Source organism: Pleomorphochaeta sp. (assembly GCF_050031695.1).
Lineage (GTDB): Bacteria > Spirochaetota > Spirochaetia > Sphaerochaetales > Sphaerochaetaceae > Pleomorphochaeta.
This window is the reverse complement of sequence record NZ_JBNAIC010000076.1, coordinates 57672-100401: the sequence shown is the minus strand read 5'-3', so window position 1 is coordinate 100401 and position 42730 is coordinate 57672. Positions and strand designations below refer to the sequence as shown.

Genomic DNA, 42730 nt, shown 5'->3' with positions numbered 1-42730 from the left:
TTCCAATAGATCCACAAGCACCTGTTACTAGTACTACTTTATTTTCTATCATTTCTCTTATAGGTTCTTTATCTATTTCAATAAGTTTTCTACCTAATAAGTCTTTATAATCTATATTTCTTAAATCTAATGTTCTTTTATTACTGTTTTCTAATTCAAAAAGGGATGGAACTATCTTTAGTTCAATTGATAATCCATTAGCTATAGCAACTGCTTGTTGCATCTTCTCAGCTGAAAGCTGAGTTATACCAATTATTAATGTTTTAGCATGTGTATTAATAAGTGTATCTTCTAGTTTTTCTAAATTACCATACACAGGTTTATTTAATATTAATGTATCATGTTTTATTGATTCATCATCAATAAAACCAAGTACATTATAAGGAAGTTTACCACTTATTGATTGTCTAGCTAATGTTTTACCAATTTCACCAGCACCAAATACTATTGCTCTTTTTCTACAATCATTAAGTGTATTATTTCCATTATATAATCTAATATTTCTATGGTTTATAGCAAATCTATAAAGTACTCTGTATCCCATTGTAAAAAAGTAAGATAATACAGTATAGCTTATAAATATTCTAAATGTTGTTACTTCAAATAAATGGGTATTAAATATAAGTATAAAACCTATAATTGATCCAACTGCAAGTGACATTCCTCTAACAGCTAACTCTAGTGAACTATCTACTAATCTTACTTTATAAACTTTAAATATATAAAAACATAAAATCTGTGCTATAAATAATAAATAAGCAATACTAGTAATACCTTCTATTTTACCATTAACTAAAAACAAGGTTATAATTAAAGAAAAATAAAATGCTATTAAATCGCCTAAGACAAAACCAACTAATTTCATTTTTTTTATATTCATATAGTTTATATGTTCCAATTGTATATTTTATATGAAGTTATATACTTCAATATTTATTTTTTGAATTTTATATTATATGATTTTCATATATTAATAGGTTGGTGTAACTGATTTTTAGGCGCAAAAAAACAATACAGACTATTTTCTGTATTTTTTAAGCACACTTTTATTCAATTACTATTACCGCGACTTATCAGCGTATATTAATAATTTGAAATCAATAAAATATGGGGATATGTTAATTTAAAGCGGCACGAAAATATGCCTACAGACAACCTCTTTATTATACAAATTATATTGAAAATTTTAGGAAAGTCTCTCCTACTTTACCTTAAATCATTATAAATCCCTTTTAAAATTCATAAAGAATACTAAACTAATTTTATTATTCTTGCAATCATTCTAACAAAACAATTAACAAAGTGTTACACTTTTTTTTGCTAAATTTTAAAGTTTTAATCCTAACAAATATATATTACACAAAATTTATAATTATGTCTAAAATTAAAGGTAACTAATAAATATAAAATCAACAAAAATCATAACAAAATTATCCTATACCAATTAAAATCAAACAATTATCTCTAATAAACTATTTTTCCTTTTTCTAATTCATTCAATTCTTTCATAAATGAAATACTTAAAATTAGAGCAATTAACGTTGTACTTATATCAGCAATAGGTTGTGCAAAAATAAAACCATTAAAACCAAATAACGAATTTAGGATAAAAAGAAGAGGAATATATATAATACACTGTCTTCCTAATGATAAAAACATTGCTTTTATTGCTTTACCTGTCGCTTGGAAAGTTACCATTACTGTAAATTGTATACCAAAGAAAGGCACACACCAAGTAAATGCTCTTAATATTGTTGTACCAGCTTTTACTGTATTCTCTTCATCTATAAACATTCTAATTAAATTTTCACCAAAGAAGTAAAATATGAATGTAAAAAATAATGATAAAAGTGTTCCATATATTAAGGTAGTTTTAAAACCATCTTTTAGCCTTTTATACTTTTGTGCACCATAGCAATATCCTGCAAATGGTTGATACCCTTGTGCTAATCCTATAATAAGCATAATTACCATTGAATTAACTCTCAATTGAATTCCATTACCTGCGACAACATAATCACCATAGGTTACAGCTATTACATTAACTAAAATAAAGGAAATGCTCATTACTATACTTGAAAGGGCTGCAGGTATACCAATTTTAAAAGTTTCACTATATATTTTTCTACTTGGTTTAAAATCACTTAATTTAATTGAAAGATAAGTATTCTTTCTCATAAAATGAGCAAAAAAATATAATACACTTACAATATTTCCGATAATTGTTGCCCATGCAGCTCCAGCTGATTCCATATTTAAACCTAAAATAAAGATTGGATCTAATATTATATTTAATACAATCCCTATAATCATTCCTTTCATAGCTTTATCAGTAGCGCCTTCACTTCTGATAAGACCTGCTAATGTAACGTTTAAAATTGGGAATATGCATAAATAAGTCATTACATCTAAATAGCGAGAAGTTGGGCCAATTGTATCTTTTGAAGTTCCAATAATATTTAATATATTATCTTCAAAAATTAAGAAAAATAAAGTAAATACGAGGGCTACTATTATTGATGAGTAAAAAGCTACAGAGTTAGACCTTTTTGCTTCTATATAATCTTTAGCTCCTAATCTTTGTGAAATATAACAAGAAGTACCACTTGCAAAAATGTTACCAGCTGCTTGAAACATCATAATTAATGGACTTGCTAAACTAATAGCAGCAACTAAGTTTAAATTTCCTGTCTGACCTATGAAATAAGTATCTGTTAGGTTATATATCATTTGCATTGCCATAGCAAGCATTGTAGGTAGTGCTAATTTTATTATTGCACTTTTTACTGGTGCATTTTCTAACAAATCTATTCTATTCTTATCCATTTACTTTTTCCCTTTCATTATTTATATAAAGAAAATATATTTTCTTTATGATTCTTACATGCTCTTTAGCATCACTCTCTCCAAGTGCTTTTAAAAGTTCTACTGTTTCATTTATATATTTTTCTTGATAAGATAATCCGACTTGTCTCCCCTTTTCACTCAAATATACAATTTTCTTTCTCTTATCTTCTTTATTATTTACTCTAATAATAATCTCTTGTTCTTCTAATTTATTTAGTATTGATGCAATCCTAGCACTAGAGACTGACATAAACTCACTTAATTCAGTAGGCGTTACCCCATCTTTTACTTCTGTTAAGTAACCAATTACTCTTTTAGTTCCTCTCAATAAATCAATATTGCCTCTATTAGATCCTTCTTTTCTTAATAGAACAAATTGATATTTAACTAATTCTTTTGCTAATTCTTTATACAATTTTAACTTCCTTTAATAAACAAACCTTTTTATCAATTTTAGCTAACACTGTTAGCTAAATTATCTGTAATTATTATTAATGTCAATTATAAAAAATGAATTATATTATTTTTTAGTTCAAGAAATTGCTATTAAAACTCAATAAAACCATTTTTTAATATTGATAATACAAATGATGTTAATTTGACTAATTGATATAATCATATTAATCTAGGTTTATGAAAAAGTTATTTTTATTATCTTTTATGCTAGTAGCATTTGAACTTTCTATATTTGCTAAAACAACCTATAGTGGTGGAATAGATATCAACTATAATGATGTAGGACTCTCTCTAACTCAAACAACTAATAATTTTAATATTAAGGCTACAGCTTCTTATCCTTTATTTTCTATACTTAGAAATAGAGATAACTTTACTAATGCTAATCTACATGATTATTTTGAGACATACTGTTTCCATGGAACAATAAATTATAAAATAATTGAATATAATTCACTATTTTTAAATTTAGGTTTAGGCTCAGATGTTTTTATGCAATTTGATTTTTCAAATGAAAATACTCACTATACTTGTTTTAGTGTTGGTCCTTACGGGGAATTAGGTTATTTACTTAAAAATAAAGGAATTGAAAAAGGTTTTGTTTCATTTAGTTTTAATTTACCATTAATTTGTCTTGAGAATAAAAAAACTGAATGGTTTGATCCATCTGAAACTGAAGGTTGGAATGAAATAATAGATATCAATGATGCAATATTCGATATTATATTTATGGCATATAAAATAAATATTAGAATACTATTATAAATGCTCACTAACAGTTATTGATAAAAAACAACTTTATAATATAAATAAGAAAAATATTATGATTTTTTTTAGAAAAAGGATATTAAAAATGTGTTGTAAATTTGAAATAGAACCTATTGCTTTTGTAGTATCTAATTTAGATAATTCATATTATAAGTTAGATCAAAATGGTAAAATAAAACATAGTAAAGCTAAAATAAAAATGGTTGAAAAATATAAAATTGGTATTAAAGATTTAAAACCTAACATGGTAATTACTATTATTTTTTATTTCAATCAATCTAATAATTATAATTTAGTTTCCCCTACTAGATTTTCTAAAAAACCACTTGGAATATTCTCAAGTAGATCTCCTAATAGACCTAATCATTTAGGAATTACTACCTCTAAAATATTAGATATAACTGATGATACTATTACTATTGAAAGTTCAGATATGTTTGATAAAACTCCTATAATTGATATAAAACCATATTTTGAGTATTCAAAAGATAAACAAATCTAAGATAAAATAAAAAATTAACCTTTATTCACCTTAATTATAAAAAGTTCAAAAACATACAAACTTGTCATGCTTTTTGTCAAAATCTAACAAATTAATCTTTAAAACGTTCAAATATATTATCTTTTTTGAATGTTACGTTCATTTTTAGATAAAAAAGTATTGACTAAATAAATTTAAAATTGTTATAATCTCTATTGAAAGTTAGTTGTATGAAACTTTCCTAAAACTATATTTAATAATACAAAAGGAACAATAATAATGTTACAAACAGTTAAAGCAACTTCTCTTTAATTAAACAACCTATTCTCATTTAGTAGTAAATCATAAAAAGAAGTCCTTTAACTTTGTAAAATTATCCTAGATAGGCGCATATCATTTTTTATAAATATAAGCAAAAAAATTTTAATAGACACAATATTTTAATATTATATTAGTATAATTTATTTTAATAACAAATACATTCTAATAAGTTTATTATATTATTAGTATATTATTTTCCACATTTTAGTTTCATATATAAAATATTTACTGTTTGTTGACATACATATTTTATTCTGTCATATTTCAATTATTCAAAATTTAGGAGAAATTATGAAGAAAAATATTATTTTTTTTATATTGGTACTAATAATACCTTTAGAAACTGTTGTTGCTGAGGATAGTACATCACAAGATTTCTATAAAGCTAGTATGTTATTATCCAGTCTTGATAATGTTGAAGAGTCTGAATTAGCAAATATCTCAAAACTAACTATAGATTTCTCACCTATGGAAAAAAACATGTTATACGAATCCAATAAGCAATCAACTACTATACCATTTTTAATCAACTTTTTAGTAGGGTTTGGTGTAGGATCTTATATTCAAGGTGATAAAACTGGGGGAAATACTGCACTTGCATGTGATCTATTATCTTTAACTGCAATATATATAGGGTATGCTCAAGCGTTAAGTAGTATTTATGACTCGAGTTATACTGGCAGTGAGGGATCTACGCTATTAGTTTTAGGTTCAATAGGATATTTAGCAACAAGGATATATGAATTAATTAGACCTTTTAATTATGCCAAATCTTATAATCAAAAATTAACACAAACATTAATGGCCTTTTCTGTTGAACCAGATATTACTGAATATGACGATTTAGAATTGTCTTTATCATATAAAATTAAATTATAATTATTACAAATAGGAAAAAAAATGAAAAAAACAAAACTTATATTATTAACATTAATATTATCAATTACACTTTCAAGTTGTGCTTCAATTCTTAGTGATAGTTCATATCCAGTAACTATTTCAAGTAGCCCAACAGAAGCAAATATCGTCATTAGAAACTCAAGCAATATTGTTGTTTATAAAGGTACAACTCCTGCTCTTGTAAAACTAGATGCTAGCAATGGTTTTTTTAAAAAAGAAAATTATACTATTACATTCTCTAAAGAAGGATATGAAGAATCAATTTATACCATTGAAAACCACTTAGATGGTTGGTATTGGGGAAATATTTTAGCAGGAGGGTTAATTGGTATGTTAATTATTGACCCTAGTACTGGAGCTATGTGGAGTTTAGATACATCTATTTATTATGATTTAACTGAAGAAAAAACTTCAAATAATATTTCAATAATGAATTTAGATGACATCCCTAATGAATGGATACCTTATTTAACTAAATTAGTGTAATTTCAATCAATAATTATTTAATATGATTTTTTTATAGAACTTAATTAACATGATCTCAAATAGACCATGTTAATTTTTTTAATATAGTACATTATGATATTTATTTCGTTTTGTAAAATGATTTACAAATACAATTATATCAAATAGAAAAAAGTTCAAAAACATACAAATTTGTCATATTTTTTGTTAAATTATAACAAATTCATATTTAAAACATTCAAATATATTATCTTTTTTGAATGCTACATTCATTTTTAGATAAAAAAGTATTGACTAAATAAATTTAAAAATGTTATAACCTCTATTGAAAGTTAGTTGTATGAAACTTTCCTAAAACTATATTTAATAATACAAAAGGAACAATAAAAATGTTACAAACAGTTAAAGCAACTTCAAGAAAAGTTAATGGTGGACTAGTAGTAGAAAATGATGCACGTGGTTTCAAATTAATCATGGATGAACCTGAAGAATTAGGTGGAACAAATAAAGGTATGAATCCTATTGAAGCTCTATTATGTGCATTAGGTTCTTGCCAAGTAATCGTTGCTACAGCTTTTGCTGAATCACAAAACTTCAAATTTGAAGAATGTTATTTAGAAGTTGAAGGCGATTTTGATCCAGAGGGGTTCATGGGTAATCCAGATATCAGAAATGGTTTCCAAGATATTCGTTTTAAAGTTCATTTCAAAACTGATGAAACTCAAGAAAAATGCGAACAATTTGCTGAAATTATGGCAAATAGTTGTCCTGTTGAAGATAATTTAGTTAATGGTGTTAGTTGTACTAGAACAGCTGTAGTTATTGACTAATAAATTAATAAATAACCAACAAACTTTAAAACCAATAGTATCATCAGATGATGATACTATTGTCACGTAATAACAATAATAAGAGATAAATATATGAAAAGCTATGAATTATTATTTATAGGTGCTGGCCCTGGTGGTTATGTTGCTGCAATTAGAGCAGCACAACTAGGTGCAAAAGTTGCTGTAATTGAAAATAGAGAAGCAGGTGGAACTTGCTTAAATAGAGGTTGTATCCCAACAAAAGCATTATATAAATCAGCTGAAGTTTTAAGAGAAAGTAGAGAATTAGCTAGTTTTGGCTTAGATGGAACTGCTGCTAAAGCAAACATTAGTGCAATTCAAAAAAGAAAGAATGGTATCGTAAAGCAACTAAGAGATGGTGTTATTACTCTTTTAAGTGAAAATAATGTTGATTATTATGAAGGATTAGGATCTTTTATTGATAAAAAAAATGTTAAAGTTACTCTAAATGCAGGTGGAGAAGAAATTCTAAGTGCACCTAGTATAATAATAGCAACAGGTTCATCTCCTAAAAAATTAGCTCTACCTGGAAGTGATTTAAATGGTGTTATTACAACTGATGAATTATTAGAAATTGATCATATCCCAAGAAGACTTGGAGTTATTGGAGCTGGAACTGTTGGTACAGAATTTGCTAATATTTTTAACTCTTTTGGTAGCGATGTATATGTAGTTGTAAAATATGATAGAGTAATGAGAAAACTCGATAAAGAAACTGTTTATGAGTTTATGAAATCATTTAAGAATCAAGGCATTCATATGGTAGAAGGAGTTCTTCCACAAAGATTTGAAAAAACTGATAATGGTATTGCTATTATATCTAAAGATTTAAAAACAGAAGAAGAGGTTATTACTGAAGTAGATGAAATTCTTCTTTCAGCTGGAAGAAAAGCTAATACTGTTGGCTTGAATCTAGAAAACGCTGGAGTTATGGTCGATTCAGCAGGTTTTGTAAAAGTTGATGATAACTATAAAACTAATGTTCCTGGGATTTATGCTATTGGTGATGTTATTGGTAAACAAATGCTAGCTCACGTTGCAAGTGCACATGGGGAAAAACTTGTAGAATCTATTATTAAACATACTTTCCCAAAACCAATGACTCCTGTTCCTGATTGTGTATTTGCATATCCTGAAATAGCAACTTGTGGAATTAGTGAAGAACAAGCACAAAATAGAAAACTTGACTACAAAGTTGGTAAATTTAAATTTGCATCTAATGGTAAAGCTATGACCTTAGGCGAAACAGAAGGACTAATCAAAGTAATTGCAGGTAAAGATAATAAAATTCTAGGCGTTAACATTTGTGGTCCTCATGCATCTGATTTAATTCATGAAGCATCAACTGCTATGACAGCAGGTCTTACAATCAAACAAATAAATAATACAATTCATGCTCACCCAACATTAATTGAAACATTCAGTGAAGCTGTTTTAGATGTAGATAATAAATCTATCCACGCTGCACCAAAATGTGCTTTTATTTCAAGTAGTGAAAAGAAAGTAGATCCAGGTAAAGTTAGACTTCCTAAATTAAATTCATTAATGACTAAAGGTAGAGTTTGTAATTGGAATGTAGAGCTAGGTCAACATGTAAAAAAAGGTGATGTTCTTTGCTCTGTTGAAGCTAACAAAGTTAATGGTGAAATTACAGCTCCAGTTGATGGTAAAATAATTGAAATTAAAGACCAAAATAACGAAACAGTTGATGTTGGTACATTAATTTGTGTTATTCAATCAGCTCTTGAAGCAAAAGCAATCGATAATGAAATTAAAATGCCTAAACTTAATAATTTAATGAGTAAAGGTACTATAGCCTCTTGGAAAGCAAATGTTGGTGACAAAATGAAAAAAGGTGATGTTCTTTGTTCTGTTGAAGCTAACAAAGTTAGTGGAGAAATCACATTACCAAGAGATTGTGAAATTGTAGAGCTTATTGCTGAAGTTGGAAAAGAAGTTGAAGTTAATAGTATTGTTGCAAAAGTAGTTTAAAACTAATAAACTATATTTAACAATAAAAGGAAATACATGGGGGCTTCATTGTCCCCTATTTAAATTATGAAATATTATATCAGTAAATCACATAGCCCATATTACAATTTAGCTCTTGAAGAAATCTTTTTTAGAGATTTTCAAGATTCAATACTCTATTTATGGCAAAATGATAACACTATTGTAGTTGGAAAAAATCAAAATACTTTTGAAGAAATAAATCAAGATAAGGTAATTGAAAAAAATATAAATGTTGTAAGACGTGGTACTGGTGGAGGTGCTGTTTATCATGATTTAGGGAACCTCAACTTCTCTGTAATAATAAATACAAAAGAAGGTGAATTTTATGATTATGCCTCATTCTTAAAACCTGTTATTCAAGCTTTAAAAACTTTTGAAATAAATGCAGAAATTCAAGGAAGAAATGATATTTTAGTAAATGGTTATAAAATATCAGGAAATGCCCAAATGATTTCTAATAATCGTGTTCTACATCACGGCACTTTATTAATTGATTCAAATTTATCTACACTTTCAAGCGTATTAAATGTATCTAAGCAAAAATTAAAATCAAAAGGTATAAAGAGTGTAAAATCAAGAGTAGCAAATTTATGTGATTTAACAGATAAAGAAATAAATATTGAATTATTAGAAAAAAAGATAATTGAAGTTTATTGTGATAATGAAGCATCAGAAATAATTATAGATGGTGATATCGAGAAAAAAATCAAAAATTTAGAAACTCAAAAATATTCTACCTATGAATGGGTTTATGGAAGCTCTCCAAATTCAGATTATTCTAATGAGATGAAATTTTCTTGTGGTACTGTAAGAATTAATTTTAATATTAAAAATGGTATTATTGCAGATTGTAAATTTAGTGGTGATTTCTTAGATATTAGAGATATAAATGAATTAGCTACTAAGTTAAACAACACAAAATATCAACTTGATATTATTAAAAATAAATTAAAAGATATAAATCTTAACTCTTATTTAAAAAATGTTACAATTGATGAATTTATTCACTTATTTAAATAAAAATAAATAAGTGAATAATCTTTTTTCATTTTTTATCTATAGTTTTAGACGATAATGCGCATAAAAATTGAAAACTATAATAAATAAATTTGCTTTATATAAACCAAGTAAAAATCCTATTTATTATAATTTAACATATAAATTACTTTTTTTATTTAACTCTTCACTTAAATTTCCAACTTGTGAGAACCCTATTGAGAAAGTATAATCTTTAATATTTTCAATAAAAATTGGATGATCTTCAATATTGATAATTAATTGTTCCGTTTTTATCTCACTAGGATTTAATTCAATCTTTTTAAATGCACAAAGATGTGATATTTCATCACTCTTTTCATCTATCAAATATACTTGAAGAATATCTTTAGCAACTTCTGTATTAGAATTTTCAACTTCAATATCTATATAAATTTTATCTCTCTTTAAATTAATACCGGTTTTATTTATATCTATATCATAATAAGTTAGGCCATATCCAAATGGATATAGTATATTATCACTTTTATCATACCTATAGGTTCTGCCTTTCATTGAATAATCACTAAAATCAGGTAGCTTATCAGCGGATTTATAGAAAGTAATAGGTAGTTTAGCTGAAGGAATTTCATTTCCAAATATAATATCTGAAATTGCTTTACCTCCACGAGATCCTGGATACCAACCAACTAATACAGAATTTGCACTTTTCTTAGGATATGATAAATCAATTGAACTTCCTGCTAAAAGGACTACTATATATGGTTTATTTAGCTTAGATATTTCTTCGATTAATTCGTTTTGAAGACCAGGTAGCTTTAAGTCTTTTTTATCCCCTGATGCAAAACTATTTCCTTCATCCCCCTCTTCTCCTTCAAGGGTTTCATCAAGTCCTAAACAAATAATTGTCAAATCACTCATATTTGCTACACAAAGGGCTTCACTAAACCTATCTTTTGTATAACTAGATTGATCTTCTACTTTATCTTTGTATAAATGACAGCCTTCAGAATATCTTATCTTAATTGAAGTATCTTCTACTTCATCTTGTATTGCCTCTAGCATTGTTATATATCTAGAAGAAGTACCATGATAATTACCAATTAAAGAATCCCTACTATTTGCATTAGGTCCAATTACTGCTATTGAGTTTATTTGATCTTTATTTAAAGGTAAAATACCATCATTTTTTAATAAAACAACACTTTCTACTGCTGCTTTATGAGCTAGATTAAGGTGCTTTTGACACTCAATTACATCATAAGAAATGTCATCAAATTCAGTTTTTTGATTCATCCCTAAAAGATATCTTGTTGTAAATATTCTAACTAAACATTTATCGAGATCTTCTTCACATATTTTCCCTTTTTCTATTGCTTCTAAAATATAAGTATAAGCACAACCACAATTTATATCACAACCATTTTTAACTGCTAAAGCAACTGAATCTGCAGGTGTTTCTGTAATTTTATGATTTTGATGAAAATCTCTTATAGCCCAACAGTCTGAGACAAAATATCCACTAAATCCCCATTTATTTCTCAAATAATCTTGAAGAGTTTCACTTGCACAACTTGGTTCACCGTTTACTCTATTATATGCACCCATAACACCTTCTACTTCACTTTTAGTGACTAGTGCTTTAAATGCAGGTAAATAAGTTTTTTCCATATCTTCTTTAGAAGCTATTGCATCAAAATGATGCCTATCATTTTCAGGCCCACTGTGCACAGCAAAATGCTTTGCACAAGCTGCAGCTTTTATAAACTTACCATCTCCTTGAAGCCCATCAACATAAGAGCATCCAATCTCAGATGATAAAAAAGGATCTTCCCCATAAGTTTCATGACCTCTTCCCCATCTTGGATCTCTAAAAATATTTACATTTGGAGACCATAGAGTTAAGCCTTTATATATTCCATAGTCACCTAATTTTTGAGCCATATTATATTTTGCTCTAGCTTCATCTGCTATAGCAGAAGCTATTTCTTTTATTAATTCAGTATCAAATGTAGCAGCTAGTCCAATAGCTTGAGGAAACATTGTAGCAACACCTGCTCTTGCAACACCATGTAATCCTTCATTCCACCAATTATATTCTTTAACATCTAGATGATTAATTGAAGGTGCATCATATCTCATTTGAGATGCTTTTTCTTCTAAACTCATTTTAGAAACTAATTCTTTAGCTTTTTCTATTGCCCATTCTCTATCTCTCATGTTTTTCTCCAATAATTATTCTATTATTTTATATTATTATTATTGATTTAAACATATTAATAATAAATATCCATACATATTATAGACATTATTGATACAAAATTAACTATTTACAACAATATTTTAGAATAGAATAATTTATGAACAAGAAAATATTCCATTATTCTTTAAACATCCGATGAATTATAAATATACTTAGTTTAATAAAATATTAATAAATTCATACTTTTTTTTATTAATTATTTATATAATATATAATTATATAACATTAGCCTAATTTTAAATTAAAAATCTGTTGACTTTAATGAGTAAAGTATTACAATATTCATCAGATGAATATTACTAAAATAATTCTTAATAAGGAAGTCTAATAAATATGGTTAAAAAAAGCGAAACACTTTCATCATCCTCTATTGTATTAACATATATAAAAGAAAAGATAGCGAACAATGAATGGTCAAAAGGTGATAAAATCTATACTGAACCTCAATTTATGGATATCTTAGGTGTTAGTAGAGCTGCTGTTAGAAAAGCAATAAACCAACTAGTAGATAGTAATATATTAATTAAAATACAAGGAAATGGTACTTTTATATCAGAAAATAGTTCAACCTCCCTTTTTAATCCTTTAATATCACATTTTCTATTTGATGAATATGATGCTTTATCTGTACTAGAATTTAGAAAACTAATTGAACCATCCTGTGTTTCTTTATTTATAGATTTATTATCTGATGAGAAAATACATCAACTAAAATCATGTATAAAATCCATGGAAGAGTCTGAGTTAACAAATAATGAAGAATTTTACAAAGCAGATTTTAATTTTCATAATATCATTGTAAAAGGCACCCAAAATGCTTTAGCTTCTAAAATTATGGATTTACTCCACGAATCTTTAATTAACTACCAATACAAATCAAATAAAGCAATAGGTCCTAAGACAGGATTAAAAGAGCATAAACAAATTCTTTATGCAATCGAAAGCAAGGACAAAGAATTAGCTTCTTTACTTATGAAAAGACACATTGAGAGATCTGAAATAGATATGAAAAACTATATTAAAAATAATACTGTTTTAAAGAAGGCTACAAATGATAAAAAATAACGAACCAATAAAATTAAAAAATGCAAAAGCATGGAGAACGTATTTAGGAGGTTCACTATTAAGAGATTTTTTAGGATTATCTAATACTAAAGATGATCATTTCCCTGAAGAATGGATAATGAGCTTAGTAAGTGCAAGAAATGCAGGAAGAGAAAATATAGTTAATGAGGGTCTTAGTATCATTGATGATAATGAGAATATTTCATTAAAAGATTTAATTTCAAAAGATCCAAGTTATTATTTAGGAGAAGCTTTTAGTAAAAAATATAACGATACTACTGGAGTACTAATTAAACTTATTGATTCATCTGAGAGATTATCAGTACAAGTTCACCCTGATAAAAATACTGCTAAAAAATTATTTAATAGCAATTATGGTAAAACAGAATGTTGGCATATTCTAGGGGGAAGAGAAATTAATGGTGAAAAACCTTGTATTTACTTAGGTTTTAAAGAAAACATAACTCAAGAATATTGGAAAGATTTATTTAACAAACAAGATATAAAAGAAATGCTTAATTGCATGCATAAAATCAATGTTAAGATAGGTGAAACATATCTAATTAACGGTGGTATCCCTCATGCTATTGGAGCAGGTTGTTTCTTAGTAGAAATTCAAGAACCTACAGATTATACAATAAGGGTAGAAAGAATAACAGATTCCGGTTTTAAAATTGCTGATAGCATGTGCCATCAAGGACTTGGATTTAATAACATGTTTAAATGTTTTCACTATAATGGTCTATCCTTAGATAAAACCCTAAATAAATATTTAATTAGCAAAAAAACTATAAACAAAACTACATCTTGTAAATATGAAAGTTATATAGATTACAATGAAACCAAAATGTTCTCATTATATGGACTTACAATACATAATGACACTTATACACTTAAATTAAATAATGTATTTTCAGGAATATTTATTCTTGAAGGATCTGCAACAATGAAATGTGGTAATAGCGAATACACCATTAAAAAAGCAGATGAATTTTTCTTACCAAAAAATTGTAAAAGCCTTACTTTTACGACAAATGATAACTTTAAATTATTACATTTTTATGGGCCTAAAGTTTAATTTAACTTATAATAAAAGAGCTATTTACTAGATCTTTTATTAATTTATAGCGTTATAATATTTCTATAATTTTATTATATAAATTATCAGCATATATTTTAAAACATTCTTCATTAGGATGGAGAGTGTTTTCATCAAAGAAGGTAGGATTATGAGGTACTAATTCAAATCCATCAATTAAATTAAAATTATTATATTTTTCTGTTTCTTTGATAATAATAGAAATTACATCATAAAATGTACCACTTTTATTAATATTTAAATATGATCCTCTCCAAATTGGTGTAATTATAAATACTGGAATATCAAAAAATAATGAATTTAATTTAGAAAAATATAGTCTAATATTTTCTTTAATCTCCTCTATATCATCAATTTTATCCCAATCATTAGTACCAAATGCACTAGTTACAATATCTACTTTTATATCATTATCTTCATCAAATATTTTATAATCATGAACATAACCAGATACCCCCTGATTAATTAAATTCATATCTAATTTTTTAGATAAAAGCATAGGATATGTATTTTTTGGATGTATTGATCTGTAACCTTGGGTTATTGAATCACCAAAACAAAGTATTGTTTTATCTTTTATTTCACTATTTTTAATAGTTGAGCCTTCATCAATCTTAAAATCTTTTATCATAACTGAAGTACTATGAGGCAAATAAATACTTATTTTTTTATCTCCTAAAACTTCAGTACTAAATTCAAAATGATAATTAGAATAATCACTATTTTCAAAAGAAACACTCTTTTCAAACTCATCATTTATAAAAACATCAAAATTAGCATAAGTCTGTGAGCATAAGTCAGTTTTAAAATCAAATTCAACAGAACTAGTTGTGCTATAAAACTCTATTTTTACACCTGATGTATATTCAGTTTCAATACTCAATCTTTCGCATTTTTCCTTAAAAGCTTTCTTTTGTTTATCACTTAAGCGCTCAGCTTTATAATACCCCTCTTTTTCTACTACATATAAGCAATTTCTATATAAATCATTGTAATTAATATTCAAAATTATATCTCCTAATGATAATTAAGATATCACAATAAAATGAGTAAATACATCTTTTTTTTAAATACGCCAATACATAAAAGTAAAAAAAATACTAGAAAAAGACTTATCTCTTTCTAGTATAATAAGATATATTTACCTTTTATTATTTTTGACTTTGAAGTGCAAACCCTTTCATAAAACTTTCTTGAAGAATAAAGAAAACTAGTAAAGGTGGAATTATTGTCATAATAACTCCTGCCATAATAACACCCCAGTTATTAGAAGATTCTGCATTCATAAGCATCTTTATACCAATTTGAACTACTCTCATGTTATCAGTATTTGTTGCCATTAATGGCCATAAATATTGATTCCAAATATAAATAAATTCAATTACTACTAAAGCTCCAATTGTATTTTTTGTTAATGGGATTAAAACTCTAAAGAAATATTGCATTGGTCTACAACCATCTATTTTAGAAGCATCAACTAATTCTGATGGAATAGTTTTAAACCGCTGAATAAACAAAAATGTTCCCGTCGCACTAGCCCAGAATGGAATAATGAGACCTGCATATGTATTTATCCAATCAAAACTTCTAACAACATCAAATAATGCAACAATTCTAACAGGAACTGGGAGTAATAAAGTGATAATAATTATAAAGAATAAGATATTTTTTCCTTTAAAATCAAAATGAGTAAATGCAAAAGCTGCTAATAAGCTCATTACTATTTTACCAATAGTTACCATTATTGCAATAAAACCTGAATTGAACATCATTCTTCCCAAATCAATTCTATTCCAAGCTGTTGAATAGTTAGAAACCCAGTTGTTTGAAAAAGTTAATTTTGGGGGATTAGAAAAAACTTGTATTTCTGTTTGAGAGCTAATTATTAGAGCTAAGAAAACAGGAAGACAAATAATAAATACAGAAATTATTGATAATACATGGAATGTAATTATAGTTCTTTTTTTAACAATCATTTTTAAATCTCCTATTGATAATGAACTTTCTTTCCAGTTGTCCTAAATTGAACAACAGTAATAAGAACTACAATACAGAATAATACTAGACTTTCTGCAGCTGCATATCCAATTCGTGAATTTACAAAGAAGTCTTTGTAAAGTTGATAAATAAGAATATTAGTTGAATCTACAGGTCCACCTTCTGTTAATACATCGATTAATCCAAAAGAACTGAAATAAGCATATGTAGTATTCATTACTAACAAGAAAAATGTTGTTGGAGAAACAAAAGCTAAAGTAATTTTGAAAAACCTTTTAGCAGGACCTGCTCCATCAATAGCAGCAGCCTCAATTGAATCACTTGGTACATTTCTCAATGCAGTTAAATAAAATACAATATTATAACCTAAATTTTTCCAAGTTGCTGCAATTGCTACAACAATAAAAGCAGTACTACCTTTTGTTAGCCAAGTATAATTTCCTGTAAAATAACATACAATACCATTTGCTGGGTTAAATAAAAAGTTAAATAAAGCACCAGCTATAGCAGGGGATAATGCATAAGGCCAAATCATTAATGTTCTATAAATTTTAGCACCTTTAAACTTTTGGTTTAATAAAACTGCAAGTGCTAATGAAACTACAATACCTAATAAAACAACCAAAAGGCTGAATATAATCGAGATGCCAAAACTATGAGCATAATCTGAATTAAATAATAATTTTTTAAAATTATATAAACCCGCAAACTTCGTAGCATTGGTATATGGATTAACTTTATAAAAAGATAGTCTAAATGTTTCAAAAGCTGGATAGAATAAAAATATAACTAAAACAATAAAAGTCGGTAGCAATAATAAATAAGGCAATATTTTAGATGGGAAAACCGATTGTTTCATCCAAACCTCCTAAAGTGAAATAATCGTAAGGAGGACATAATTGTCCTCCTTAAATACGTAATTATAAATTAATTTTTTATAATTGAATAAGTTCATTCCATTCTGTAATCAAATCATTAACTTCTGCTGCAGCATCATCTAAAGCAGCTTGAGTATCTTTACCTTGATAACATTCTTGGATTGCTGATTGGATTATTTCTCTTGTTTCAGGGAATACACCAAGTAGAGCACCTGAAGTATTTAATGTTCCAGGACTTACTAACAATTGATCAAATGCAGTTTTATAGTTAGGATTTTCATCAAACCAACCTTCACTATCTAAAGCTTCCATTGAAGATTTTGTTACAGGGAAGTAACCAGTACCTTTATGCCATGCTTTTTGTGATTCGTCATTTGCAATAAATTCTACTAATTTAACAGCAGCTAATTGTTGTTCGTTTGTTAATTGATTAGTTAACCATAATGATCCACCACCAATAGCAACACCACCATCAGCTCCTTCTGGATGAGGGATAAAACCAGTTCCCATTTCCCAACCTTTTTCATTTAATGCTTTTGTTAATAAGTTAACATCTGAAGAAGAAGATAAAATAATTGCAGCTTCGCCTGAACCAAATGCAGCTCTATGATTAGACCAACCAGGTCCTACATCATTGAATAAGCCATCATTATACATGCCGACCCACCAATCTAATACATTTTTACCAGCTTCATCATTGAATAAAACTTCAGTAGGTAATTCAGCAGCACGACCATTATCATTATTAGCAAATGGAGCATCTTGTAAAGCTATCATTTCTTCAAAATACCAACCATGTAAATTCCAAGTAACAGGTTTATCAATACCACTAGCTTTTAATGCTTTAGCAGCTTCAATTACTTCACTATAAGTTTCAGGTGGATCATTTGGATCTAAACCAGCTTTTTCAAACAATGTTTTGTTATAATACATTAATGGAGTAGATGAATTGAAAGGCATTGAATAATGTTGACCTTGATATTCATAATAACCTTCAACAGGAACAAAGAAATTATCCCAATCAATTACTTCACCATACTTTTCAGCTAATTCATCAACAGGGGAAATTAATCCACTATTAATCATTCCTAAAGTTCCAATTTCATAGCTATGGAATACAGCTGGTGCATTTCCAGCTTTATAAGCTGATTTTACTTTATTTAAAGTATCATTATAACTACCTGCATATTGTACTTCTACAGTAATGTTAGGATTTTCTTCCATAAAGTTATCAACAATACCTTGAATTAAATCAATACGATCTCCAGACATAGCATGCCAGAATTGAATAGTTACAGGGGCTGTTTCATCAACCTCTACAGCTTCTTCAACCATCTCCTTTTCACTTTGTCCACCTGCAAATGCATTACCAAATATCATGGTAGCTAATAGCAATAAAACTAAGATTTTTTTCATATTACTCTCCTTCAGTAAATTAAAAATTTGTTTAACAATTTAATTAAATTAACCAAATTCTTAAATATTGTAAGTCCGTAATTTTGATATGTCAATAAATATTTTGTTATCTAATCATAATAAATAAATATATATCATTTAACTTTTTAGTAATTTTTTTGTTTAAAATTGCTTTTTATTAAATAATCTGCTATTCTAGTATATAAATAATAATAAGTGAGGTGGAAGTTAATGAAATCAAAGAAAATTACATTAAAACAAATTGCTGATGAAGCAAATTTATCAACAGCAGCAGTTTCTATGATTTTATCAAAGAAAAAATTAACACGCTTTAGTGAAGACACTATAGAAAAAGTAAATAAAATAGCTAACGATTTAGGCTATATTAAAAACACTGAAATAAAATCTTCTAAAAGTATTATTATTATTTGCCCATCTGTTTATAATCCATATTATTCAACCTTAGTTCAAGGTATTGAAATTCAAGCAGCAAAGTTTGGAATAAGAACTTTTATTAAGAACACTTACTGGGATATTGAAGTTGAAAAAGATATTTTAAAATTTGCTAAAAAAACTCAAGTATCAGGAATAATATTTACAATGATTCCTCAACTTGCAAATGAAGTATTAGATTACTGCAAAAACATTCCACTTGTTGCAGTTGGAGATTTTAACAACAATTATCATTTTGATACAATAGACTTAAATAATTATGAAGCAGGGAAAAAAGTTGCTAGACATTTAATAGAACTTGGACATAGAAATATAGCATATATTACTACAACACTAGATTCATATCATAGTGCTAGAGTTAGAAGAAAAGATGGGTTAATTGCTGAATTAAAGGATAATAAAATAAAAGACAAACTTGTAATTTGCTCTAAGAATATAGAATCCCCTACTGAGCTCAACCATCCTGACATTGAATATCAAACAGGATACGAATTAGCAAAACAATGCTTAATTAAACATCCTGAAATTACAGCAATGGTTGGAATAAACGATATGATAGCTTATGGAATAATTGATGCTATCCTCGATTCTAATTTACAGGTACCACAATCAATTAGTGTCTGTGGTTTTGATAATATATTTGCATCTAAATTTAGAAGTTTAAGCCTTACTTCTGTAGAAAACTATATAGTTCAAAGAGGAAGAAGGGCGTTAAATTTAATTAATAGTAGAATCAATAATAGTGAATTTCACGATGAAGGAATAACTAATATTACAAGAATAGAATATACGAGTAAATTAGTTAAAAGAGATAGCACAGCTATCCCTAGAAGCTATTAATAAAACTTTTTAAATTTTTCTCTAATAAATAGCTGTTAACAAACAGCTATTTATTTTACTCACTTTATCCTTATTTACTAATTATAGTTTCTAATGCAACTTCCATCATTTGAGTAAAGGAAGTTTGTCTATCTTTAGGTTCGACTTTAGTATTCCTAATTAAATCATCACTAACTGTTAAAAAAGTTAATACATCTACTTTATATTTTGCACCTAAAGCATATAATTCTGCACTTTCCATCTCAATTGCTAAAGTGTTATATCGCTTGATTAAATCATTAACTTCTTTTGCATTATCCATATAGAACAAGTCAGTTACAAATACTGTACCAACCTTTACTTCTAAATTATTTTCTTTAGCAGTATTATATGCTTTATATAATAAATCAAAACTTGGAACAGCAGCAAAGTTTATATTATTAAATCTTTGTTTATATATCGCACTATCAGTATGAGTTCCATTTACTAATACTAAATCTCTTAAATGAACATTTTCATTAATTGTTCCACATGTACCTATTCTAATTAAGGTCTCACATCCATAATCGTTAATTAATTCATTTGCATATATTGAAAAAGATGGCATTCCCATACCAGTTCCTTGAACACTAATCTTTTCACCTTTATATATACCTGTATAACCTAACATTCCTCTAATATTATTATAGCAAACAGCATTTTCTAAATAATTCTCTGCAATATATTTTGCTCTAAGTGGATCTCCTGGCAACAATACTTTTTTTGCGATTTCCCCATTCTTTGCTTCAATGTGTAAACTCATGACTTTTTCTCTCCTTATTGTTTTAACTATTATATATAAGAAACAATCTTTTTTAAACATTGCTTATTATAAAAAAGTTTTTTTGGTTAAAGTGAAAATAAATAATAGTTACTATTTATTTTCGGACAAATGTCCTAGAAATACAGTTTTTTTTATCTCATAATAAAAGCATCAAAGGATAAATAATATGAATGAACTAATTAATGAAGCAACAAAATATGTAAAGCAAATTTTTATAAATGATTTTAGTGGGCATGATTATTACCATACTGAAAGAGTATATAAATTAGCAAAAGAAATATCAAAAAATGAAGATTGTGATATAGAAAAAGTATGTTTAGTTGCTTTATTACATGATGTTGATGATCATAAATTATCTAAAAAAACTAACAAGAATCAAGATAATGCGAGATTATTTCTAACTAATCACAACTTCAATATAAAGGAAATAGAATCTATATTAACTGATATAAACAATATATCTTTTAGTAAACATATAGATTCATCACAACTTTCAATAGAAGCAAAGATTGTTCAAGATGCTGATAGAGTAGATGCTATTGGAGCAATAGGAATTGCTAGAGTTTTTGCATATGGTGCAACCCATAATAATCCTATATATGATCCCAATAATAATAATTCTTCTATAAATCATTTTTATGAAAAACTTTTAAAACTTGAATCAACAATGAATACCATCATTGGTAAAAAAATAGCAAAAGAAAGAACAATTTTTTTACAAAAATATTTAAATCAATTCTTCAAAGAATGGAACTTTGAAGGCCTTTAAATTTTAATTTAATGTCATCTATAGATAAAACTTAATTAAAGGAAAAACAATGGAATCAATTATTGATAATAAAAACTTAAAAACAGAAGGTGCAAAAAAACAACTATGGTTTAGAGATAAAATGCCTCTAGTTAAATTAGTAAACAAACAAATAAAAGAAAACTTAATATTTAAAGATAAAGTAATAGCTATTTGCATGCATATAGAACCAAAAACTGCATTTTGGATTGAAGGTTTATTAGATGGTGGTGCAAAACATATCTATTTAGTAGGTTGTATTGGCACAACAAAAAAAGAAACTGCTGCATATTTATCATCTTTAGACAATATAACAGTTTTAGGTAAAGAAGATGATGATTTTGAAACTCATCAAAAATACTTATCTATGATTATGGAAAATAAAATTGATATATTTTTAGATAATGGAGGGAGTCTTATTTTAGCTCATAATAAATCTAATGTTAATTGGAATCCAATTGGAGCTAATGAAGAAACAAGATCGGGTAAATTATATATAGAAAAAAATAATGTTAAAGCTAATTACCCAATTATTGTAATCGATGATTCTCCTGTTAAACAATTATTAGAAAACGCTATAGGAGTTGGGCAATCTGTTGTTGACGGGTTTATGAGATCAACTAGTCTTCTAGTTGGTGGAAAAAACATTTTAGTAATTGGTTATGGTTTTTGTGGTAGTGGTGTTGCTACAAAATTTAAAGGACTAGGTGCTAATGTTCTTGTATTTGATAGAGATCCTATCAAAAGACTAAAAGCTCTAGCTGACGGATATATAGTTGATAACTTTGAGAATTTATTGAAAAAGGCACAAGTAATCATTACTGTAACTGGATCTTGGGACGTAATAAATGAAAAGCATATTCAATACTTAAAAGACGGTGTAATCTTAGCAAATAGTGGCCATTATGGATTTGAAATAAATGTTGAATCTCTTAAAAAGAAAGCTATAGAAATAGTAGAGGTAAAAAAAGGAATAGAAAGACTCGAAATAGATAAAAAAAGTATCTTTTTATTAGAAAATGCTACCCCATTAAATCTAAGTGCAGGAGATGGCAATCCTATAGAAATAATGGATATAGGTTTATCTCTTCAATCTCTTTCTGCTATTAGATTATTAAATGATTATAACGTAAAAGAAAAGACATTAATAAAAGGCTTACAAAAAGTACCTAAAGATATAGATAAACACGTATCAGAAAATATGTTAGATTTATTAAAATAGATTAAAACTGGCTCCTCGTGAGCCATTTTTAATATTCACCATATTGTTCTAATAAGTTTAAATCTAAAATAATAATTTTTCTTTTATTTCTTTTTACCATATTTAAACTTTCAAATTTTGCTAATGTCCTTCTATAATGTCTATCAGTTACACCAAAATATTGAGCAATAGTTGATGTATCAATTTGAATTTCACTAGAATTACTAATTTTACACAAATCAATAATATAATTAGCTAACCTTTTATCAAAAGGATATAATAAATTAGAAGACTGTTTTAATGATGCTGTTTTTAATTTTTCAGCTAATGTCTTAGCTAAAAAATAATTAAAAGAATTTAACTTAGAAAAATAAGAATCTATATATTTATAATCAATAGAAATAAAAATAGAATCAGTTGCTGCAATTACACCATGATAAATATTATCATGAGAAAAATATTCTAAATCTCCTAACATAGAACCAGGATTACTATAATCAATAATTACAAATTTACCATTTTCTAGAGAAGGTGCAATAATCATAGAACCATCAACTAGAACATATAAATTTTCAACTTTATCACCTTCATAATATATTTGCTCTCCTTTTTTAAAAGAAACAACTTTTATATACCTAAAATATGATTTATCATCTTCTAATAGCATATTAGAAAAAATGTTTAAATAATACTCTTTCTTTTCTTTATTTTGAATTATTCTCAATTATATAAATCCTTTCTAATCATATTTCAACTTTTAATATATTGAAATTATCGTAATTTGCTAAATTTAAAAGCTAAGAATTATTTTAATTTTACCAAGATTTCATCATTATCTCAATTCCTGCATTTTGACCAACAGCTTCTATCTTTTTTCCATTTTGTTTATTACTAAATTTTAATAGAATATTCGCTGAAAGGCCTTCTTTTATGAAGTCATTCATAACCCCATTTTTTGGGGATGCTAAAGACAAAACTGAATCTATTGTTGATGAAACATTAACTTCTATATCACCTTTTATAAAAGTAATATCTATTTGATTATCTTTTAATATGTTGAATTTGAGTTTTGACCTATTATAGGTCGCAAATCTATATTCTTTATTATCTATAAAAAGAGAACAAAAGAAACCTTTAAATGAGAACCCTAAAAAAGGAATGGTAGCAACTGAAAGTGCTAATTTAATATCAGACTTAGAAAAATGATTACATTGAAGCCAAATATATTCTTTTGGAAATGATTTACCCCAATCTTTTTCCATATATCCTAAACCATCATTAAAATCAATTTCTTCTCCTTTAATATTAAGAGAACCTTTTATTGTGTGATTCATACTAATTATATGATGATTACATTCCATTTTAGGTATATAACTAAAATATCCCATAATATTAGGACATAAAAGAGAATTATTTAATGGCTCTAATTGATTAAAATGCAACTCACCTTTTATATTTATATCAGCCTCTTTTAAATCTATATAAATATTATTTTCTTCAAATATAGTGTTATTTATAGTTACTTTAAAAGGATTATCTTGGCAATTAAATTGATTTACATCATATTTAAAATAATGAGAAGTAAGTGTTTTATTTTTATCACTTATAATGCATTGAATAAAACAATGTGGATCTAAAATATTATAACTAATACCTGGAATAAAGCTAATAGTATATAAGCCATTTTTTGAAACTTGTTTATAATACCATCCTTCAAAATAATCATCATGAATTGCATCTTTCTTTCCTTGAAAACCAATTTTGTTATAATGTCTATTCACTTATATATCCTCAAATATTTATTAGAATATTTAATTATAACATATTTTTATCATACAAGTATTGTAAATATAAAATATATTTAATATCTACATTTTCACCTTTTTATAATTATACCTAAATATTGAGATAACTCTGCAGCTTGGAAAGTATCAACTATAATACCTTTTAATTCTTTTAAACTATCAGATAATCTGATATTAGAAATATCTGAAGTTGAAAAGTCTATATCTTTTAACATAGTATTAAAGAATTCTGAAGATGAAAAATTACTTTTATCTGTATTAAAATTTCTTAATTTACAATCATTAAAAGAAGAATCAATAAAAGTTGAATCACTTATTAAAACATCATCTATATTAGCTTCAAAATTTGTTACATAGTTAAAGTTTGAATCATTAATTATGATATTAGAATATTTTGCTGAAATAAAAGATGCCCCCATAAATTTACAACTTGAAATTGTAATTTTATCAAGATGTGATTTATCAAATTCACAATTTAAAAAAATACAATCAATAAATATACAATTCAAAAAAGTAGAGTTCTCAAAATCACATGTACTAAATTCACAATTTTTAAAATAGCATGATTCAAAATTCAAATAGTTAAAATCAACATTAATATGATAAGCTTCTTTAAAATTAATTGATTCTATATAATTATCATCAATTATTCTAATATATGTTTTTAGATTTGAAATTTCTAAAAAAGAATTGCTATCTAATTCTATTGAACCTGTGATCTTCTTTTTACTTTTAACTTTTTTTTCTTTTTTCATATTTATCACCATTTAATAAATATATTAACATAATAATAAATATTATTTATGTTCTATTACAAAATCTTTAAATTCATCTAACATTAAAGGTTTACTAAAATAATAACCTTGAATATTTTTACAACCTATAGAATTTATATATTTAAGTTGTTCTTGAGTCTCAACACCTTCACTTATTAAATTCAAATCTAATTCTTTTGATATTTTAACAATTATTTTAGCTAAAGTTCCATTATCTTTTTCAGGATAATCTTTAATAAAAGCTCTATCTATTTTAATCTTATCAATGAGTAATTCTTTTAAATATTTAAGAGAAGAGAACCCAGTTCCAAAATCATCAAGAGCTATGCTCAGTCCATTATTTCTAAACTTTGATAATTTCATATTTACTTCTTTTATATCAGATACAACAATACTTTCAGTTAATTCTAATTCAAACTTTGATAAATCTATATCATATTGTTTTGATAAAGCAATAATTCTATCAAATAGATTTTCATCATTAAATTGAATTGAAGAGACATTAATAGATATTTTAAATTCTTTTGGTAGATCATTCTTTATTTTATTATAATCTTTAAATACTTGTTCAATTACCCAATACCCAATATCTATTATAAAACCATTGTCTTCAGCAATTGGTATAAAAAAGAAAGGGGATACCACACCTAAGTTAGGATTATTCCATCTAAGTAAAGCCTCAGCCCCTGTAACTTTAAAGCCTTCACTATCAACTTGTGGTTGATAATTTAAATATAATTCATCATTAACAATGGCATTCTTCAAATAAACACTCATTAAATATTTTTTCTGAATTGAATCTCTAACTTCTTTTGAAGAAAACACTATATTCTTATTTTCTGCTTTTGCACTTTCAAGTGCTACTTTAGAATTTTTAAATATTTCTATTGCACTATCTCCATCTTTAGGATATATGGAAACACCACTTTTTAAATTAAAGAAAATATCTTTATCACTTAAAAAAAAGTCTTCTTTATCAATTTCTTCAATTAACTCTTTAATAAAATTAATAATATCATCCTGTTCATCATAAGATAAAATACCTACTACAAAAGTATTAGTTGATATCTGAGCTAAAAAATCATTATATGATATTTTTCTTTGAATCATATTAATAAAATTTGAAACAATTATTTGTACTTCATTAATATCTTTATCAAAAAAGATTTCGTCATAATTTGTAATAGATAAACTAATTATTCCAAAAGCGTCATTCTCTTTTACACTTTTTTCCATAAGTTTTAATAATAGGTTTTGGTTTGGTAGATTAGTTTCAAAATTATAATCTTCAATTTTTTGAAGATTCTTCTCTTTTTCTTTCTCTTTTGTTAAGTCAGAAAAAATTCCGACATACTTTTGAATTGAACTAGAATATTTGTTTTCTATAGCATATATTTTTAAAAATTTAGGATAAAGTAAACCATTTTGTTTTCTATCCCACATCTCACCTTCCCAGTATTTATTCGTATTAATAGAGTTCCACATATCTTTATAGAACTCATCTGAATGTAATCCTGATTTAAAGTAATTTGTCTTTTTAGAATTGAGTAAATCGCCTCTTGAATATCCTGTAATTTTTTCAAAAGCTTTATTTACAAATATGATATTAGTTTTTCTATCAGTTATAACAACAGCATCATTTGTGTTATCAGAAACTAGATTAGTAAGAGCAAGCTGTTCTCTATCTTTATTTTTTGAATAAATGATAGATACTGCTAATATTATCATCAAATCAGAAACTATTAATACAATTAATTGAATTAAAGTAAGATTAAAAATAATATTATTTTGCATAATTGGGAGATTATTAATTTCAAAAGATTGAACTAAATAAAAAACTAAAGGATTAATAAAATCTTCAGATTTAATCTGTGCTATTGAATACAAAACTCCATTAGAAATAAAAGTACTATTGATATCCTTTTTTTCAAAGAAATCAGGTAAATCATTTTGTATATTATAATCAACATCATCAAACATAAAAGAAAAAAGCTTTCTTTCATCTTTATTATAAATATAATAACCCTCTTCATTTACAAGAGAAGCTTTTATCTGATAGTTATTATTTAACTCAAAATTTGTCTTTATTAACTCTAAAATATCTTCTGCTAAATAATTAATTACAACTACACCCATAAATTCATTATCTTTTATTACTGGAGTTGTAACTCTAAATAAGGCTTTATAAGGTGTTTCTATTTTCCCATTTTCAATATTTAAATCAATAGGTGAAAAATAAAAGCTCTCATCTTCTAAATTAATAGAATTTAAAAAGTAATATCTATCTCCTTTATATTGCAATAAAGAATCTTCAACTATTTCTATATTAGAAGTAGAATTATTAACTCTAATCTTTTCATACCCATCTTTATCAATAAATCGAATTTGATCAAAGTTTGATTTACTTTTTGCTAATCTAGCAAACATTTGAGCTGTTTCATTTTTATTATAATCTGTATTATCGTCTAAATATGTATTAAGTTCATTAGAATTTTTAATCACCAATAAATCTTTTGAAAGTTCACTCTCTATAAATGTTACTAATAAATCAATTTCAATAGCTTTTTTTTCATTTTCTTTTTCTATTAATTGTAAAGAACTGTTCTTTTGATCATTAAAACGAACATTAAACAAAAAGATAAAAACAATAGTAAATGGAATTATAAAATATAAACTTCTTTTAAAAATAAACTTATAATCTTTTTTAGTAAAATCTGGTTTTTCATCTAACATTAATAGAACTCCATAGTAAGACTTTTTATTGATATTATAAGAAAAATCAATAATAGTTAATATGAAAAATTGAGTTTTTAAAATAAAATAAAAATTTTACATTCAATTTACAAACGCTAGTATTTTATCAATCAATACCCTAAAATACTAATTCTATCATAGCTAAAAATATTTCCTTACAATGAAACAAATTATATCTCAATATACACTAATATTATTGTTAGGAAAAAAACTATGTTTTGCATAAATTAATTAAATTTCACAAAATATTTGCGCAATAAAGTTATTTATAAAGGAAACTTTTTTATATAATTACTTTGATATTGTAAATTGTAAATTATAAAATTCAGGTCTTAAATAATACTTACACCTTGCAATTGGTTCAGGTATAGAATTATATAAAATACTTTCACAAAGAATAAGTTGTGAGTCAAGTTCAACAGGTAAAAACTTTACTTCAATTTCATTAGCCTTTATAAGTTTAAAATCTATTGTAAACTTATTTGCTGAAGAATAGATCTTTTCATTCATTAAAGCTTCAACTTGTTTTTTATCTGATGTTTTAATATCTAAAAGTTGAAATATGTCCATTGAAATTTGAACAAAAGAAAAACCTGCAATATCATCTTTAGTATGATATACATTATTACTAGCTAAAATAATACAACTATCATTTAAGCCTAATTTCTGTCTTGCTATATCTGTTGGTGGAGAAAAATTATAAGAGAATGTTGTATTAATTACATCTTCAGTACATAAATGAATCATCGGATTTACAATATGACTACTTAAAACTTTATCCTGTCTCTTTTTAACTATAGTTCCTTTCCCTTGAGCTTTTATAATTAAACCATCTTCTCTAAGTATAGCTAATGCTTGTCTTAATGTATTTCTACTTACATCATATTTTTTAGAAAGAGCTGTCTCTCCTGGCAAAAAATCATTTTCTAAATAAACACCATTCATAATATCAGAATAAAGTTTATTATATACATTTACATATGCCGGTATATGGGGATTCATTACCATATATCTCTCCTTTTATAACACTTTTTATTAATCTAAAATTTTATCTATTTAAATAATATATATATTTCTTGACAAAATCAATATGGATGTTATACTTGGGATAAATTATTAAACAAGTGAACAACTTGTTCAAAATATTAAGAAGGTAAAAATGATACTTAAATGTACTGATGAACATGAGACAATATTAATAAATTTTTTAAAGAAAGAGAGAATATATAATACTTTTATATTAGCTGATATTTCATATTATGGATTTAACAATGAATTTCAAAAAATATACATGGATTTAGATGAGAATAATAAATGTTGTTTCGTATATTTAATATTTCATAATAATTTAATCATATCTGGTAATCAAAAAAATATTAACCTTACATTTATATTAAAAACTTTTGAACATAATATAGATATAATTATGGGAAAATCAGAGCTATTACTTACTATAAAAAAAGTCTTAGACACGGATGAATACGTTTTTTCAAATAAAAAATTATATGTTTTAAATAACGATAATAAACTTTATTCAAAAAAAATAGCAAAAGTAGCTAACGCTTCAGATTTAGATAGCATTCATACATTTTTAAACAGTATTAGTGAATTTAACAATATGTATTCTTCAAAAGAGATGATTAATAAGAGATTAAATTCTAATGAAGGGAATCATTATATTTTAGAACAAGATAATATGATTATTTCTCATGCTAATAGTGCAGCAAAAACACTTTATTCTTGCATGATTGGAGGTATTTCCACAAAAAAAGAATTTAGAGGTAAGAATTATGCTAAAAAGATAGTTTCGCAAATCTCAAAAGATTTATTAGAAGAAAATATAACACCGTGTCTATTTAGTGAAAGGGATATTAATCATTCCTTTTTTAAAGATATTGGTTTTGAATTATATGGTTTTTGGGGAACAATATCGCTAAATAATAAAAAAAAATAAAAACAGTAGAAATTATAGGTTATAGTAATTTATAACCCAAAGGAGAAAATATACATGAATAACAATTCAGTAAAAACAGTAGTATTAGTTGCAATTGGTGCAGCTCTTTATGGATTAGGGGGAATGATTTGTATTCCTATTTTTGCAGAAGTAACAATTAAACCAGCAATGGCAATTCTAGCATTATTTGCAGGTGTTTGGGGCCCTTTAGTAGGTTTCTTTGTAGGATTTGTAGGCCATTGGATTACTGACTTATTCATGGGTTGGGGAGTATGGCCAACATGGATGTTAGGTTCAGGTATCGTTGGTATAGTTATTGGGGTTTTTCCAAAAATCTCTAAAAATTGTGTTGAAAATGGTGAGTTTGGTAAAAAACAATATTTCCCATTTATTTCTCTTGCTGTAGTTGGTAACTTAGTAGGTTATATGATTAGTGCAGTTCTTGACTATTTCTTATTCGCAGAACCACTTGATAAATCAATTGTTCAACAATTAATAGCATCAGCTGCTAATGTATTTGTTATCGCTACTCTAGGTATAGTGTTAATGAAATTAGTTGCAAATAAAAATAAAAGCAATCAAAATTTAAGTTTTGATGAGGATGATGATTAATGATTAGGTTTGAAAATTTTTCCTTTACATATAAAGGACAATCTATCCCAACTTTAAAAAATATTAATTTAACAATTAATGATGGTGAAAAAATTTTTATAATAGGTCCATCTGGTAGTGGAAAATCCACATTAGGTAATTGTATAAATGGTTTGATTCCACATACCCTTCCTGGAAAAATTGAAGGAAGTTGTATAATAAATGATTTAAATTTAGAAAAATCATCTATTTATGATATTAGTAAAAAAGTTGGAACAGTTCTACAAGATAGTGATGCTCAATTTGTTGGATTAACAGTTGCTGATGACATTGCATTCGCATTAGAAAATCAAAATACTACAAACAAAAAAATGGACACTATCGTATCTGAGATGGCTAAAGATGTAAATATGGAAAAATTTTTATTCCATAGTCCTCAATTATTATCTGGTGGTCAAAAACAAAGAGTCTCACTTGCAGGAGTACTAGTTGATGATGTCGATATATTACTTTTCGATGAACCTCTTGCAAACTTAGACCCAAAAACTGGTGAAAAAGCGATTACCATTATTGATGATATTCATAAAGAAACTAATAAAACAGTTGTTATTATAGAGCATAGACTAGAAGATGTTTTACTTAAACCAATTGATAAAATCGTTTTAATTGATCAAGGGGAAATAAAGTTTTTTGGAACACCAAAAGATTTACTTTTAAGCGATACTTTAGCTCGTTTTGGAATAAGAGAACCTCTATATCTAGATGCCTTAAAAAAAGCTAATTGTGATTTATCTAATCAAGATCTATCCAATCTTGATTCTATAAATATAAAAGACTCTTATGAAAAATTTAGCACATGGGTAAATGCAAATTCAAAAAATCCAAAAGAAATATCTGGTAAAAACATTTTATCTTTAAAAGATATTTCTTATAACTATGATGGTAAAAAGAATGTGTTAAATAACATCTCCTTCGATGTAAAAGAAGGCGAAATGTTATCTATTTTAGGAAAAAATGGTGCAGGAAAATCTACCCTAGCCAGTATTATTATGGGAATTTATAGCCCTGATTCAGGTTCAATTGAAGTTGATGGAGAGGATGCGATAAACGATACTATTCTCTCTCGTAGTAACAAAGTTGGATACGTTATGCAAAATCCTAACCATATGATTTCTAACAATCTTATATATGATGAAATAGCTTTTGGACTAAGAAAAAGAGGTATCGGAGAAAAAGAAGTTAAAAAAAGGGTTTTAGATGCACTAGAATTATGTAAATTAAAGAAATATAGAAAATGGCCTATCTCAGCACTTTCTTATGGACAAAAGAAAAGAGTTTCTATTGCTTCAATTTTAGTAATGCGTCCTAAAATCTTGATATTAGATGAACCAACTGCTGGTCAAGATTACAAAAGATATAAGTTAATGATGGAATTTTTAAAAGAATTAAATGAAAAAACTAATATCACTATTATTTTTGTAACACACGATATGCACTTAGCTTTAGAATATACTCCTAGAGCTATAGTATTAGCTGATGGTCAATTAATTGATGATGATAGAGTTTCTAATATTTTTAGTAATGAAGAAATATTAGAAAAAGCTAATTTAAAACAAACAAGCCTATATGAACTTGCAAAGAAGTATGAAATTGAAGATATCCCTAAATTTATTGAAGGATTTATTCAAGAGGATAATACTGAGAAAGTTGAAACAAAATTTGAAGATTATAAGAGTATCCCTGATATTGAAATAAAAAATTCTAAAAAACAAAAGAAGAAAAAGAAAAGTCAAAAATCATCAGCTTTTGGTGTTGGCTTAACTTATATGGGAGTAAAATCATTTCCTGATTCACTTAATGGAGTTTCAAAATTCATTTTCTTTATATCTTGGATCTTTATGATTTTATCAACATTAGATATTAGAATATTATTTCTATCATTTATCAGTTCTCTTATTATTATGAAATTAACTAATGTAAGTTTTAAAAGATTTAAACCATTTTTCATAGCAATGTGCTTTTTTGTAGTTGTTAATTTATTATTAATATTTTTGTTCTCACCTAAACAGGGAGTTATGTTAATTGGAAGTGAAACACTATTATTTGGAACAGGATCCTATGCAATAACACTTGAAACTTTATGGTATTTAGCATCTGTTGGATTAAAATATTTATCTATTTTACCAATTGCCCTATCCTTTGTAGTTTGTACACAACCAAGTGAATTTGCTTCATCATTAAATAAATTACATATTAGTAAAAATATTAGTTATTCAGTTTCACTAACTCTTAGATATTTACCACAAATAATATCTGATTACAAACATATATCAAGTTCTCAACAATCAAGAGGTGTTGATATATCTAATAATGCTGCGTTTATGACTAGAGTTAAAAACCTTGGTGGTGTTTTCGCCCCATTAGTTTTAACTTCACTTGATAAAATAACTATCATTTCTAATGCAATGATATTAAGGGGTTTTGGTAAAGCTAATACAAGAACATGGTATTACTCATCAAAACTAAAACTTAGAGACTTTATTGTAATATTCTTAATTCTATTTGCTTTTGGTTATAGCTTATATAGTCGTTTCTACTTAAATATTACAATTTTTTATCCATTCTAGGAGGTTTAAATGGAAAAAACAATCGTTATGCTTACTGATTTTGGTAAAGGCATATCAACTTCTACTATGGATGGTGTTATCTCAATGATAGATCCATCAATAAAAACATTTGATTGCAATCATGATATTACACCATTTGATACGTATGAAGCATCATTTTCACTATTTTATATAATTGATTATTGGGCAAAAGGTACAATCTTTGTTTCTGTAGTTGATCCAACTGTTGGGACTGATAGAAGAGCTTGTGTTGCAAAATTATCTAATGGTTCTTATGTTGTAACACCTGATAACGGATCATTAACACATATGAAAAAATATGTTGGTATTGATGAAGTTAGAATAATTGATGAAGAAAAAAACAGATTACAGAGCACAAAAGCATGCAGTATATTTCACGGTAGAGACTTATTTGCTTACTGTGCTGCAAAACTGGCTAGTGGTCAAATAACATATGAAGAAGTTGGCCCAAAATATGATACAGAAGATATTGTAATGCATGAATTTATTAATCCCTGTATTGTAGATAATCAAGTTGAAGGTATGCTTGAAACAAGTGATAAACACTTCGGTTTAATTTGCTCAAATATCCCTTACAAGATGGTACAAGAACTAGGTATTAATTATGGTGACATTCTAAATGTAACTATATCTAATAGTGAAGAAGTAGTTTACTCAAAAGATATCCCATTTGTTAAGAGTTTTGGATTTGTAAATAAAGGAGATGATTTATTAATGGTTAGTGAAACTCTTCAATTACAATTAGCAAGAAATCTAGAAAACATTTTAGACTATTATAAATTTGGTACTGGACCAGATTGGAAAATAAAGATTAATAAGAGGTAATAAATGAAAAGAAATATTGTAATGCAGTCCGATTTCGGAATAGATAACTATCTTGTATCTTCTATGCATGGAATATGTAAACGTGTAAGTCAAGATTTAGAAATATTTGATATAACTCATATAATTCCTCCTTTTGACATTAAAAAAGCTTCAAAGATATTATCTTCAATAATTCCATGTTGGCCTGAAGGAACAGTTTTTGTATCTGTAGTTGATCCTGGAGTGGGAACAAGTAGAAAAGCATCAGTTGCTCTTTTAAAAAATGGATATTATGTAGTATCTCCTGATAACGGAGCATTTACAGATTTAGATAATATGTATGGAATTGAGGAAATAAGAGAAATAGACGAAGAAACTAATAGGTATAAAAACATTGAAGAAGTTAATATCTTCCATGGTAGAGACCTATTCTCATATTGTGCTGCTAAACTTGCTGCTAATGAAATTACATTTGAAGAAGTTGGCCCAAAATATGATTTAAGTGAAATTGTTAAATTTGAATCTTATCCATATAGTATTACTCAAAACAAAGTAGAAGGTATAGCAGTAGGGTCTAAAGAATACAATTTTGGAATTATGGATACTAACATTCCTAACAAAGAATTTGTCAAATCTAATATTAAATTTGGTGATGATGTTAAAATATCTTTTATCTATGATGAAAAGAGTGAATGTGAAATTAAAACTAAATTTGTTAGAACTTTTGGGGAAGTTCCAATTGGACAACCTTTAGTCTACAATGAAGTAGCATTATTTATTGGAATTGCAATAAATCAAGGAAATTTTGCACAAACTAATCACTTAGTTGATGATAGAATCTATAATTTAGTGATTGAAAAAATATAGAGTAAATTAATGGACATTTGTTTAACCACTAATAAACAAATGTCCTATTTCTTTCATTAATAACTATAAAAAGTTCTACAAATTAAACAAAAAAACTACAACTTTTTGTAATTAAATATTCATATTATTTCTTTTTACTATAATGAATTATAGAGAACATTATAAAAACTTACTGTCAAAGAAAATTAATATTAATTTAGCAGATTTTCTTCTTCTATAATTTGATTTACAAATTCTACAGTTTCAATAATATAGTCATTACAGATATTATAATCATCTTCTACAAAAATATTCTTTAAAACTTCACAAGTTGTAATATCATATTTATCTATAAACTTATTTCTAAGTTTAGCAGCAAGTTCATAAGTTTCACTTTTAGATAAATTTGAGCTATCACCATTACTATTTAAAAGGGATAAAACCATAATACCACCTGTAACAGCGCCACAGCATTCTTGTTTTTCGCCCATACCAGATCCAAATCCTTCACTAATTTTAAATAAAGTTTTTTCATCTGAATCTAATATATCACTAAAAGCACATAATACAGATTGTGCACAATTATAATCTTTTTCATGTAAAGCTTTTGCTTTACTTTTTAGTTCATTAACACCCATTATTATTTCCTTATATTCTTTTGTATATATTTATATCATAATTTGCTAAAAATATAAATCTACAACTAAAATAAAAAAGCTAAAAATTGATATGCCCCCATTTAAGTTGACACTTAGAAGTTAACTGCACCTCCTCTAGTTTACAGCTAGAGGAGAATCTATGAAAAAGAAAAAAAGAAAGCACCAAACGGTTAGTAATAAGCTTAAGGCTATTACAAAATACCTAACTAATGAAGCAACTATTGCTGACTTAGCAAGAGAGTATGAAGTTGAATATCCAACAATATTAAAATGGGTAAATGAAAGAAATGACATCCTTGTTAAATGTAAGGATTCTGTTAAAATATATTCACAGGCTATTGGAGATTCAAAAGCTCTAATGGAGGTTGAATATATGGCAAAGAAAATTATTGATAGTGATGATTTAATAAAAGAGAACCTTAAGTTAAAAAAAGAACATGAATGGGATAAGCATAAAATAGCTTACCTAGAAAGCATGTTAGAGCTTAATGGAATTAATCCTAATAAATACCGTAAAAAAAAAGAGAAGAAGTAATAGTATTTGCATTATTAAATAAGGACGTTAAAAATATCACAATGCTTTGTGCTATTGCGGGTATATCTCGAGAGGCATATTATAAATATTTAAGAAATAAGGATAAAGTAACATTAAACAGCAAAATACTTGAAGTTATTAAAACTGTTCAAAACGAGACATCTTATGCAATTGGACATAGGCCAATGAAAGAGGTTGTAAATGAAGCTTTAAACATAAAAGTTGGAGAAGGTCGCATTTTGCGATTAATGAAGGAAAACAACCTTTTATCGCATGTTAGAGTGAAAAAATGGACTCCAGAACAATATAAAAGAAGAAAAAAGATGAAACTGGGTAAACCTAAAGATTTACTTAAACAAAACTTCTTTAGTGGTACACCAAGAAAAAAGTTTGTTGTTGATATTACTTATTTATATTGCTTAGAAAAGATGTATTACTTGAATACTATTATGGATCTATTTAATAGAGAAATAGTAGCATGGAGAATTAGTGATAGCCCTAATAGTGAATTATGTGTAAATACATTATTAGATCTTTCAAGTAAATATGATTTGAATAATTGCATAATTCATAGCGACGCAGGAACTAGCTATGTAAACAATAGTTATATGGATTTAATGGAAAAACTTAATATTAGAATGAGTGTTTCTGTTGGAAATTGTTATGACAATGCAGCAGAAGAATCTTGGAATTCAATAATAAAAACAGAAGCTTTTTATACAGAATTTGGAAAGAAAAACTTTAAAAACAGACAAGTAAAAGCTGAATTAGTTCTAGCTAAAACACAATGGTTTATCCCCTGGTATAATTCAGTTAGAAAGAAAAAAGGATTTAATTGGCAAACTCCAATAGAAAGATTAGAGAAAAATCCTAAAGGAACTTTACCAATTATTTATAACCCCGAATTGACACTATAAGAAATAGTGCTAAAATACTAAAAACAGTTGTAAACTATTTAGGAAGCAGTGGCTCCTAAAGTGTCAACTAAATTGGGTGCAGACCAAATATCTTACAACAATCTAATCTAAATCATATATTAATACTTATAATTCCCAAATAATTATTTTTTCATTATAAAAAAGGGATTAAATAGTGTTATAATATTAATATAAAAGAAATTAAAACAAACTATTAAGGAATGTGCTCCAAATTCAATAGAAAAAATAAGCTACAACATTCCAACATTTTACCAAAAAGAAAATCTTGTCCAATTTGCTGCTAATAAAAATCATATTGGATTTTATCCTACACCAGAGGCTATAGAAGCTTTTAGTGAAAAATTAAAAACTTATAAAACCTCAAAAGGTGCTGTCCAATTTACTTATGATAAAGAAATCCCTTATAGTTTAATAAAAAAAATAGTTGAATATAGAATTAAACAAATATCATTATCTAAATAAAGAGAGTTTTAGTTATGACAAAATTATTTATAAAGATATTAAAAGATAGATTTGAAAACAATAAAAGTCGGCATGAAAACATGTCTTGGCAATTAGTAGAAAAAAAATTAAAACTAAATCCTTCTAAAATCAATATTTTAGAGCAAATGGAATTAAGTGGAGGTGAGCCAGACGTAGTCTTTTACAATAAAGAAAAGGATGAATATACTTTCTTCGATTGTAGTAAAGAAAGCCCTAGCTACAGAAGAAGCCTTTGCTATGATAGAAAAGCTCTAAATGATAGAAAGAAGAATAAACCTAATAACAGTGCTATAGATGTTTCTAAAGAATTAAAAATTGAAATTTTAAATGAAAAAGAATATATCTTCTTACAAACATTAGGAGATTTTGATACTAAAACTTCTTCTTGGATACTTACACCTCCCTCAATTAGAAATTTAGGAGGTGCCCTATTTTGTGATAAAAGATATAATCATGTTTTTATGTACCACAACAGTGCTGAGTCCTATTATAGTTCAAGAGGATTCAGAGGGAAATTGCTTGTTTAATATAAAAATATAAACTTATTTTTCAAATTCTAATAATTAATGACTATTTTAATATAATTTATCTTTCCCTATATAGAGTGATAATCATCACTATCTAGTTTCTTAGAAAAATTAGAAGAAACTTGAACCCCTTCTTTTATAATAATAAAAGCAGACGGATCTACTGATGTAACATATCTTTTTAATCTTACTACTTCATATTTTGAAACACATACTAATATCATCTGTTTTTTAGATCCTGTGTAACCACCAACTACATCAAATAAAGAGACACCTCTACCTATTTTATTCATGATATAATTAGATATTTGATCCTTTTTAGTTTCTGTAATAATAGATACTTCTACATTGATATTTTGTTGATGTAGTTTATCTAAAGAAATAGCATAACAAGCTGAGTAAATGATAGAATATATTGCAATCTCAACTGAGAATATAATTAAACAAATAGCATAAATAAAAATATTAAAAGATAAGCTAAATTTACCTATTGAAAAGCTCTTACCTTTTTTAGAAAAACATAAACCTAAAATATCTAAAGAGCCGCCAGAACAACCACAAGTTAATAGTATTCCACTTCCAATTCCAGATAAAATACCACCTACAATAACAGAGGTTAAAATATCAGAAATTATAGGGATATCAGGGATTGGTATAAGTGAATAAAATATAGAGTAAGAAATAGTTCCTATAACTGTACCTATTAATAATTGCTTACCTACTATATTTTTAGCATATATTAATATTGGAATATTTAATATAAAATATATAATACCAGCTAAATCAATATCTTCAAATTCAATATTTAATACACTACTTAAAAAAGTACGTATTAACTGCCCTACTCCTAAAAGGCCTCCACTATATAAGTCAAAAGGAAGGATAAACATATTAAGAGCAATAGCTCCTATTAATGTTCCAATAATAGCAAAAAATAATCGTAACCAATGATGGTGAATCATATAATTATACATTTGAAAATTTCCTGAAAAATATAAGATTTTTTTAATAGAAAGATAATATTTACAAGACTATAAATATTAGAAATAAATGGTTTAAAAATTTAAGTGAAAAGTATAAAAAAACCACTTACTTGTCAATACAAAAAAAGTGATTTTTTACAAAAAAAACAATAATAAAATCTAATATCTTTTCAGACTTTTTAAAGAATAAAAACTTATGAAAAAACCTTATAAAATAATACTTTGGGTATAAGTTAAATTGAATTAATATTCAATTTCTTCATCTTCCATTTTTATAGCAGATGGAATTTTTGTTAACCCTGGCATAGTCATAACAGAACCTGTTAATGGAATAATAAAATTAGCACCAGCTGATAAATTAACAGATCTAACAGTTATACTAAAGTCTTTAGGAACACCTAAAATTTTAGGATTATCAGAAAGAGAATTAGGAGTTTTTGCAATACATACATATGAATTATTAAAACCCATTATTTCATATTTTTTAATTTGATCTTCAGCCTTTTCTAAATACTTTACATCTGTTGCACCATAAATTGTTTTAGAAATAGCCTCAATCTTATCTTTTATAGATAAATTCATTTCATAAATAGGCTTAAAATTAGCACTATTAGAATTAAGAATATCAACAACTTTAGTTGCTAAATCAATTGTACCTTCTCCACCTTTAGAAAATCCATCTAAAAAAGATACAACATATCCTTCATTTTCACACCATGAGGTTAAAGCAGCTATTTCATCTTTGCTATCATGGTCAAAATGATTTATTGCAACGACTATAGGGATATTATATTTTTTAACATTTTCTATATGAGCTTTTAAGTTATTTACACCCTTCATTAATGCATCCACATTTTCTTTTTCAAGGTTTTTGTATTCAACACCACCGTGCATTTTTAAAGCTTTTACAGTTGCTACAACTACTGCTGCATCAGGATTCATTTCTCCCTCTCTACATGCAATATCAAAAAACTTTTCAGCCCCTAAATCAGCACCAAACCCCGCTTCTGTAATAGTAATAGGTGCTAATTTCATTGCTAATTTTGTTGCAATAACAGAATTACATCCATGAGCTATATTTGCAAAAGGCCCACCATGAACTAAAACAGGATTATGTTCAAGAGTTTGAACAAGATTTGGTTTTAATGCTTCCTTCATTAGTTTCATTACTGCATTAGAGACTTTTAAATCAGCAACAGTTATAGGTTTATCGTCATACGTATATGCAACTATTATTTTTTTAAGACGAGTGTGAAAATCTCTTGCATCACGTGCTAAGCATAGAATAGCCATTAATTCTGATGCTACGGTAATTACAAAATGATCATCTCTTTCAACCCCATTAAATTTACCAAATCCTACCTTTATATTTCTAAGAACCCTATCATTCATATCAAGAGCTCTAGTAAAAACTACTTTAGTTGAATCTATATTTAAATTATTACCTTGATATATTGAATTATCCAATACAGCAGCAATTAGATTTATAGAAGAAGTTAGTGCATGAATATCACCTGTGAAATGTAGGTTGATTTCATCTTTTGGAGCTATTGAACTTTTTCCACCACCAGTTGCGCCCCCTTTTAATCCAAATACAGGGCCAAGAGAAGGTTCTCTTAAGCAAAGAAGGGCTTTTTGATTTATCTTTGCCATACCATCTGCTAAAGCAATAGCTGTGGTTGTTTTACCTTCCCCAGCTTTAGTTGGAGTAATTGATGTAACAAGAACAAGTTTCCCTTCTGTTTTGTTTTTTAATTCATCATTTATACTAGTATCAATTTTAGCTTTATATTTACCATAAGGTTCAATATATTTTTCATTTATACCTAAGCTATTTGCAACTTCTTGTATCTTTAAAAGATTTTCCATTAATCAATTCCCCCCAGAACACTATCTACTTTATGTGTTGCAATATAACATAACTTATTTAGATTATTCAAAGGGGATTATACTAAAAACAACTATTTTTGCAACAAAATATAATATTTAAATGATTAAATTGTTGCAAAAATATAATAATTTTGTATTACAATTACATTATGCAACAAAAATAAAACAACAAAACATCTTAAATTATATTTATATGACACATTTTCATTGCATCAAGCGCTCTTTTATGACTCTCTATAGTAACACCTGCACATAAATTCTCTTCTACAAAAATTGGAATATTATAGAAATTAGCTTTCAATAGTAAAGCGTTAGAAATAACACAAATATCAGTACAAAGACCAACTAAAGTAATACTTTCAATTTTTTCTATCTTTGATAACTCATTTAAATATTTTTCCACTTCTACACTTCCAAAAGTTGCTTTATCAAAAGGTTCTTCTTTTATAAAAGGTTGTAATTTTTCTACAATTTCCCAACCCTTAGTATTTTTAATACAGTGAGATACAGGAAGGTGTTTCCCCTCTTCAGTATTCATATAATCATCATCATGAGTATCTCTAGTAAATAATACTTTTCCATCAAAGTTTTTTACTCTTTCTACTACTTTATCAACTATATTAACAGCTTCCTTTGATCCTAGAACACCGGTAACAAAATCATTTTGCATATCAATAACTAACAAAACTTTCATATAAAATAAACCTTCTTAAATATTAAATAAATTTACTAACATATAGTATCAAACATTTATAAAAACTTTAATTATCAAAGCTTAACTTTAAATTTATTATACTTAATATTGAAAATACTAAAAACACAACAGATAATACAAAAAAGAGAATAAAATCATTAAAAACAAAAGGCAAATTAAAAAATATTGATTTTATTACTTCTGATAAAGCTAAAGGGAAAAGAATTAGAAAACCCAAAATATAAAGAGATGGAAGAAGTAAATACCCAATTGCTTTTTTTCTAAGCACTAAAAAAGCTAAAATAATAAAAGCAGGCATTACTAGTACTAAATCAATTATGTATACACTAAAAGTATATTCAATTCGATTAGAAGAATGAATCAAGGGAATCAATTGGCTAATCCAAATAAAGTTAAACATTATTGCAATAAATATTGCATAAAAACTAGTAAGCTTAGAATAAAAAGAATTTAAATTAAGAGTATTTAATTTTTCTTTATTTATACTTGATAAACTAATTATAAAAGAATAAATACTAAATGATAAAATAAACAAATACATTAAATATAAGTTTGTATATATTTGTTCTATAGCATAAATACCATATGCATAAATATAAAATCCTAAAATACCATAAATAACAATAAGCTTCTTAAAATCTTTTTCTTTTATTAAAAGTGTTAAAATAATCAAAGTTATTGATGCAACTAAAGACACAACATCTTGTGCAAGAACACCAAAAAAGATTTCTTTACTAATTACTTCATTATATATTTCAGTATTAAAGACTCCCACAAAACTAGAAACAAGTGCAGATATTCCAATAATTAAGAACAACAGTTTATTTAATTTAACGTTATTTATCATAATTTTACCCTCATTAATAACTTTTAATTTTTTTAGATAATAATTTACTTCTTCAGTATAGCATATCAATTTTAT

At 26.3% G+C, this 42730-nt stretch carries 39 protein-coding genes and 1 pseudogene; 21 read left to right on the top strand and 19 right to left on the bottom strand.

Going from position 1 to position 42730, the window contains the following annotated elements; translation table 11 throughout:
- The 3 genes from ACPKM0_RS12940 to ACPKM0_RS12930 all read right to left on the bottom strand — a co-directional run.
- Nucleotides 1-880: nucleoside-diphosphate sugar epimerase/dehydratase (locus ACPKM0_RS12940; RefSeq protein WP_472476576.1), on the bottom strand; the 880-nt coding region annotated here is incomplete at its 3' end.
- A gap of 584 nt (nt 881-1464) precedes the next feature.
- Entirely contained in the window at nt 1465-2826 is a 1362-nt protein-coding gene (locus ACPKM0_RS12935) for an MATE family efflux transporter (RefSeq protein ID WP_472476574.1), read from the bottom strand.
- A complete protein-coding gene (locus tag ACPKM0_RS12930) occupies nt 2819-3262 on the bottom strand; it encodes a MarR family winged helix-turn-helix transcriptional regulator (RefSeq protein WP_472476573.1) in 444 nt (147 codons plus the stop codon). Before ACPKM0_RS12930 ends, ACPKM0_RS12935 begins: the two co-directional genes overlap by 8 nt.
- A 218-nt stretch (nt 3263-3480) precedes the next feature.
- On the opposite strand from ACPKM0_RS12930, the gene ACPKM0_RS12925 reads away from it, so the two are divergent.
- From ACPKM0_RS12925 to ACPKM0_RS12895, 7 genes are all read left to right on the top strand, one after another.
- Nucleotides 3481-4068 (top strand): hypothetical protein, encoded by a 588-nt coding sequence (locus ACPKM0_RS12925; RefSeq protein ID WP_472476571.1) that lies wholly within the window; start codon nt 3481-3483, stop codon nt 4066-4068.
- Between the two features lie 88 nt (nt 4069-4156).
- Complete coding sequence (locus ACPKM0_RS12920) at nt 4157-4573, top strand: TrmO family methyltransferase domain-containing protein (RefSeq protein ID WP_472476569.1); 417 nt, start codon at nt 4157-4159, stop codon at nt 4571-4573.
- Nucleotides 4574-5164: 591 nt separating this feature from the next.
- Nucleotides 5165-5752 (top strand): P13 family porin, encoded by a 588-nt coding sequence (locus ACPKM0_RS12915; protein WP_472476567.1) that lies wholly within the window; start codon nt 5165-5167, stop codon nt 5750-5752.
- A gap of 21 nt (nt 5753-5773) precedes the next feature.
- Nucleotides 5774-6259: a hypothetical protein gene (locus ACPKM0_RS12910; protein WP_472476565.1), complete on the top strand. Its 486-nt coding sequence runs from the start codon at nt 5774-5776 to the stop codon at nt 6257-6259.
- 368 nt (nt 6260-6627) lie between these two features.
- Nucleotides 6628-7068, top strand: coding sequence for an OsmC family protein (locus ACPKM0_RS12905; protein WP_472476563.1), 441 nt, complete (start codon nt 6628-6630; stop codon nt 7066-7068).
- Between the two features lie 93 nt (nt 7069-7161).
- Nucleotides 7162-9081, top strand: a complete 1920-nt coding sequence (gene lpdA / locus ACPKM0_RS12900) for a dihydrolipoyl dehydrogenase (RefSeq protein ID WP_472476561.1) — start codon at nt 7162-7164, stop codon at nt 9079-9081.
- A 66-nt stretch (nt 9082-9147) separates the two neighbouring features.
- On the top strand, nt 9148-10122 hold the full coding sequence (locus ACPKM0_RS12895; RefSeq protein ID WP_472476559.1) for a lipoate--protein ligase: 975 nt from the start codon (nt 9148-9150) through the stop codon (nt 10120-10122).
- A gap of 123 nt (nt 10123-10245) precedes the next feature.
- Here the strand turns inward: ACPKM0_RS12895 and ACPKM0_RS12890 are convergent, their stop codons facing one another.
- On the bottom strand, nt 10246-12318 hold the full coding sequence (locus ACPKM0_RS12890) for a glycoside hydrolase family 3 C-terminal domain-containing protein (RefSeq protein WP_472476557.1): 2073 nt from the start codon (nt 12316-12318) through the stop codon (nt 10246-10248).
- 376 nt (nt 12319-12694) lie between these two features.
- Between ACPKM0_RS12890 and ACPKM0_RS12885 the strand changes: the two genes are divergently transcribed.
- Both ACPKM0_RS12885 and ACPKM0_RS12880 read left to right on the top strand, forming a co-directional pair.
- A complete protein-coding gene (locus tag ACPKM0_RS12885) occupies nt 12695-13426 on the top strand; it encodes a FadR/GntR family transcriptional regulator (RefSeq protein ID WP_472476555.1) in 732 nt (243 codons plus the stop codon).
- On the top strand, nt 13413-14504 hold the full coding sequence (locus ACPKM0_RS12880) for a type I phosphomannose isomerase catalytic subunit (protein ID WP_472476553.1): 1092 nt from the start codon (nt 13413-13415) through the stop codon (nt 14502-14504). Before ACPKM0_RS12885 ends, ACPKM0_RS12880 begins: the two co-directional genes overlap by 14 nt.
- Nucleotides 14505-14556: 52 nt before the next feature.
- Here ACPKM0_RS12880 and ACPKM0_RS12875 read toward each other — a convergent pair whose 3' ends face one another.
- From ACPKM0_RS12875 to ACPKM0_RS12860, 4 genes are all read right to left on the bottom strand, one after another.
- A complete protein-coding gene (locus tag ACPKM0_RS12875) occupies nt 14557-15531 on the bottom strand; it encodes an SGNH/GDSL hydrolase family protein (RefSeq protein WP_472476551.1) in 975 nt (324 codons plus the stop codon).
- A gap of 145 nt (nt 15532-15676) precedes the next feature.
- Entirely contained in the window at nt 15677-16501 is an 825-nt protein-coding gene (locus tag ACPKM0_RS12870; protein WP_472476550.1) for a carbohydrate ABC transporter permease, read from the bottom strand.
- 11 nt (nt 16502-16512) lie between these two features.
- Complete coding sequence (locus tag ACPKM0_RS12865) at nt 16513-17382, bottom strand: carbohydrate ABC transporter permease (RefSeq protein WP_472476548.1); 870 nt, start codon at nt 17380-17382, stop codon at nt 16513-16515.
- A 76-nt stretch (nt 17383-17458) separates the two neighbouring features.
- Entirely contained in the window at nt 17459-18817 is a 1359-nt protein-coding gene (locus ACPKM0_RS12860) for an ABC transporter substrate-binding protein (protein ID WP_472476546.1), read from the bottom strand.
- A gap of 231 nt (nt 18818-19048) precedes the next feature.
- Here ACPKM0_RS12860 and ACPKM0_RS12855 point away from each other — a divergent pair, with 231 nt between their 5' ends.
- Nucleotides 19049-20110, top strand: a complete 1062-nt coding sequence (locus tag ACPKM0_RS12855) for a LacI family DNA-binding transcriptional regulator (protein WP_472476544.1) — start codon at nt 19049-19051, stop codon at nt 20108-20110.
- A gap of 70 nt (nt 20111-20180) precedes the next feature.
- On the opposite strand, the gene deoD is transcribed toward ACPKM0_RS12855, so the two are convergent.
- Nucleotides 20181-20891, bottom strand: coding sequence for a purine-nucleoside phosphorylase (gene deoD / locus ACPKM0_RS12850; RefSeq protein WP_472476542.1), 711 nt, complete (start codon nt 20889-20891; stop codon nt 20181-20183).
- A 187-nt stretch (nt 20892-21078) separates the two neighbouring features.
- On the opposite strand from deoD, the gene ACPKM0_RS12845 reads away from it, so the two are divergent.
- Together ACPKM0_RS12845 and ACPKM0_RS12840 are read left to right on the top strand one after the other, a co-directional pair.
- Nucleotides 21079-21681, top strand: coding sequence for an HD domain-containing protein (locus ACPKM0_RS12845; protein ID WP_472476540.1), 603 nt, complete (start codon nt 21079-21081; stop codon nt 21679-21681).
- A gap of 49 nt (nt 21682-21730) precedes the next feature.
- Nucleotides 21731-22921, top strand: coding sequence for an adenosylhomocysteinase (locus ACPKM0_RS12840; RefSeq protein ID WP_472476538.1), 1191 nt, complete (start codon nt 21731-21733; stop codon nt 22919-22921).
- Nucleotides 22922-22949: 28 nt separating this feature from the next.
- On the opposite strand, the gene ACPKM0_RS12835 is transcribed toward ACPKM0_RS12840, so the two are convergent.
- The 5 genes from ACPKM0_RS12835 to ACPKM0_RS12815 form a co-directional block, all read right to left on the bottom strand.
- Entirely contained in the window at nt 22950-23624 is a 675-nt protein-coding gene (locus ACPKM0_RS12835) for a Crp/Fnr family transcriptional regulator (RefSeq protein WP_472476536.1), read from the bottom strand.
- A gap of 91 nt (nt 23625-23715) precedes the next feature.
- Nucleotides 23716-24681, bottom strand: a complete 966-nt coding sequence (locus ACPKM0_RS12830; RefSeq protein WP_472476534.1) for a tocopherol cyclase family protein — start codon at nt 24679-24681, stop codon at nt 23716-23718.
- 95 nt (nt 24682-24776) lie between these two features.
- The gene (locus ACPKM0_RS12825; RefSeq protein ID WP_472476532.1) at nt 24777-25460 is read right to left on the bottom strand and encodes a pentapeptide repeat-containing protein; all 684 of its coding nucleotides are present in this window, start codon (nt 25458-25460) and stop codon (nt 24777-24779) included.
- Between the two features lie 42 nt (nt 25461-25502).
- Nucleotides 25503-28214 carry a bifunctional diguanylate cyclase/phosphodiesterase gene (locus tag ACPKM0_RS12820; RefSeq protein WP_472476531.1) on the bottom strand — a complete coding sequence of 904 codons (2712 nt, stop codon included), beginning with the start codon at nt 28212-28214 and terminating at the stop codon, nt 25503-25505.
- A gap of 312 nt (nt 28215-28526) precedes the next feature.
- Nucleotides 28527-29237, bottom strand: coding sequence for a GntR family transcriptional regulator (locus ACPKM0_RS12815; protein WP_472476529.1), 711 nt, complete (start codon nt 29235-29237; stop codon nt 28527-28529).
- A 157-nt stretch (nt 29238-29394) separates the two neighbouring features.
- Here ACPKM0_RS12815 and ACPKM0_RS12810 point away from each other — a divergent pair, with 157 nt between their 5' ends.
- The 5 genes from ACPKM0_RS12810 to ACPKM0_RS12790 are packed head-to-tail and all read left to right on the top strand — an operon-like array spanning nt 29395 to nt 35099.
- Entirely contained in the window at nt 29395-30189 is a 795-nt protein-coding gene (locus ACPKM0_RS12810; protein ID WP_472476527.1) for a GNAT family N-acetyltransferase, read from the top strand.
- Between the two features lie 54 nt (nt 30190-30243).
- On the top strand, nt 30244-30801 hold the full coding sequence (locus ACPKM0_RS12805; RefSeq protein ID WP_472476526.1) for an ECF-type riboflavin transporter substrate-binding protein: 558 nt from the start codon (nt 30244-30246) through the stop codon (nt 30799-30801).
- The gene (locus tag ACPKM0_RS12800) at nt 30801-33407 is read left to right on the top strand and encodes an energy-coupling factor transporter ATPase (RefSeq protein WP_472476524.1); all 2607 of its coding nucleotides are present in this window, start codon (nt 30801-30803) and stop codon (nt 33405-33407) included. The genes ACPKM0_RS12805 and ACPKM0_RS12800 overlap by 1 nt, the downstream gene beginning before the upstream one ends.
- 9 nt (nt 33408-33416) lie before the next feature.
- Complete coding sequence (locus tag ACPKM0_RS12795; protein WP_472476522.1) at nt 33417-34253, top strand: SAM hydrolase/SAM-dependent halogenase family protein; 837 nt, start codon at nt 33417-33419, stop codon at nt 34251-34253.
- 3 nt (nt 34254-34256) lie between these two features.
- Complete coding sequence (locus ACPKM0_RS12790) at nt 34257-35099, top strand: SAM hydrolase/SAM-dependent halogenase family protein (RefSeq protein ID WP_472476521.1); 843 nt, start codon at nt 34257-34259, stop codon at nt 35097-35099.
- A gap of 191 nt (nt 35100-35290) precedes the next feature.
- Here the strand turns inward: ACPKM0_RS12790 and ACPKM0_RS12785 are convergent, their stop codons facing one another.
- On the bottom strand, nt 35291-35716 hold the full coding sequence (locus ACPKM0_RS12785; protein ID WP_472476519.1) for a C-GCAxxG-C-C family protein: 426 nt from the start codon (nt 35714-35716) through the stop codon (nt 35291-35293).
- 160 nt (nt 35717-35876) lie between these two features.
- Here ACPKM0_RS12785 and ACPKM0_RS12780 point away from each other — a divergent pair, with 160 nt between their 5' ends.
- The 4 genes and pseudogenes from ACPKM0_RS12780 to ACPKM0_RS12765 all read left to right on the top strand — a co-directional run bounded on the left by ACPKM0_RS12780 (nt 35877) and on the right by ACPKM0_RS12765 (nt 38220).
- Nucleotides 35877-36272 carry a transposase gene (locus ACPKM0_RS12780; RefSeq protein ID WP_472476517.1) on the top strand — a complete coding sequence of 132 codons (396 nt, stop codon included), beginning with the start codon at nt 35877-35879 and terminating at the stop codon, nt 36270-36272.
- Nucleotides 36272-37189 (top strand): IS3 family transposase, encoded by a 918-nt coding sequence (locus ACPKM0_RS12775; RefSeq protein ID WP_472476578.1) that lies wholly within the window; start codon nt 36272-36274, stop codon nt 37187-37189. Before ACPKM0_RS12780 ends, ACPKM0_RS12775 begins: the two co-directional genes overlap by 1 nt.
- A gap of 210 nt (nt 37190-37399) precedes the next feature.
- Nucleotides 37400-37672: pseudogene (locus ACPKM0_RS12770) on the top strand (iron chaperone); the annotation flags it as partial.
- Between the two features lie 14 nt (nt 37673-37686).
- On the top strand, nt 37687-38220 hold the full coding sequence (locus ACPKM0_RS12765; RefSeq protein ID WP_472476516.1) for a DUF4256 domain-containing protein: 534 nt from the start codon (nt 37687-37689) through the stop codon (nt 38218-38220).
- 68 nt (nt 38221-38288) lie between these two features.
- Here the strand turns inward: ACPKM0_RS12765 and ACPKM0_RS12760 are convergent, their stop codons facing one another.
- The 4 genes from ACPKM0_RS12760 to ACPKM0_RS12745 form a co-directional block, all read right to left on the bottom strand.
- On the bottom strand, nt 38289-39194 hold the full coding sequence (locus ACPKM0_RS12760; protein WP_472476515.1) for a YitT family protein: 906 nt from the start codon (nt 39192-39194) through the stop codon (nt 38289-38291).
- Nucleotides 39195-39446: 252 nt separating this feature from the next.
- Nucleotides 39447-41072 (bottom strand): formate--tetrahydrofolate ligase, encoded by a 1626-nt coding sequence (locus ACPKM0_RS12755; RefSeq protein ID WP_472476514.1) that lies wholly within the window; start codon nt 41070-41072, stop codon nt 39447-39449.
- A gap of 199 nt (nt 41073-41271) precedes the next feature.
- Entirely contained in the window at nt 41272-41787 is a 516-nt protein-coding gene (locus tag ACPKM0_RS12750) for a cysteine hydrolase family protein (protein ID WP_472476513.1), read from the bottom strand.
- A gap of 67 nt (nt 41788-41854) precedes the next feature.
- Nucleotides 41855-42655, bottom strand: coding sequence for a hypothetical protein (locus tag ACPKM0_RS12745; protein ID WP_472476511.1), 801 nt, complete (start codon nt 42653-42655; stop codon nt 41855-41857).
- Nucleotides 42656-42730 lie beyond the last annotated feature (75 nt).

Bases quoted from the DNA above. Each gene is read 5' to 3' on its own strand.
- ACPKM0_RS12860 (WP_472476546.1), bottom strand. From the start codon at position 18,817: ATGAAAAAAATCTTAGTTTTATTGCTATTAGCTACCATGATATTTGGT.
- ACPKM0_RS12905 (WP_472476563.1), top strand. From the start codon at position 6,628: ATGTTACAAACAGTTAAAGCAACTTCAAGAAAAGTTAATGGTGGACTA.
- ACPKM0_RS12825 (WP_472476532.1), bottom strand. From the start codon at position 25,460: ATGAAAAAAGAAAAAAAAGTTAAAAGTAAAAAGAAGATCACAGGTTCA.
- ACPKM0_RS12795 (WP_472476522.1), top strand. From the start codon at position 33,417: ATGGAAAAAACAATCGTTATGCTTACTGATTTTGGTAAAGGCATATCA.
- ACPKM0_RS12785 (WP_472476519.1), bottom strand. From the start codon at position 35,716: ATGGGTGTTAATGAACTAAAAAGTAAAGCAAAAGCTTTACATGAAAAA.
- ACPKM0_RS12765 (WP_472476516.1), top strand. From the start codon at position 37,687: ATGACAAAATTATTTATAAAGATATTAAAAGATAGATTTGAAAACAAT.
- ACPKM0_RS12790 (WP_472476521.1), top strand. From the start codon at position 34,257: ATGAAAAGAAATATTGTAATGCAGTCCGATTTCGGAATAGATAACTAT.
- ACPKM0_RS12880 (WP_472476553.1), top strand. From the start codon at position 13,413: ATGATAAAAAATAACGAACCAATAAAATTAAAAAATGCAAAAGCATGG.
- ACPKM0_RS12915 (WP_472476567.1), top strand. From the start codon at position 5,165: ATGAAGAAAAATATTATTTTTTTTATATTGGTACTAATAATACCTTTA.
- ACPKM0_RS12885 (WP_472476555.1), top strand. From the start codon at position 12,695: ATGGTTAAAAAAAGCGAAACACTTTCATCATCCTCTATTGTATTAACA.
- ACPKM0_RS12910 (WP_472476565.1), top strand. From the start codon at position 5,774: ATGAAAAAAACAAAACTTATATTATTAACATTAATATTATCAATTACA.
- ACPKM0_RS12800 (WP_472476524.1), top strand. From the start codon at position 30,801: ATGATTAGGTTTGAAAATTTTTCCTTTACATATAAAGGACAATCTATC.
- ACPKM0_RS12895 (WP_472476559.1), top strand. From the start codon at position 9,148: ATGAAATATTATATCAGTAAATCACATAGCCCATATTACAATTTAGCT.
- ACPKM0_RS12870 (WP_472476550.1), bottom strand. From the start codon at position 16,501: ATGATTGTTAAAAAAAGAACTATAATTACATTCCATGTATTATCAATA.
- ACPKM0_RS12855 (WP_472476544.1), top strand. From the start codon at position 19,049: ATGAAATCAAAGAAAATTACATTAAAACAAATTGCTGATGAAGCAAAT.
- ACPKM0_RS12840 (WP_472476538.1), top strand. From the start codon at position 21,731: ATGGAATCAATTATTGATAATAAAAACTTAAAAACAGAAGGTGCAAAA.
- ACPKM0_RS12755 (WP_472476514.1), bottom strand. From the start codon at position 41,072: ATGGAAAATCTTTTAAAGATACAAGAAGTTGCAAATAGCTTAGGTATA.
- ACPKM0_RS12935 (WP_472476574.1), bottom strand. From the start codon at position 2,826: ATGGATAAGAATAGAATAGATTTGTTAGAAAATGCACCAGTAAAAAGT.
- ACPKM0_RS12745 (WP_472476511.1), bottom strand. From the start codon at position 42,655: ATGATAAATAACGTTAAATTAAATAAACTGTTGTTCTTAATTATTGGA.
- ACPKM0_RS12925 (WP_472476571.1), top strand. From the start codon at position 3,481: ATGAAAAAGTTATTTTTATTATCTTTTATGCTAGTAGCATTTGAACTT.
- ACPKM0_RS12845 (WP_472476540.1), top strand. From the start codon at position 21,079: ATGAATGAACTAATTAATGAAGCAACAAAATATGTAAAGCAAATTTTT.
- lpdA (WP_472476561.1), top strand. From the start codon at position 7,162: ATGAAAAGCTATGAATTATTATTTATAGGTGCTGGCCCTGGTGGTTAT.
- ACPKM0_RS12750 (WP_472476513.1), bottom strand. From the start codon at position 41,787: ATGAAAGTTTTGTTAGTTATTGATATGCAAAATGATTTTGTTACCGGT.
- ACPKM0_RS12760 (WP_472476515.1), bottom strand. From the start codon at position 39,194: ATGTATAATTATATGATTCACCATCATTGGTTACGATTATTTTTTGCT.
- ACPKM0_RS12805 (WP_472476526.1), top strand. From the start codon at position 30,244: ATGAATAACAATTCAGTAAAAACAGTAGTATTAGTTGCAATTGGTGCA.
- ACPKM0_RS12810 (WP_472476527.1), top strand. From the start codon at position 29,395: ATGATACTTAAATGTACTGATGAACATGAGACAATATTAATAAATTTT.
- ACPKM0_RS12780 (WP_472476517.1), top strand. From the start codon at position 35,877: ATGAAAAAGAAAAAAAGAAAGCACCAAACGGTTAGTAATAAGCTTAAG.
- ACPKM0_RS12890 (WP_472476557.1), bottom strand. From the start codon at position 12,318: ATGAGAGATAGAGAATGGGCAATAGAAAAAGCTAAAGAATTAGTTTCT.
- ACPKM0_RS12920 (WP_472476569.1), top strand. From the start codon at position 4,157: ATGTGTTGTAAATTTGAAATAGAACCTATTGCTTTTGTAGTATCTAAT.
- deoD (WP_472476542.1), bottom strand. From the start codon at position 20,891: ATGAGTTTACACATTGAAGCAAAGAATGGGGAAATCGCAAAAAAAGTA.
- ACPKM0_RS12865 (WP_472476548.1), bottom strand. From the start codon at position 17,382: ATGAAACAATCGGTTTTCCCATCTAAAATATTGCCTTATTTATTATTG.
- ACPKM0_RS12820 (WP_472476531.1), bottom strand. From the start codon at position 28,214: ATGTTAGATGAAAAACCAGATTTTACTAAAAAAGATTATAAGTTTATT.
- ACPKM0_RS12815 (WP_472476529.1), bottom strand. From the start codon at position 29,237: ATGAATCCCCATATACCGGCATATGTAAATGTATATAATAAACTTTAT.